Here is a 57671-nt window from a genome sequence, read left to right on the forward strand (position 1 = left end):
ACTGATCCAGATCCACCAGCGGGTATTTGACATTCATATCGATACCGTAAGGTGACACTTCGGACCCGGCTTCACCGATGATGCCCGGCATCTGCAGGGCAAAACTCTGATTCAGGTAGCTTTTGAACGCCGCTTCACCGTCAGCATTGGCGGTTTCGCCATAGACACGCGGGCTAGGATTTTCCGGATAAGGGGTCCAGTAGTCACGGGGTTTAATCGCAGCCAGGGCCGCGTCCAGGGTGTTCTGATGTTTTTCAAGCAAGGGTTCAAGCTGGGGTGTCATCGCATGGCTCATGAGAGTTCTCTGTCCTTGTTATATATAAGCGGTTCGGTATAGAGCCTCTTTTATAGGGCTCTGTATACAGATTGTTGTTTATTAAGTTAGAGAAACCATACACCAAAGTTTATGATACATAAAGAACGTCTTTAGTCATAAATACTGTATCCTTTTTGGTTTCCGCAATAATCTTTTGCTATTTTCCAGCCTGTTACCCAAAGCTGATATTCGTTAAAATGATGGGCTTAATTTTTTAAAGGAATATTAATGTTTTTACCTACCTCTCTGGCAACCATACTGGTACTCGCCGCCATTGTTGCCTTAGGTCCTTTGTCTACGGATATGTATCTGCCAGCTTTACCCAGGCTAACAACCGAACTCAATGCCAGCATTGATCAGGTACAGGTCACTTTATCGATTTTCTTTGGCGGCTTTGCTGTAGCTCAACTGTTATACGGACCACTTGCCGATCGTTTCGGACGTAAGTCGGTTCTGCTCGGTGGCTTAGTACTTTTCACAGCCGCCTCTTTTGGTTGTGCTACCGCCTCCACGATTGAAGAACTTATTATGTTTCGTTTCCTTCAGGCACTTGGCGCCTGCGGTGGGCCGGTACTCGGACGCACCATGATTCGGGATATTTACGGTCCCACTCAATCAGCCCGCGTGCTTTCTATGATGGCTACCATTATGGCTCTGGCGCCGGCCGTGGCTCCTATCATTGGCGGCTACATGCTATTGGCCTTTGACTGGAGTGCCATTTTTATCTTTCTAGGTGTATACGGCGTTATTGTTACCCTGATTATCCTGTTTAAAGTTCAGGAATCACTACAGCCTGAAAATGTTAATAGTCTGCACCCATTAGTTATCATGAAAAACTATGGTCAACTCCTCCGCAGCCGGATCTTTCTTGGTTATACCCTTTGTTGCAGTTTTATTTTTGCCGGCTTATTCTCTTTTCTTTCCGGTTCGTCCTTTGTACTAATCGACTTCTTTGGTGTTTCAGAAACAAACTATGGATTTTATTTCACAGCCGTTGTGATGGGTTATATGGCAGGTTCTCAGCTGGGTCAAAGATTCGGACCACGGCTGGGTATCAATAAAATGTTGATTATGGGCACCTCAGTAGGTGCTGTCGCCGGTACATTAATGCTGACCGCATCATTACTGGAAATGCATAATCTGTATTGGGTCATTGGATGCCAGGTTTTCTTTATGATGGCGGTAGGGATTGTAATGCCACAGGCGATGGCGGGTGCGATGGGCCCCTTTTCAAAAATGGCGGGAACAGCATCAGCGCTCTTAGGTTTTACCCAATCCGCGATCGCCGCCGTTGTTGGACTTATCGTCGGCCACAGCCACACAGGTTCACCCACGGTCATGGCTGCCAGTATCTCTTTAATGGGTATTTTAGCGGTAGTCAGTTATCTGTTAATTATTAAGCCAATAACAACTGAAATAAAAACACACTAGATAACACGCCAAGCAATACAATGGATAAACAACTACCCTGACATTACAGAACCAATAATAAGGAAATATTTGTGCTAATTCATCCCGATAAGTCTTGTCTGCTAGTCGTCGATATTCAGGAAAAACTGGCTCCAGCCATCTATGAAAAAGAACGACTGATAAAAAACAGTAAATGGCTGATTGAGATTGCTACTATTCTTAATGTCCCGATTTTGACATCCGAACAATACCCACAAGGCATTGGTCATACCATTGCAGAGCTAAAAGCCATTCTGCCCGAAGATCAGTACATGGAAAAAACACACTTTTCATGTATGTCAGAGCCTTCTTGCCAGCAAATAATCAAGGATCGCAAACTGGATCAGATGGTTATCATTGGCATGGAGTCTCATGTTTGCGTGATGCAAACAGCCATACAATTAAAACAACAGGACTATGATGTTTATGTAGTAGCCGACTGCGTCTCTTCACGTAATCCAGAAGATAAAGCCTGTGCTCTGGAACGTATGCGCGGCTGCGGTATTCATATAGTCACACGTGAAATGGTAGCTTTTGAGTGGATGCAGAAGTCCGGCACTGATACCTTTAAACGTATCAGTAAAGAGTACTTGCGCTAGCTAACTCTCAGTAAACTCTTGCCAACTATAGAGTAAACATAGGGGCACGCTACGGCAGCCCCTGTCCTCTTTCGAAAAACCATAGTATTTAATGAATTTTTATCTTTATAAATACTTTCGTCTAATAAAACTAACAAAACAAAAAAAACACCTGCCTGCTTCTCTATACAATTCCTGCCGACAATTCTAATAACGTAAAAACGAACCCTTCCATAGAGACCAGTGCATATGCAGTCAATTATCGATTCTATAAATGGAATCATCTGGAGCCCCGCTCTTATCTACCTTTGCCTCGGCGCAGGCTTGTTTTACTCAATACTTACCCGCTTTGTGCAGGTACGTATGTTTGGCGAAATGTGGCGTCTACTTTTTTCAGGTAGTAGTTCAGACAAAGGGATCTCCTCTTTTCAAGCGCTAGCCGTGTCACTGTCAGGCCGCGTTGGTACCGGCAACATTGCAGGCGTAGCCGCTGCTATCGGTTTTGGTGGCCCGGGTGCCGTTTTCTGGATGTGGGTTGTCGCCTTTCTGGGCGCAGCAACAGCCTATACAGAATCTGCTTTAGGTCAGATCTATAAAGAAGAACACGAAGGCCAGTACCGTGGTGGCCCGGCTTTCTACTTTGAAAAGGCGATGGGACAAAAGTGGTTTGCGTGGATCTTTGCTATTGCTACGATTATCGCCTGTGGCGTTATGTTGCCGGGCGTACAGTCCAACGGTATCGGTAATGCTGCAGAGCTGGCTTTTGGTACGGGTGAGATCATCAACACCACTATGGGTGACCTGAGCCTGACTAAAATACTCACAGCTATCAGTATTGTTTTGGCTCTCAGCTTCATAATTTTTGGAGGCGTCAAGCGTATTGCCAGTTTCACTCAGATCGTTGTACCGTTTATGGCACTGGCTTATATTGTTATTGCCTGCTCTGTAATTGCACTCAATCTTGAAGCTTTGCCGGGCGTTATCAGCGCAATTTTCACGGATGCATTTACGCCGATGGCCGGTATGGGCGCAGCCATCGGCTGGGGCGTAAAACGTGGTGTTTATTCAAACGAAGCGGGACAAGGTACCGGCCCTCACGCCGCTGCTGCTGCTGAGGTTGACCACCCTGCACAACAGGGACTGGTTCAGGCTTTTTCAGTCTATATTGATACCTTGTTTGTCTGCTCAGCTACCGCGTTCATGATCCTGATCACTGGAGCTTACAACGTTCATGGTGTTGGCGAAGGGGTATTCCTGGTTCAGAACTTAGCCGCCGAAATTGCAGCTAACAGCCCTGCTTATACACAGACAGCCGTTGAGCAAGTATTGCCCGGTGTCGGTAAACCCTTCATCGTCCTGGCGCTATTTTTCTTCTCGTTCACGACGATTCTGGCGTACTACTATATTGCAGAAACGAATCTTGCTTACCTTAAGCGTACGCTGAAATTGCCGGGCTTAGACTTCGTACTGAAATTTGTTTTGCTGGCAGCAACGTTCTACGGCACCGTCAAAACAGCTAACCTTGCATGGGGTCTGGGTGACATAGGCGTAGGGCTAATGGCATGGTTGAACATTGTCGGAATAATGATCATCTTCTTCATCTCTAAACCGGCAATTAAAGCGCTGAAAGATTATGAAGCGCAGCGTAAAGCCGGCGTAAAAGAATATACCTTCAACCCTGAGAAACTAGGCATCCAAGGTGCTGACTTCTGGGTTAAACGCCATGCTGATGCACAGCGTTTAGAAAAAACCAAAGATAAAAAACGCGAAACAGAGACTGTTTAACGCCTACTATCTCTTTTAATACGTTTTCTAAAAGCCGCTGATTTTCAGCGGCTTTTTTATTATAAAGTCCTTTTAAAAATACATTCCGCTGCAACATAACTGTCTTTTTCTCTTCATATTTCTGACATGTCTAGATAACTGATTTGTAATATTTCACCGCTACCATGCCTCTAACAAAACAGAGGAATACTCAATGTCAGTGATTAACATATCAGGCGTAAAGAAATCATTTTCCAAAAATAAATACGCGCTTAAAGGTATTGATCTCGCGATTGAGCAAGGAGACATGGTCGCGTTAATTGGCCCATCAGGATCGGGTAAATCAACACTGATGCGTCACATTTCAGGCCTGACACTGGCCGACAAAAAAACTCCTTCTGAAATCTCTGTATTTGGCATACCGATTCAACAAAACGGCAAACTACATAAAGATATACGCAGTTCACGGGCACGCATCGGTAATGTTTTTCAGCAATTTAACCTGATCAGTCGTCTGTCCGTATTAACCAATGTATTGATCGGTGGTTTAAGCCGTGTGCCCACTTACCGCAGTTTACTGGGCTGGTTTACTGACGAAGAAAAGCAAGAAGCATTAGATGCACTAGAACGCGTGGGTTTACGCGACTTTGCTCTACAGCGAGCGTCTCAGCTTTCTGGTGGACAGCAACAGCGTGTTGCTATCGCCAGAGCGCTGATGCAAAAGGCCGAGATTATTCTGGCCGACGAACCTATCGCTTCATTAGACCCGGAATCTTCTCGTCAAGTGATGGAGATTCTCCAGGGCATCAATGAGAAAGACGGCATTACCGTCGTTGTGACGCTACATCAGGTTGATTACGCAAAAAAATATTGCCGGCGCGCCGTGGCGCTTCGCCAAGGGGAAATATTCTTCGACGGCCGAATCAACCAGCTAAGCAGCGACCAGCTCACCCAGTTATATGGAATTCAACAACTTGATCAGCAGCAGGATGCTGTGTGTAAAGATTCGCTACTACCTAACTATCAATTAAACCCGGCGTAACGATCAATTAAACCCAGCCTAACTGAAATCCATCTATGAGAACCCAACGAATGAAACTGAAAAAACTGTTTTCTAAACTGGCGACTGGCCTGGCAATAACGACCGCCCTGTCAGGCGTGACACTGGCACAGGCAGAAGAGATGAAAACTCTCAACTTCGGCATTATCTCGACTGAATCTTCACAGAACCTGAAAACCGTCTGGGTTCCTTTCCTTAACGATATGTCCGATAAAATGGGGGTGGAGATCAAACCCTTCTTTGCTTCTGACTATGCAGGGATTATTCAGGCGATGCGCTTTGATAAAGTCGATGTTGCATGGCTGGGTAATAAATCAGCATTGGAAGCCGTTGATCGCGCCGGTGGACAGATTTTTGCTCAAACCGTCGATGTATCGGGTAATCCTGGCTACTGGAGTTTGTTACTCGCCAATAAGAATAACACCAAGATCAACAATGTTGATGACATGCTGAAATACAGCAGTGAACTGGCCTTTGGTAATGGTGATCCTAACTCAACGTCTGGCTTCTTAGTGCCTGGCTATTATGTGTTTGCCAAGAACGGTGTCGATCCAAAGAAAGCATTCAAACACATGACCAACGCCAGCCACGAATCTAACTTCCTGGCAGTCGCCAATGGTCAGGTGGATGTCGCGACTAACAACACTGAAAGTTTTGCCCGTTTCGAGATAACTAACCCCGAGAAACTGGCTAACGTCAAAATCATCTGGAAATCTCCACTGATCCCTGCTGACCCCATCGTGTGGCGTAAAAATCTGTCAGAAGAAACAAAAAGCAAGATCTATAGCTTCTTCATGACCTATGGCACGACTAACGACACCGCAGAACTGGACACACTGAATGCTCTGCAGTGGGCACCGTTCAAAGCATCCAGCGATGATCAACTGCTGCCTATCCGCCAGTTAGTCCTGTTTAAAAACCGTATCAAACTGGTTAACGATTCAGATATGAGCAAAGAAGATAAAGCACAAAAAGTACAGGAAATCGACAATCAGCTAGCTGAACTGAACCGTCGCATGGACGCTCTGACCGCTGCTTCTACTAACTAAGCATCATAACTTCAGGCTGCACACGCAGCCTGAAGCCATTTTTACGTTCGGATTAATTCATGACAACATCAACGATCAGCACACTGCCAAAACCACCCTACAACTGGATGGCCCCCTTAAGCTGGGGAATTCTATTCCTGATGCTGGGCTGGGGTTGGGGCTCTGCAGAAATGAATCCCATGCTCCTGATCAATGACGCGAGCAACATGCGTGAATTTGCCAGTGATTTTTTCCCACCTGACTTTAAAGACTTCAGTTACTACGTCGATGAGATGATTATTACGATTCATATTGCACTCTGGGGTACCGTGCTATCGATCATCTGCGCTATTCCTCTTGGCCTTATGAGCGCTGAAAACCTTGCACCTATGTGGATGTATCAGCCTACCCGCCGCCTGATGGATGCGACACGCGCAATCAACGAAATGGTGTTTGCCATGCTCTTCGTGGTGGCTGTCGGTCTTGGCCCTTTTGCCGGTGTAATGGCGTTATTTATCCATACCACAGGTGTGCTCGCCAAGCTGTTTTCAGAAGCCGTTGAAGCCATAGACCCACGTCCTGCTGAAGGCGTTAGAGCCACGGGTGCCAACAAGCTGGAAGAAATTCTCTATGGCGTAATCCCTCAGGTTCTCCCCCTATGGATCTCTTATTCTCTGTATCGGTTTGAGTCCAATGTCCGTTCAGCCACCGTGGTTGGTATGGTCGGCGCGGGTGGTATTGGTGTGATTCTCTGGGAAAGCCTGCGTGGATTTCAGTTTCAGCAAACCTGTGCCGTCATGATCATCATCATTGTCTGCGTGACGCTGATAGATTTGACATCACAGCAACTACGCAAAGCGTTTATTTGATTTTTTTTATCCCTGAAACTTGTATAGACAACATCACTATGGCCGTTTACTTAAAAATTGCGACACAGCTAAGAAACGAAATCCGTGATCAATACGAGTCCGGTGATCTCTTGCCTCCTGAAAAACAGCTGGCTGCACGTTTCAATGTGCACCGGCATACGCTACGCCGCGCTGTTGATGAATTAGTACAGGACGGCTTAATCAAACGCTTTCAGGGGTTAGGAAATCAGGTGGTACGGGCCCCTATTGATTACTCGTTACATAGTAATTCTTGCTTTACCTATAACTTATCCAAGATAGGTTTTTCACTTGAAACACAGGTGCTTGGCTGTTACGAGGAAACACTCAATCTGGAATTAGCGAATCGACTCAAGTGCTCAGCAAAAGCGCCTGTCGTTATTGTAAAAACCTGCCGTTACATCGACACACAACCCGCCACTCTGATTAAGCATCATCTTTTCAATGTGGATCTTGGCACGCTTGGACAATACACGTCCGGTTCATTACATCAGTTTTTACGTGATCATTATCAGTTCGATGCTGAACGCGGCAATACCAAACTGCGAGCCCGCATGCCTACCTTTGATGAGTGCCAACAACTCGGTATTGGCCGTGGTATTCCAGTCATGGAGATTCATTCGCAATACACACTTAAACGTACAGAACAACTGATGGAATACTCTATCAGTATCAGCCGCAGTGACATTTTCGAATACAGCGTGGAACCCTGAATCATGGAACATACTCCCCTTAAAGAGCGAAGCAACACAGTGAATTATCAGCTAAATGATCGACAACGCTGGATGTCAGTGATGGCTAAATCATCAGGCGAGCTATTACATAATCTATCCGATTCGCTCATCGATACCGCTCAGTTTGAAACGATCCGAGCGCCTGAAGTGGGTCTCACACAAGTCCGGGCGCGGATGGGTGGCACTGGTTCACAGTTTAATTTGGGTGACATGACCATCACCCGTTGCGTCGTACGATCTATAGCAGGCCATTACGGCTACAGCTATATCGCCGGACGTAACAAAGCCCATGCACTGCGAGCAGCCGAGCTCGATGCTTTACTCCAATCCAGCAATAACGGATCCACGATCCGCCAGCAGGTTATTGAGCTATTAGAAGAGCAGTTAATGCGAGAGCAGCAACAAAAAACAGCAGAAACCAGCACCACCAAAGTTAACTTTTTTACACTGGTACGAGGCGAAGATTAAGCATGAATGCGCCAAAGATTATTCGAGGTTTTGCTGAACCGGTAAGAGATAGCCAGCAGACGTTCCGACAATTATTAAAAGCCATGAGCGAACCGGGTAGTGTTGTTAACCTCACATCACCCGACGCGCTGACACATCTGTATAGCAGTACATTTGCCGTCTGCCAGGCACTGTTGGATCAGCAAACCCCGCTGTGGTTATCCCCGGAATTCAATACGGCTGATATAAGACACAATTTACACTTTCATAGCGGCATGCCCATCACGGATGAGCCAGCCAAGGCATTATTTGCTATCGCTTATCCCGGCGAAATCACAGCAATGTCTGAGTTTTCTATCGGTTCATGTGAGTATCCGGAAACCGGTTGCACACTGATTTTACAGGTCAACAGCGTGTCGTCAGAGCTTACTGTAAGCGGGCTATCCGCAAAAGAGCCATCTAGCGGACTCTCTCCACTAATGTCTAAACAGGCGCTAACAAGCCTCAAGCTATCAGGCCCTGGTATCGCTACAGAAAAATTGATTCATATCTCTGACCTTAACGATGTCCTGATCAACTATCTGGTGGAGCGCCCTGACTCCTTCCCATTAGGTATTGATCTTGTTTTTGTGGCTGAGCAATCACTCGTATGTATCCCACGAACTACCACGGTCGAGGTGCTTTAAGATGTATGTAGCTGTTAAATATCGCGAACAATCCATCACGCGCATGTATCACAAGAACCACACAGGTGGAGGTCTTTTAAGATGTATGTAGCTGTTAAAGGTGGCGAACAAGCCATCACCAATGCGCACCAGCTTTTAGCCAAACGCCGCCGTGGAGACACCTCTGTTGCTGCTCTGTCGGTAAAGCAAATTAGCGAACAGTTATCGCTGGCTGTCGACCGCGTGATGACCGAAGGCTCTATTTATGACCGTGAATTAGCCGCCTTAGCGATCAAGCAGTCTGCAGGCGATTTGGTTGAAGCGATCTTTCTGTTAAGAGCGTACCGAACCACGTTAAGTCGCTTTTATACCAGCGAACCGATTAACACCACGCAGATGCAGGTCGAACGCCGCATCTCCGCCACCTTTAAAGATCTGCCCGGTGGGCAGGTTCTGGGATCTACGTTTGATTACACCCATCGCCTGTTGGATTTTAAACTGCTGGCGGAGGATGGAATAGCGACGCCATCTGCTTCAGTGGCTGCAACAACAGAACAGACGTCAGCATCGGAGCAAGCATCAGAACCAGAACCAGAAAAAATGACCCGTGTGTTGAAAATGTTGGAGCGGGAAGGCTTGTTAGTCGAAGAAACAGACGACGACTCCACACCAGCCGATGTGACACAGGATCCGCCCACTTACCCCTGTGATCGCAGTGCACGTTTACAGTCACTGGTACGTGGCGATGAAGGCTTTCTGCTGGCATTAGGCTATTCCACACAACGCGGTTATGGTCGCAACCATCCGTTTGCCGGAGAGATCAGAACCGGTGAAGTCGACGTCGCCATTACACCGGACGAGCTGGGATTCAGCATTGATATCGGCACTATTCAGGTGACCGAATGCGAAATGATTAATGGTTTTAGCAAACTCGAAGACAACGACGTTAAATTCACGCGGGGCTATGGTCTGGCCTTTGGCCAAAGCGAGCGTAAAACACTGTCGATGGGGCTGGTTGATCGCGCCTTGCAGGCAGAACGCTACGATGAAGAAAGAATATCCCCTGCTCAGCAGGAAGAGTTTGTGCTGTCGCATTGCGATAACGTAGAAGCATCGGGCTTTGTATCACACCTTAAGCTTCCCCACTACGTTGACTTCCAGGCCGAACTCGAACTACTGAGACGTCTGCGTAAGGAAAACCCCACATCCGCTAAACCAGTCACACCCGTTCAGGAGAAAGGCGAATGAGCGCTGCAACCATACGCGATGGCTATAATTTCGCTTATCTCGACGAGCAAACCAAACGCATGATCCGCCGCGCCTTACTGAAAGCCGTCGCTATTCCCGGCTATCAGGTGCCTTTCGGAGGCCGCGAGATGCCAATGCCCTATGGCTGGGGAACCGGCGGCATGCAGGTAACCGCTGCCGTAATTGGTGCAGACGATGTGCTCAAAGTAATAGATCAGGGGGCCGACGACACCACCAATGCGGTGAGTATCCGCGCCTTTTTTAAAGATCTGACGGGCGTAGAAACAACGGAGAAAACCCGTGAGGCTTCTTTAATACAAACACGCCACCGGATTCCTGAAGCTGCACTGCAAGAAGATCAGATTCTGGTGTATCAGGTGCCAATTCCTGAGCCATTACGTTTTATTGAGCCCAGTGAAGTCGAAACCCGAAAAATGCATGCCCTGGAAGATTACGGTGTGATGCACGTGAAGCTGTATGAGGATATTGCTCACTTTGGCCATATCGCGACTACCTATGCGTACCCGGTCATGGTTAACGGGCGCTACATTATGGATCCGTCACCTATTCCTAAATTCGACAATCCAAAAATGCATCAGATGCCAGCCCTGCAACTGTTTGGTGCAGGTCGTGAAAAACGTATCTATGCGATTCCGCCTTACACCGATGTTAAAAGCCTCGACTTTGAAGATCATCCCTTCGAAATACAGCAGTGGGATGAGTCATGTGCGATCTGTGGATCACACGAAAGTTTTCTGGATGAGGTCATCATGGATGACCTGGGCACCCGTAGTTTTATCTGTTCCGACACTGATTTCTGTCGTGAACGCGGGCCTATTGAGGAATCTATTAACATGCCCGTTGATACGCCTATTGATACGCCCATCGATATTTTACGAGAGACTCTCTAATGCAATCCGAACCACTATTACGCGTCAACAATCTATCCAAACTCTACGCGCCGGGTAAAGGCTGCGAAGAGATCAGCCTGGACTTATACCCCGGTGAAGTACTCGGCATTGTCGGCGAATCCGGCTCGGGTAAATCCACACTGCTGACGAGTTTATCCGCAAGACTGGAACCCAACGCAGGCGAAGTACTCTACCGGAACGCCAAAAATGAATGGCTCAATTTATACGAACTGCCGGAATCCGAGCGCCGCCGCCTGTTGCGCACCGAATGGGGTGTCGTCCACCAACATGCCCGCGATGGTTTACGGATGGGCGTATCGGCCGGCGCTAATATCGGCGAACGCCTGATGGCGGTTGGTCAGCGTCACTACGGCAATATCCGCAAGGAAGGTTTGCGCTGGATGGAAGATGTTGAGCTGGATGTGAGCCGGATTGATGATAAACCCAACACCTACTCAGGCGGTATGCAGCAGCGCTTACAGATAGCACGCAACCTGGTTACGCATCCACGGCTGGTCTTTATGGATGAGCCGACGGGCGGTTTAGATGTTTCCGTACAGGCGCGTATTCTGGATCTGCTGCGCACCCTGGTTAGAGATCTGAATCTGGCGGTGGTGATTGTCACCCACGATTTAGCCGTCGCCCGCCTGCTGGCTCAGCGTTTAGTGGTTATGCGTCATGGAAAAATTGTCGAAACCGGTCTCACTGATCAGGTACTAGACGACCCGCAACACCCCTACACACAACTGTTGGTCTCATCAGTTTTGACACCTTAACCTGACAGGAGAGATGAGATGACCCTTCAAATGACAACTCAGTTAAAAACGCAGGCGACGACTCAGTTAACGGCTCAATTAAAAGTAATGATTGACGTTCAGGGACTATCGAAAACCTTCACGCTGCACAACCAGGGCGGCATTCAGCTTAAGGTACTGAATAATGTAAACCTGCAGGTGAATGCAGGCGAGTGTACTGTCCTGCACGGAGAAAGTGGCGCCGGTAAAAGTACGCTGCTGCGTACGTTATACGCTAATTACCTCCCCAGTCAGGGAGCGATAAACATTTGGCATCGTCATGAGATGATCAATCTGGCAACCGCTCATAGCCGCCTGTTAATGGAAATCCGCAAAGAGACACTCGGCTATGTCAGCCAGTTTTTACGGGTTATTCCCCGCGTTTCAACACTGGATGTTGTGATGCAACCTTTACGTGAGCGCGGTGTTTGTGAAGCAGAGTCTCGCGCTAAAGCCGCCGACCTGCTGACCCAGCTGAACATTCCTGAACGCTTATGGGCACTGGCACCCAGTACCTTTTCGGGTGGCGAGCAGCAGCGGGTCAATATCGCCCGTGGTTTCATTGTCGACTACCCGATTCTATTGCTGGATGAGCCGACCGCGTCATTAGACCAGCGTAACTCTGAGGTAGTGATCAAACTGATTCAACAAGCATTATCACGCGGGACAGCCGTCGTCGGCATCTTCCATGATGCCGTAGTAAGAGAAAGCGTAGCCGATCATTTTTTTGATGTTAACCGGGAAGCCGAGCCAGCGGCCGTTGATTTTTAACAGGGGAGTAATCACGTGATTTTAACCAATGCACAGATAGTTTTATCCAACGAGGTTATTAACGGCACGCTCACGGTTGAAAATGGCATTATCAGCAGTATTGACCACGGAAGTGTCACGCTTCCCGGTGCGCTCGATTGTCAGGGTGGGTTCCTCACACCCGGCATGATTGAACTGCACACCGACAACATGGAAAAGCACTTCACGCCTCGTCCCGGTGTTGTCTGGCCAGCAATTCAGGCATTTAAAGTCCATGACGCCCAGATGATTAGCGCGGGCATCACCACTGTTTTTGATGCCATCTCTATCGGTGATGTTATTCAGGGTAGTGAACGCCTGAATAACCTGACGCGTATGGTCGATGCACTCAGTGAATCTCGCGAGCGAAAACTCAGCCGCGCAGATCACTTGCTACATCTTCGCTGCGAAGTCAGTCACAAAGACACATTAGCTATGTTTAATGCGTTACTCGAAAGAACACCGGCGCAGTTGGTATCCGTTATGGATCACTCACCCGGTCAGCGTCAATTTGCCAGCTTAGAAAAATACCGTGAATATTATCAGGGTAAATACAAACTGTCGGATGTAGAGATGGACGTGTTCGTAGAACGCCAAACTCAGTCCAGCCGTTTATATAGTGATACCTTTCGCGAACAGATCTGCGACACCTGTAACCGTTTAGGTATACCACTGGCCAGCCACGACGATGCGACTCAGGCGCATGTTGACGAATCCCACCACTACAACATGGTGATTGCTGAGTTTCCGACCACAGCGGAGGCGGCAAAAGCAGCGCATCAAAAAGGTATGGGCGTCATGATGGGCGCACCGAATGTTGTTCGTGGTGGTTCTCATTCTGGTAACATTGCAGCCCATACATTAGCGTCAGAAGGCGTGCTGGACATTCTCTCCAGCGACTATTACCCAGCCAGCTTATTGGATGCCGCTTTTAAAATCGCCGCACTTGAATCGAATCAATATGATCTGCCTCAAGCGGTCGCGCTGGTAAGCCATAAACCCGCGGATGCCGTCGGCTTACATGATCGCGGCCGCATTCAGCCCGGTTGTAAGGCTGATCTGGTATGGAGCACCCTGACCAATGACCATATCCATATTGAACAGGTATGGAAGAATGGAAATCGAGCATTCTAAATGGCAAAAATAATCTACCTGATGGGGCCTTCCGGTAGTGGTAAGGACTCCATCATTTCAGCACTGAGAAAACACTTGCACCCAGGTGCAGGGTTAATGATTGCTCATCGCTATATCACACGTCATTGGCAATCGGGTGGTGAAAACCATATCGAATTAACGGACACTGAATTCGCACTGAGAAAAAACCTGGGGTTGTTCTCGCTAAGCTGGGAAGCTAACGGGCATCAATACGGTATTGGCAGTGAAGTCGATACCTGGTTGAAGGCAAATCACTCGGTTATTGTTAACGGTTCACGCGAACATTTACCAGAAGCGATCGAACACTACGCCGAACAACTCATTCCGGTATTGATAGATGTCGAAGAAACGAGCCTGCGTGAGCGTTTAACGCAACGCAGCAGAGAATCCGGGGAAGAGATAGAAGCGCGGATATTACGCTCTAGAGGCTATGCAGAAAGCCTTAACAGACGATGCTATGTCATCAGTAATAACGGCGACCTGGATCAAGCCGTGACTGCATTAGCGCGCTTAATTGATCAACTCACCACGGCAACTATTAATGTTTAAATCTTATGTTTTAAATCTTATGTTTGAAAGCTTATGTTTGATATAGAATTCACAGGAACCGGTAACGCCGGACAAGTCCCGGTGTGGGGCTGCCAGTGCAAAGCTTGCCTACGCGCCATCGCAATTCCAGCCCAGCGACGTGCTCCTTGTAGCCTCGCTATACGTACGTCCCTTGGAATTACTTTGCTGGACGCTGGCAGAACTGATTTAGCAGAACGTTATGCCTTTGATGATATTCATCGAATTGTTCTGACACATTTTCATATGGATCATGTGCAGGGGTTATTTCACTTACGCTGGTCAGAGAGAGAAGAAAAAATTCCGGTATTTCGTCCCGATGACCCCGCAGGTGCTGATGATCTTTATAAACATCCGGGTGTGCTTACTTTCCAACCCCCTTTTACCCCCTTCCAACCGGTTATGTGGGAAGACTTCACGCTGACACCGCTACCTTTACAGCACTCAAAAGTTACGCTGGGGTACCTGCTCGAAAAAGATGATTTCAGGATCGCTTATTTAACCGACACTGTGGGTTTGCCCGCGAAAACGGAAGTATTTCTCAGCAACCTGTCTCCTGGCACTCTGGATTATCTGATTATCGACTGCTCCGAACCCCCTCGCGACATACCGCCTAAAAACCATAATGACGTCAATATGGTGCTTAGAATTCATCAGCAGCTTCGACCCAAAAAAATGATCCTTACACATATCAGCCATCGCCTGGACTGTTGGCTAATAGATAACCCACATGCCATCCCTGACAACTTTATTATTGCTTATGACGGTATGATTATTTCAGCACCATCAATGACTGCTAATAAGCAGCTGATTAGCCACGAGTGTAAGCTATGATTAAGTGCTTGAAGGCATACCATGCCGTATCGCTTGTTAACACTGCCTGAGTCTTATGGATAATCAGGTTAATGAATAGGACACCGCTTTTTTGGCATGTATTTCAGTCGTATCAAACAACAGCATATCAGTATCTGATTGCTGAATCAGAAGACCTATTTCCGTACAGCCCAGAATAACAGCTTCCACTCCCTGATCAGCCATCTGGTTAATGATTCGTAAATATTCCTGTTTGGAATGCTCTGAAATCTGTCCTAAACACAACTCTTTATAGATGACATCATGAACAATAAGACAGTCACCTTCATTAGGTATCAGAACATCTAAGCCATACTGACGAATTAAGCGACCTTTATAAAAATCCTGTTCCATTGTAAATTGTGTACCTAACAAGCCAACGCGCTTAATCCCCAGAGCAACTAACGCCTCTGCAGTCGCATCTGCAATGTGTAATAAAGGTATATTTATTGTCGCTTCAATTTCATCTGCGACTTTATGCATGGTATTAGTACAAATAACCAAACAATCCGCACCGCCAGCCTGTACGCTGAGTGCGGCATGCTTAAGTATATCAGCCGTTGTCGCCCAGTCACCTTGATGCTGACACGTTTCTATGGGCTGAAAATCGACACTGTGTAAGATAATCTTTGCAGAGTGAAGTCCGCCTAATTGCTGCTTTATGCCTTCATTAATCAGACGGTAATAACTCGCGGTACTTTCCCAGCTCATACCCCCTAGTAAACCAATCGTGCGCATAAAACTCCTTATAAAACGCCTTACGTCATCGATGTATGTTATTTAACATTTATATCTTGTACCTCAAACACAACTCTTGTGCATCTCATCAATAACCCAATCCTTAAACGCTTGCATACCGTATGTTAAGAGCCTGTTTTTCTGATGCACAAGGTAAAAAGATTTGTGTGTATCGAGCATAAGATTAAACGGCATTACTAGCTTACCTTCATTTATCTCTCTCGATGTCAGTGTACTGTCAGCTAACGCCACGCCTAATCCTTCTTGTGCTGCCGCCGTCGCCAATTGACTACTTGATAGTTGCAAGCCTCGCCCGAAACCTGATTTTTCAACGCCCGCCAATTGTAACCATTCCGGCCACTCATAAAGACGTGTACTCACTTGAATCAACGTATGTTTACGTAAATCTTCTGGCGTATTCAAAGGCCTGGAGCCTAACAATGACGGACTACACACAGGTACTAACAACACATTTCTTAGAAAATGCACGTCTATGTCGTGCCAATCTCCACTGCCAAAATAGATTGCCATATCCGTATTGGATTTATTGAAATCAATTAATCCTGTAGACGCCGTTATCTGCAATTCTACATCGGGATACTTTTCCTGAAAGCGCTGCATCCTGGGCATTAACCAACGGGTTAAAAAATTCGGGGCTACACTAATCGTTATTATGTCTGATTCCGGATTTGCTGTGAGACGCTTAGTAGCAATTTCAATCTCATCCAATGCATATTTAATCGACACTAAATATTGCTCACCCAAAGGGGTCAGTTCAACTTTCCTTTTATTTCTTCGAAAAAGCACCAGACCCAAGTATTCCTCAAGGGTTTTAATTTGATGACTGACGGCTGATGCCGTAACAGAAAGCTCTTCTGCAGCGGCAGCGAAGCTCTGATTACGAGCAGCGGCTTCAAATATCCGAATTGAATTAAGTGGAGGTAAGCGTCTGATGATGAAACCCCTATTGATTAGTTTTATTCATTATTTTGATGAAAATTGGTCGTTTGTGCAATCTTTATTAAGACTTTAGTATGAATATTAATTAACCAATACACATAAGCGAGAAAGAGCATGGACACTGAATTGAAATTGGATATCAACGGTAACGTAGATACAGATTATTATATCAAGCAAGCTTATCAACTACGCCACGAATATAACGCTGCACTTATCCTAAAGCTTACTACTAAAATCAAAGCACTTTTTAGCTTTGAATTACCTAAAATTTTCACAGGCCGGCCTACACATCACTAATGCTAGAATGATAAGCAATCTCATTTTGGGGCTAACATGGCCCCGAGAATTTTTATCTTCCCTGATACCCCCTCTGAACTGATAACCCCTCTGAAAACCCCATTACAAATAAAGGGCTAGTGATAGCTTGCATGTGCGTAGGACGCTAATTCTAACGATAAGTATTCTGCATTATGACCTCTGATTACTACTAAATCCTTATCCAAAGCAGAATTCATCAAAAGCTTCAGACATCAAAAACACTACACTGCGCTAACAAAACGTCCTATCTGATTAATATCACGATTATTATTTCTTCCTACATGTAATTCACATATCTGCCATTCCGATAGAGGCTCACCATGAAGACCTGAAAATGGCGATTATGCCATTATCTGTCCTTTCGGCGAAGACCAGTTCTATTGGTAATTCTATTAGCGGCTTCCTGGCTAAGAAACGGTAAGATAGCGATTAATTCTAAGCAAAAAAAAACGCACCAAAAGGTGCGTTTTATATCTTGTAAAAAATTACTTTTTCTCAATCTCTGCTGCGTTTTTCAACTCAGCAACCAAAGACTGATATTCTTGCTGGCCAATGCGTGAGCCCAGAAAAGCACCCATCGATTGTGTCTCTTCATCCGTCAGCTGCACTTCTGTCATATTAACTTTTTTCAGAAGCACCACAGCCACGCTTCCATCCGGTAATTCTGCTGAAGAAACGACAGACTTCAGACTGTCTGGATTAGCCAAAGCAAACGCTACTGAACGTACCTCAATTGGAAGTTCACCTGATGCACGAGAAACCGCCTCAAGATTGACAACCAACTGGCCCTGAGCAACCTGGTCAACTGCTTCGCCTGCATTTATTTGATCAACCGCTTCCTGTGCTTTAAGAGCAAGGACTTCACTGGCTTGATCTTTAATAAGCTGCTGCTTCAGTTCATCAGCAACTTCTGCCAATGTTTGCTCACGCGGCTCAGAGTAAGCTTTAACACGCACCACAACCGTACGCTCTCTATCTAATTCAATTACTGAGCTGTTTAGCTTGTCTTGAATCAGATCACTGCTGAAAGCAGCCCCAATAACTTTAGCATTCTGGGTAATATCGAGATCACCACCTGATCGGCCAAAAGGTTTACTCGTCATCACTGGCAGATTCATTACTTCTGAGGGTTCGATAAGATCCCCTGATGAGAAAGTAATATCAGCCATCAACTCTAAACGCTCAACATAAATGTTTTCAACTTTTCGCGTTAGAATATCATCAGTTAAGTCTTGTTTTATTTCAGCAAAGCTTGGCGTTTCAGCCTTGGTAATACCCATCACCTTGATAAGATGATAGCCAAACTCTGTACGCACAGGCTCAGACACTTGATTAACGTCTAACGAGTACATAGCCTGTTCGAAAGCATCTGCAAACACTCCTTTGCCATTCGTACCCAGATCACCTCCGGCAGCAGACGAACCTATGTCATCTGAATCTGTACTGGCTACGATGGAAAACTCTTCACCGGCCTTAATACGGGCTTGTAGCGCTACAACCTTAGCTAATGCAGCAGCATCATCTTGGTCAGGCGTTATTTCAACCAGTATATGAGCAACATGACGCTGATCTTCCGCCTGGAACGACACCCGGAACTGATCATACTGTGCTTTCAGTTCTTCTTCTGATACTACAACGTTATCGCGAAGGTCATTCTTATTAAGCAGTATATATTCAATAGCAACCTGCTCTTCTGTCATCAGGGAGGTACGTTCAGCCTCGTATTTAGCATTAATCTCCTCATCAGATACCGTCAAATTCTTCTCGACATCATCTAAAGGAAAAATAAAGTAGCTAATATCACGTGTCTGCCTATCAAGAGTAATGATGCGTTTAAGCTCAGCGGGAATAACAAATGCTGACAATTGGTACGCATTACGTTCTTGCTCAATCAAACGCTCTTTTTTGAGTAAATTACGATACGACAGCGGTGTAAAACCAGCGTTACGTAATGTTGCTTCAAAACGGTCCCGGTTGAATTGACCTTCTACTTGAAAATCCGGTGTATTAATAATCATCTGATCGATCATACGTTCAGAGATCAGCATATTCTTATCTTCTGCAGCTAATAGCAGAGATTTTTGTTCAATCAAACTGTCCAGCACCATACTACTGACCAAACTATCATCCAGTAACGCAGGATCGGCGTTCTCACCCATCTGGGACAGAAGCTGACGGCGTTGCAATTCAGTAGCTTGATATAGTTCTTGCTGGGTTATCTCTTCACCATTTACCGTTGCAGGGGCATTTGATTCGGCGGTAAGGCTAACTAATGACTCCACCCCAAATAATGCAAAGGTAACAATAATTAAACCAACGATAACTTTGGCAACAATACTTTGCGAACTATCTCTGATGGACTGAAGCATGATTCACCTAAAACAAATCCTTAGATTAAAAAAAAAGCGCATTCGCCTGAATGCGCTTTTTTTATAGTGGCGGAACGGACGGGACTCGAACCCGCGACCCCCTGCGTGACAGGCAGGTATTCTAACCAACTGAACTACCGCTCCGTATTCGGAATTATGATCGAAATCCGATCAAATCCTTATTTATTAACAGCGTCTTTTAATGCTTTACCAGGTTTGAAATTTGGCAGTGTTGCTGCAGCAATTTCAATTGGATTACCTGTCTGTGGATTACGACCTGTACGTGCAGCGCGCGCTTTTACAGAAAAAGTACCAAAACCTACCAGTGCAACAGATTCACCTTTCTGCAGTGCAGAAGTCACAGCTTCCAACGCACCGTCTAATGCACGACCTGCAGCCGCTTTTGGTATATCAGCAGAAGCTGCAATAGCGTCGATCAATTCAGACTTGTTCACGATGTTCCCCTTTATCGAGTCGATTATTTTTTATGTTCTGTAGTCCATGCTCAGCACAAATATCCCGCACTTTATACCAACTGGCAGAAATAGGTGTCAAGTACTCAACACCTGATTCTGCCTGTGTTTGGCATTAATGTGTATTTATTTGTTCTGTCGAGGATTTAGTCGATTTTTTTTCAGTTGATATAGGCTCAACAGGCTCATCTTCCAACGGTTTAGGTTGGAATTTTAAGGCAATGTCAAGCACTTCATCAATCCACTTAACCGGTCTAATATCAAGATCGGCCTTTATATTATCAGGTATTTCTTTAAGGTCACGTTGATTTTCATCAGGAATGATAACTGTTTTTATTCCACCACGATGTGCAGCCAGTAATTTTTCCTTTAAACCACCTATTGGCATCACCTGACCACGAAGATTAATCTCCCCGGTCATTGCCACATCTGCTTTAACAGGAATGCCTGTTAGAGCAGATACCAGTGCCGTACACATACCAATCCCTGCGCTTGGTCCATCTTTTGGCGTTGCTCCTTCAGGCACGTGGATATGCACATCCTGCTTCTCATGAAATGTAGAAGAAATCCCTAACGCTTTGGCGCGACTACGCACCACAGTCAACGCCGCCTGAATGGATTCTTTCATCACATCACCCAGACAACCCGTGGTAATTTGACGACCCTTGCCAGGCATAACCGTTGCTTCAATACTCAGCATCTCACCCCCGACCTGAGTCCACGCCAGACCCGTAACGTGACCGATCAAATCTTCCTCTTCTGCGAGACCAAAGCTATATTTTTTCACGCCACTGTATTTTTCAATATTATCGTCGGCAATGACAAGTGAGTCAGCGACATCTCCCAACGCCACCGCTTTAATCACCTTGCGACAAATCTTGGCGATTTCCCGCTCCAGACCACGCACGCCTGCCTCACGCGTATAATAGCGAATCAAGCTAATAATCGCAGAATCATCTATCCGCGCTTCTTTTTCTTTGAGACCATTCTGCTTTATTTGCTTAGGTACCAAATACTTACGAGCGATATTTAATTTTTCATCTTCAGTGTAACCCGGGATACGAATGAGCTCCATACGATCCAGTAACGGACCAGGAATATTCATTGAATTCGAGGTACAGACGAACATCACATCGGAAAGATCGTAATCCACTTCAAGATAATGATCGTTAAATGTTGAGTTCTGCTCGGGATCAAGTACTTCTAATAACGCAGAGGCCGGATCGCCGCGCTGATCCATACCCATTTTATCAATCTCATCGAGAAGAAAAAGTGGATTTTTAACCCCAATTTTAGCCATTTTCTGAATCAGCTTACCGGGCATAGATCCTATATAGGTACGACGATGTCCGCGTATCTCTGCTTCATCACGCACGCCGCCTAACGCCATACGCACATATTTACGATTGGTAGCACGTGCAATAGACTTACCTAATGACGTTTTACCGACACCCGGAGGCCCTACGAGACAAAGGATAGGTCCTTTAAGCTTTTTAACCCGCTGTTGCACAGCAAGGTACTCAAGAATGCGGTCTTTCACTTCCTCTAAACCAAAATGGTCTTCATCAAGAATTATCTCAGCGCGCTTCATATCGTGACGAACTTTAGAGCGCTTAGCCCAGGGTATTTGTAGCATCCAGTCGATATATCCACGCACCACCGTGGCTTCGGCAGACATCGAGGACATCATTTTCAGCTTATTAAACTCGGCTAAGGTTTTATCATATGCCTCTTTTGGCATGCCTGCCGCATCAATACGGTTTTTCAGCTCATCGATATCACTGATGCCGTTTTCATCCAGATCACCCAACTCTTTCTGAATCGCCTTCATTTGCTCATTCAGATAGTATTCGCGCTGGCTTTTTTCCATCTGTTTTTTGACGCGGCCACGGATACGCTTTTCAACTTCAACGAGATCAATCTCGGCTTCCATCAAAGACATCAAGTGTTCAAGACGCAGACGACTATCCAGCATTTCAAGAATACTTTGTTTTTCATCTAACTTTAGCGACATATGTGCCGCGATAGTATCTGATAAACGGCCAATGTCGTCGATATTTTGCAATGACGCTAACACTTCAGCCGGAATTTTTTTATTAATCTGAATGAAACGATCAAACTGTTCCAAAGCAGTGCGCTTATAAACTTCACTTTCAGCAGTGGTCAGTATTTCTACCGGTAAACTGCTGACTTTAGCCGTAAAATACGCATTAGAATCATCCAGTTCAATAATTCTGGCACGATAGTCACCTTCAACCAGAACCTTGACCGTTCCATCCGGTAGTTTCAACATCTGTAAGACACTGGCAACGGTACCTATATCATGCAGGTCACCGGCAACAGGTTCATCATCAGACGCATTTTTTTGCGCAATCAGTAAAATTTCTTTATTGCCATCCATCGCGGCTTCAAGCGCCTCAATGGATTTCTCACGGCCGACAAACAGTGGGATGACCATGTGTGGATACACAACCACATCACGTAACGGCAGTACGGGAAGCTCTACATTAATAATATCGGTAGCTTCAAACTGATCCATAATGGATATTGCCTCTCTGCAAGGCACCTCAACGATAGGGGTGCGATATAAAAAACTGACATTTCTGCCATATTTTGATGATTTACATGCCTGAATTAGACTATGGGGGCTACAAACAAGAAAACAACCTTAAGTGATTTCAACTTGTTATGTATGTGGTAAGGATGGCGGCACGTGTACTATTTATAGCACACAATGCCGATCTAGCAATGTAGCAGGCGCATTTAACACACTTAAAACGCCAGTTAGTAATATTTATTTATAATAAGAGTTATCTGTCACAGTATGGTCCGTAACATCACGTACCGCTAACAGCCCAGGAAGACGTTCCATCAGGCTTTTTTCAACACCGTCTTTCAAAGTCAGATCGACCGCACTGCACCCCTGACAACCACCACCAAATTTAAGCACGGCGATATATCCGTCCGTCTCTTCGATGAGCTCTACTAACTTAACTTCACCACCGTGTGATGCAAGTCCCGGGTTAATATCACTATAAAGAATATAGTTAATTTGTTCGTTCATCGGGCTGTCTGAAGAGACTTTCGGCACCTTGGCATTAGGGGCTTTTATGGTTAGCTGGCCACCCATACGATCCTGCGAATAATCAACAAGCGCTTCTTCAAGGTAAGGCAAACTATTACGTTCGAAATAGAAACGAATTTTACTTAATTCCATTACTTCGTCATCTTCGACCAGTTCTTCCGGACGACAATAGGCTAAGCATGTTTCTGCATAAGGCGTACCTGGCTGAGTAACAAACATTCTCACAGACATGCCTTCAACATTTTGCTTGGATAGTAGTTCGGCCAGATAAACTTCTGCGCCTTCGGTAACTGTCATGTTCATTTTTAACACCTGAATATAACCATAAGTACAAATAATGCTGTCAGGATACACCGATTCTAATTCCGAGTAAATTGCTCAGCTATTACTCAGTATGTATCTAAATAAAATTTATCTCTAATCAGCCTATCGAACAGGCCCCACATCAAACCTATTCCCCTTTAGCCCACAAAAGCAACAGAGCCTCTAAACAGAACACATCAGCTTCTGTTACACTTTAAAAGCGTTCACAAGGAGCAGCTAAATGACTGAACACTCAATAGTTTTTTCTTTTTTCCTGATTTTTACCGGTGCGGCTATATTGGCGTCAGTAGCACTTTATACACGTCAACCACTCTTGGTTGCTTATATCGTCTTAGGGGCTATCTTAGGTCCTTACGGATACCAATTCATCTCTGATACGGCTCTGCTCTCTGATATTTCCCATGTTGGCATTATTTTCTTGTTATTTCTACTCGGGTTAGATATGCAACCCTCGCATTTAATACAGATGATAAAAAAGGCGACCTGGGTGGCTCTTGGCAGCTCCTTAATTTTTCTGGCAGCCGGTTACTTTGCGACTCAGCTATTTGGTTACACGCAAACAGAATCCCTAATCATTGGTGCTGCATTGATGTTCTCCAGCACCATTATCGGTATAAAACTATTGCCGACCACAGTCTTGCATCATCGGCATACGGGAGAACTGGTCGTGGGATTACTGCTGCTGCAGGACGTTATTGCCATCTTGGTTTTACTTTTTTTATACAGCAGCCAGAACGAAGAAAGCAGTGCAATAAACCTGATTAAACCATTAATCGCCCTACCATTGCTGGTTGGTGGAGGTTTTTTACTCGTTAAATACATTATTCTTAAATTAATACAACGCTTTGACCGTTTTCATGAGTACATTTTTCTATTAGCTATCGGCTGGTGTCTGGGGATGGCAGAAGGTGCGCAGTATATCGGCTTATCGGCTGAAATGGGCGCGTTTGTAGCAGGTGTCGCTTTAGCCACGAGTCCAATTTCACAATACATAGCGACCAACCTCAAGCCGTTGAGAGACTTCTTCCTGATTCTATTTTTCTTTTCAGTCGGGGCAAGTTTCAACTTAGGGTTAGTTGGACAAATTCTGATACCTTCGGTTCTACTGGCCATTATTGTCGTCGCTCTTAAACCCGTGGTTTTCCGCCTGCTGCTGAAGACAATAAAAGAAGATAATTCTATGTCTTGGGAGGTTGGGTTCAGACTGGGACAAATAAGTGAGTTTTCGCTGTTAATTGCGTATATCGCAGCCAGTTCTGCAATGATTGGTCAGGAAGCTTCACATGTTATTCAGGCAACCGCCATTCTTACCTTCATACTATCAACCTATATAGTCATCTTTAACTTTCCATCACCGATTGCGGTATCAGACAAGTTAAGACGCGATTGAAATAATCTGTCTTAACTTGTTTCTAATCAGGAATTTTTTTTGATCATTAACAGACCAACTCGTCTACGAATCGATTCCCGCAACTGAAATCAGGGTTAATCCTCGGCCTTACGTTCGGCCTCGGCATGTTCAGCAGCCCAGACGCCTGCCGCCTCTACTGCCACGGGCGAGGCTGTAGGCAGCACACCTAAGTAACTTTCCGTCTCGTCTACCGGGACAGACGAGCCCTGCGTCATATGGTAGAGAGCATAGAGCGCGATGGCGCCGAAGGTCGCTCCAATTACCAGCCAGAACGCGAACGGACCAAACCCCTGCATCGCCCAACCGGTAACCAGTGGGCCCGCGATTGCACCTAACCCGAAGGTGAATACCAGCCCCCCGGATGCGGCCGGCATATCCTCGGCCGACAGAGAATCATTGGTGTAGGCCAGAAACAGAGCATAAAGCGGAGTGGTAAACCCGCCGGAGAAGAAGGCGGCCGCCATCAAGGGCCACAGGCCGCCACCGGTGATCCATCCCAACGCGCAGGCTACCGCGCCAAGAAAAGCGGCCCAGAAGATCAGCTTGCGCCGGTCCACCCGGTCAGAAAGCCAGCCGATAGGGTATTGCAGCACCAGCGCACCGGCGAACAACATCGCGATGAACAGCGCGATCTGCGTCGCCGTCAACCCGATTTTGGTGCCGAATACCGCGCCCATACCCGATTGCGTCGCGTAGACGCTGCCCAGTAGAAAGATCCCCACGGCGCCGAGCGGCGAGCTCAAGAAGAGTTCACGCAAGGGCATAGGACGCGCAATTCTGATCGCCGGTACAGTGGTGGTGGCGGACAGAAGGATGGGGGCAAAGGAGATCGACACAAGAATCGAGGCACCGATGAAAAGCACCGAAGTCCCTGCATCGCCCAGCGTAAGCAGCCCCTGCGCCCCAATGATGCCCAGTGTCTGCGCGATCATATAGGCCGACAGCACCTTACCACGCGTCTCATTGGTGGCGGCGGCATTCAGCCAACTCTCAGCCGTGACGTAGATGCCCGACATGCAAAAGCCCACAAGCACCCGCAGCAGCGTCCAGGCCCAAGGGTCAGTCAACAGCGGAAAGGAGATCAGCGCGGCCGACATGAAGCTGCCCAGTGCCGCAAAGACGCGCACATGCCCTACTCGCTGGATCAGTAACGGGGTAAAACGAGCCCCCGACAGGAAACCCATAAAATAGCCTGAGGTGACGATAGCCAGCTCCGCAGCCGAAAACCCCTCGATCCCGCCGCGCAGGCCAATAAGGGTGAAATGCATTCCGTTGCCCAACATGATGAGCACGATACCGAGCAGAAGGGCCCAGACCCCCGACAACATTTTAATCATGAAATATCCTTTAGTCCCCTACGAGAGTAGGAAATAGTCGTCAACGATCACCTCATATTTGCAAGCCTATATTTACTCAAACCGCCATCGACTGACTGCCTTCAACCGACATTTAATAGTCTGTTTATTAGGAATACTGATTTCAGCCGCCAGTGTGACAACCCGTATTTATGTGGCCCTTTCGCTATGGCATGTTGGGGTTGCTTACCGTTTTCGAGAATCTGTTTTTTTAAAATACAGAATAGAACCAGCAGGGATGTCTATGACATTGCGTTAGGACTGATGGCTTCGAGCCTTGATTCTGTTCCGATGTTCGCGGGTTATCACTTCACGTATGGATGCAAGACGAGCCACTGACTCTATCTTGATCCAATGTTCCCGCTAAGGCACACTTCATTATCTGCATTTATTAAATACAAGGAAGGTCAAAGTGGATTTCAGTATACGTGAAGCGAGTATTTCGGACGCTCAACTTATTGCAACACTCATCAGTGAATCCAACAAAGACGTTGCTCGGAAGTTTAGTATAACTCACCAAAATAACCCTAAGCATCCTTCATTCTATACTCCAGAGTGGGTTACATCTGACTTTGAACGAGGAGAAATCTACTTCATTCTAGAGCTGGATAACACCCCAGCTGGCTGTGTCGCACTTGAAATACCACGACCAGAAACGGCCTATCTTAATCGTCTTTCAACAATACCTGCTGTACGATGCTGCGGTGTTGGCGAAGCGTTAGTCAAGCATCACTTTCAGCAGTCAAAAGACAAGGGAGTCAACGAAGTGAGTATCGGCATTATTGCCGCATTTGAAGAATTAAAGCAGTGGTACTTTAAATTAGGATTTGCTGAAATATCTACACGAGAATTCGAGCATCTTCCTTTTGATGTTTGCTATATGTCCGCAAAAATTTAGGCTTTTCCTGAATGGTTAAACCTTAGTGGGGCTCATCTTATTAAAGCTAAAACCATAAAAATGCCGTATTTCACTGCATTGAAACAGAAAAGGCCAAAATATCGGCAATTTCACAGCATGCAGGAACTGAAAAAAATAGTCAAAACCCCATATAATATCAAATATATAGACTGAAATAACCTCGAAGAACAGCTACCCACCCTAAGAAGACAATCAGATAACTTAACCTCAGAAATAACGTATTACAGCTTATTCAGGCCTGCCAACTAATATCAGCCTCCCAGCCATTAAGCCACGCTGGAACGTCACTCGCTGGCATCGGCTTGGCAATACCATAACCTTGTGCTAATTCACAGCCAAGTTCCAATAATGCAGCGCCATGCTCAATAGTTTCTACACCTTCAGCAATAACGTTACGCTTGAATGATTTAGTCAAGGCTATGACACCTTCAATAATCGCTAAATCGTCAGGGTCAGTGAGCATGTCTCGCACAAAGCTCTGGTCTATCTTAATCAGATTGGCTGGTAAACGTCTAAGATATGTAAGTGACGAATAACCTGTGCCAAAGTCATCTAAGGCAAAGCTTACGCCCAGGTCCATACAGGCACTCATAATTGTTGATATATGTTGCACGTCATCTAAGGCGCTTGTTTCGAGTATCTCTAGCTCTAAAAAGCGTGGTTCAACATCAGGGTGGGCAACCAACAATTCTGCCAGACGAGCTGAAAAGTTATCTTGTTGTAATTGATAGGCACTAATGTTGACACTGACAGGGAGATCTATACCCATGTTTCGCCATTGGCTTATTTGAGTCAATGCCGTATCTACAACCCACTCACCAATCTCCAGACTAATGGCATGTCCTTCTATGGCAGGCAAGAACTCTAAAGGCGGGACTAAACCACGCACAGGATGTTGCCAGCGTATCAAGGCTTCTACACCTATCACTTCACCAGCGTTCATATTCACCTTGGGCTGATAGTACAGTACGAACTCTCGTCGCTCCAAAGCAGAACGAATATTGTCCAGACTTTCGCGTTGAATGCTGACGGCTTCATCTTGCTCCGTATCAAAAAAGTGGTAACGGTTCTTACCTACTTGCTTAGCCACATACATCGCCTGGTCTGCGTGACGCATGAGTTGGTCTGCATCTACACTATCTTGAGGATAAATAGTAACGCCTATACTTGCAGAGACTTGTACCGTATTACCATCGAAAATCATCGGCTCGGATGCTGCTTCCAGCATACGATTTAGCAAGGGCTCACAATCAACTGGCTGCGCCAAGTCTGTTAGCACTACAACAAATTCATCCCCACCGATACGTGCTAAGCTATCCTCTTCGCGCAGTCGCTTTTTCATTTTTGAAGCAATATGGATTAATAAATTATCGCCCACTGTGTGACCATAATTATCATTAATTTCTTTAAAGCCATCCAAATCCAGAAAAGCAACTGCCATTGCCATTCCATTCCTTTTGCTATGCTTCATAGCTTGCTGCATACGGTCGGCAAGCAAACTACGGTTAGGTAAATGCGTCAGAGAATCATAGTGGGCAATATGTTTTAATGCAGAGTTAGTTTGCTGCAATTCATGGTTTGTATGTTCCAGTTCACGTTGAATGTTTTTCTGGTCTGTAATATCTTGAAAAATACCCGTTAGCCTTATTGCTTTACCACCTTCTTGAGTCACGGTGCAGGTAGTACGAATATCAATTTTACGACCTTGTGTGGTGAAGGTTTCGAGCTCCAGATCGTAGTTTTTACATTCATTTATTGCTGAGTCAAGAGCTTGAGAAATTAACTCACGTGACTCCGGCAAGAAATAGCTTACCCCAGCCTCCACCGAGGGATTAAACTTCTCAGGAGATGTATCATGCAAGCGATAGGTCTCATCGGTCCAGAACAAATCCCCTGTAACGACATTGAGCTCCCAGCCACCTACCTTCGCAATCTGTTGTGATTGATCCAATAATTGACTAATGGTTAGTGATGCCTGCTCGATCTCCTTCCGGTCAGTGATGTCAGTATTACTACCAAACCATTCGGTAACTTCGCCATTGCCGTCAAATTCCGCAAGGGCTTGTCCAATATGCCAGCGATAAACACCATCCGCGCCCTTGAGCCGAAAATCAAGCTTATAAGGTTCGCCTGTTTGTATGGAATGGGTCCATCTTTGCAACACGACCTGAAGGTCATCGGGGTGAATAAGCTTCTGCCAGCCAGTATCCAGAGCTTCTTCTGATGATATAGCAAAATAATCAGTAACACGCTTATTGACATAGGTTAGCGCACCGTCAGGATCAGCTGTCCATAACTGTTGAGGGGTCACATCACAGAGTTTTCTGAAATGATTTTCGCTATTTTTCAAGATACTTTCCACGCGATTTTGATCCAATATTCTCATTATCCTGCTCAAAACCTGTTAATACAAGCACGACCCTTGGGAGTGGAATTCGCGGTGCAATGCTGCAGGGTAACAGTCAGGACGCCCCTTCTGCTTAGACGGCATCCGATAAAAACCCAATGAATCAAAATTGATTTTATTAAAAAACATCAACGACTCGAAAGCGATAATCTTCTGTTAAAAAACATCTGGCGCTTTGCTAATAGCATGGATTGAGATCTTGACTGGACTTAAGTATGACGAGACATTGCAGATTCTCCCTGGCTGGGCTGAGCATTTTATTATGCTAAAAACGAATTGTGTTCACAAGATCTGGCACAAAGCCGACCTACTATCGAACAACTCCATATTCATTCGTCCTATCACGAGGTAAGCGGGCAGCCTGACCTCGCGTTTGTAATCCGGCTCTTAAACATTAATCGAGCTTCATCTTTTCATGGAGACACAGATCAGAAGCGCGAACGATCACGCTTTTGCCAAAGCTCTCGCGCTAAAATCAGCGCTGAAGCTTGATGATCCGCTTTATCGAGAAGTACCAACAACGCCGCCAACGTGCTGATGATTGCTGCTTCGCCATACTCGTGCGCAACATCGCCACGCCAGCAAGCAATTAACATCGACGGATCCAGCACCTCTTCTTTTACTAATCGCTTAGGTAGAATCCGCATCCACTGCTCATCAGATAATTCCCCCTGACGTATCCAGCGTACTTCACAATCTGAATCCGGTTTGAGTTCAGCTTCGCCACCGTCGCCGCGAATCGTGAGCCCTTGCTGCACGCCTAATAACAGGCTGGTTTTCTGATGCATAGGCGCATAAGCCGGATGAAAAACCCCATCCACGGTGCAAGGAGCACCTAATGGGTTGATAAGCCTGCAGAGCGTATGTACCGGTGACCGCAGGCCTAAAATCGGCCGTAACTGAATAATGTCACCTAAGCGCGGCACCATATCATCGATCGATATATAAGCAAAACCATGACTATCCAAATTCGCTGCCACCTGCTGCCAATCGAGAGCGGGCCCAAAACCAAATAGAGAAAGCATATCTTCAATATATAACCGTCCTTCGGTATGCCCTTTTGAACCATGCATCAAGACACGTATATTGTTTTCAGATAACACTAATGCCGCCAGCAAGAACCAGGGTAATTGGCGCTTTTTACCCGCATAGGTTGACCAGTCAAGATCCACTTTCAATTGTTCAGGGGCATGCGCATGTAAACGTGCAGCTTGCACGAAGCCGGCCAGCTCTTCCGGAGATTCTTCCTTCACTCGAAGCAACATAAGAAAAGCACCCAGCTGCTCGGCTCTTACGGAACCTGACAAGATCATACTCATTGCATCGAAAGATTCCTGCTGCGTTAACGAACGCGACCCTTTTTTTCCTTTGCCCAAAATACGCACATAAGGCGCGAATGCATGCTCAGCCACAACGACAACTCCAATATTTGATCCGGTGCTCACTATACAATAGAAACAGAGGCGATTGATCCTGATGACTTGATACGCACTGTGATAAAATGCCGGCAGCTTATTTTGGAAATTATAATGAAAAGACAATCTATCCGTTTTGGTCGCCCTCTCACCAAAAAAAAACCATTATCCACTGAAGCACTACTGCTTCATATTGAATCCATCAGCCAGGAAGGCAGGGGAATTGCCCGCCATCTGGGCAAAACCATTTTTGTTGACGATGCGTTAAGCCAAGAGGATGTTGAAGCGCTTATTACCACTCAACACAAGCGCTATGATGAAGCCCAACTGGTGGAAGTGATCAAGGCATCACCTGATCGCACCACACCTCTATGCAAGCATTACGAGGAATGCGGTGGCTGCCAGTTACAACATTTAGAACACAGCGCACAGATTCTTGTTAAACAAGCCAATGCTCTGAACCAACTACAACGCTTTGGCGAGCAAGTCCCACTATTGGTTGAGGGCCCCCTTCAATCAGCGCCATGGCACTACCGTCGCTCGGCACGGCTGGGACTCAACGTGTTACAAAAAAGCGATGAATCAATTGTCGGTTTTCGTCGCCGAAAAAGTAATAAATTACTGCAAATCATATCCTGCCCGGTTATAGATCAACGAGGTGAATCGATTTTCACCGATCTGAAAAGCGTGCTTGATCAATTATCCAACAGCAAATCATATACCCATGCTGAGCTGCTGTTTGGTGACGAATCTCAGTCCTTGCTGCTGCGCTGCAAAGGAAATCCGAAGCAAGACGATAAAGACAAACTGACCGAATTCGCTCGCAGCAAAGCGTTTAATCTCTATATTAAAACCGATTCAGAACAACTCACCCTGCTTGAATTGAAACCAAACAGCTACACACTGCCAGATGAGAATATCACGCTTAATTTTCAGCCGGGTGACTTCTTACAAGTCAATGCTGATGTTAATAAGCAGATGATCCGTCAAGCCGTTGAATGGCTGGAGCTCAGCGAAAACGATACTGTTCTGGATCTGTTCTGCGGTCTTGGTAATTTTACACTGCCTATTGCAAGGCACGTTAAATCAGTCATCGGCGTCGAAGGCTCTTACGATATGGTAAAGCGAGCAGAACAAAACGCGACGCTGAATACTATTGATAATGCCTCGTTCTTCCGCACCGATTTATCCAAAGATATTCAGCCACAACCCTGGTTTAGCATTGCGCATGACAAGATAATTCTTGACCCGCCACGCACCGGGGCTTATGAGTTACTAAAGCAGCTATCCTCACACGCGTCACATATTCTTTACATCTCTTGCGACCCCTCTGCGCTTGCACGAGACAGTAAACTCTTATTAGAAAAAGGCTACCAGCTCGTCCGTTTTAATGTGATGGATATGTTTCCACATACCAACCATGTTGAATCGATGGCGCTCTTTAAAAAAGTCAAAAATAACGCATCCGAAAAAGCAGACGTCAAAAAAACCGAGGGCAAAAAAACCGCGGCCAAAACACTAGCGTTCAAAACAAAAAGGGCCAAAAAATGATTCCTGTCCTTTTTGCGGATGACTACCTGGTCATTGTTAATAAACCATACGATGTTCTATCGGTCCCGGGCAAAGGCCCCGAAAAGCAGGATTGCCTCTGGCATCGGGTACAGGCGGAAGGCCATCCAACTGCCCGCATTGTACATCGACTGGATTATGCCACTTCCGGGTTGATGGTACTGGCACTCACGGCTGAGTCTCATGTTCAACTAAGCCGCTTATTTGAAACGCGTAAAGTGTACAAACGTTACCACGCGATTATCAGCGGAGCGCCTTCAGAAGATAACGGTATAATAGAACAACCTTTGCGCTGCGACTGGGAGCGACGCCCATTGCAGATAGTTGATCATGAAAAAGGTAAAAGCGCTCTGACACGCTGGGAAATAAAAGAAAAACTCACCGACGTTAGCCGCGTCTTCCTTTATCCGGAAACAGGACGTTCGCATCAGCTACGCGTCCATATGCAGTGGATGGGCCACCCTATCGCTGGAGACCGTTTTTATGCTGATGAAAAAGCTCTTAGTCTTTCTGACAGGCTCCTGTTGCATGCTGAAGAACTCGCGTTCACTCATCCATACACACAAGAGCCCTTATCCTTTATTGATAAGGCAGCTTTTTAAACTAGCGTTTAAAAGTCTTGAACTACACCTGTAAACATGGCCTGTCTTACCAGGGCTTATACTGATAAGGCGCTAACTATTGCAGAGCGCCTTAACTCTTAATTTCATCAGTATTGCTAATCGTCCTGGTGATTATAAGCACTAAGCCGAGCCAGGTACTTTACACAACTCGACGTAAATCCTTGCTCGAGCTAAAACTGATAATATTCTCCACCGTCTGGTTAATAATGCGCTGACGTGCTTCTTTACTACCCCATGCGCTATGCGGCGTCACAATCAGATTAGGAATATCGGGCAACAATAATGGATTACCGTGGCGCGGAGGCTCCTCTGTTAGAACATCCGTTGCAGCACCCGCCAGCGCCCCGCTTCGCAAAGCATCGGCAAGCGCGGTTTCATCAACGACACCGCCACGAGCAACATTCACGAGCACGGCCTGTTTTTTCATCAATGCCAACTTGCTGGCATCAATCAGATTATGTGTTTCTTCGGTTAGCGGGCAATGAATAGATAGAACATCTATCTGTGGGAGCAGTTCATCCAACGGCAAACGCCCGTCGCGCTGATCGGTATCAGAGCGGCTCGCAATAAGCACTTCCATACCAAATGCCTCTGCTATTTTGGCAACACCTTGCCCGAGATTTCCGTAACCGATAATACCTATTTTACGTCCACTTAGTTCGCGAATTGGGTAATCCAAAAGACAAAACTGCGACGCTTTTTGCCAACTACCGGCACGCACAGCCCGATCATAATTTAGTAAGTTAGTATGTAACGCCAGTATCAACGAGAAGGTATGCTGAACGACAGAAGGAATACCATAAGCCTGACAATTATAAACCATGATGCCTTTAGCACGCGCGGCGTCAAGATCCACATTATTAGTGCCTGTCGCAATGACACAAATTAGCTTCAACTGCGGCGAATTGTTTATCACCTCTTGCGTTAGCTGAACTTTGTTGACGATAACGACATCTGCCGTCTGAATTCTCTCTGCTACCTGCTCCGACGCTGTCTCCTTAAACGTAGTGAATTGCCGGAACAGCTGTTCAAGAGTGGTGAGATCAAGGTCATCCAGACTTTCAGTATCAAGAAAAACAGCTTTCATTAAATTCTCCAGATTGATCAATATCAACGATAGAAACACATATGAAAAATAGCACTTAAAAACAGCACATTAAAAAATTCAACACGAGAAAATTATATTCTGGTCAACAAAAAGGGGCCTAGGCCCCTTATATGAATCAACTGATAATGAAGATCAAACTTTTACAGCATTAATCACGCTGCTGGCATGCTATCTTTAATTATCCAAAGAATCTCTTCGGCAACAATGGACGGTGCAGCAAGACCTTCTTCATTTAGCACGGTAATAAATACGCCAGAACGAGTACGATTCATTTTTAGCTGGTACTTGCCGACATGCTCATAAGCATCGGTATCTGCATTGAAACTGCCCTTAGACTTTTCACCACCAAAGACATAGATAACTCGCCCTGCCAGCCAGATTTTATAGCCTTTCTGATTAGCCGGATTGTTAGGATCAGCCAACGCCTGCGCTTCGCCTTCTGCCAACACCGGTTGCTCTTCAACATTTTTGTCGCTGTAGCTTATGGCATCATCAGCGCTTTCTACACCGAGCGCTGAAGAGATCGCACTGGTGCTTAGTTTGATTTCCCCACGATCCGAAGCAAGCCACTCAAAGAAACCCATCTTCTTCTGGCTATCGACAGGCGTAGACGTAGTATAGGTCAGATAGAGCATACCAATACTCTGATTACGCGTACCCACATCAATACCGGCTTTCGCAACCGCTTTATTCAGCATAGCCCACGACTGATCTATGGGAGCTTCAATTTTCAACACCGGATTGCCACGCGAATCACGACCTAATAAAGGACGGACTGTCTGTTGCTGTTGTAATGCAAGTAATGAGCGCTCTGAAGGCTTAGCGGTTGCTTTACTCATGTAACGCAACATTTCAAACATCATATCTGACTTATAGCCAACATCCTGAGATTCAGTATCCCATTTTATATCGGTGACTTGCTGTTTTTCAGGATACTGAACGTGCTTCATCGCAATCGATGTACGCTGGTAGTTTTCCGGATCCGGGCGCAAGCGCACCTGCAATTTATTCCGTGAACCACCAGGTATATCCTGTAAAGTCAGATGTTTAACCCAACGGTCAATAAAGCTGTACTCTGGACCTGAGGTCATAAGCCAGTCAGTTTCTATTAGTCCTTCGCGGGCATCAGTACTGGCCAACGCAACACCATTAAACTTCATGAAGTCCAATGTTTTTTCCCAAACGGCCGCAATGGGCTCGTCGACCACTATGATTTTCTGATCTCCGAGCTTCGTCAGATTAACTGACTCGCTGCCGGTATCCGCATAGAAGAATTCAGGGCGCGGCACTTCAAAACCGGTGGTTCTGACAGTCGCGGTCTGACCTACTCTGGGAATAACAAATTGGTCTTGAGTCGACTTAGCCTGAATATTAGCCGGAATCTCTAATGGTTTTGCTACGGCCGCCTTTTCATATTCCTGGTTCCGGTCTTTAAAAACACCATTTTCGCCATAGATAGGATTTTTCCCGATAATACTGCAACCACTGGTTGTTACCAGCCCAACCAATACTACAGACGGAAGTAACCGTAAGTTCATCAGATATTCCTTACTTTAATACGTTGCTATCAATCAGTGCCTGGCGAACAACAGGCTGATATTGTGCGGAAAGCACAGTAAGCGGCAGACGGATACCCAGATCCATCAAGCCCATCTCATGCATAGCCCATTTCACAGGAATAGGGTTCGCTTCAACAAATAATTTAGTATGCAGAGGCATCATTTTTTGTTGAATTGCACGTGCTTCTTCTGCCTTACCTTCAAGACCTAAACGACACATTTCAGCCATTTCAGCCGGCGCAACGTTAGCCGTTACTGAAATATTACCCTGACCGCCTGCAATGATTAACTCAATAGCGGTGGCATCATCACCCGAGTAGATAGCAAAGCCCTCAGGAACATTTTCTATCAGTGCGCGAGCCCGCTCAATATCACCGGTGGCTTCTTTAATACCCACAATGTTAGAAATCTCAGCAAGGCGATAAACCGTTTCAGGCAACAAATCACAGGCAGTACGGCCCGGTACATTATACAGAATTTGTGGAATATCGACCGCTTCGGCAATCGCTTTATAATGTAAATATAAACCTTCCTGAGTCGGTTTATTATAATAAGGTGTCACCAGTAAGCAGGCATCAACACCTGCGCCTTTCGCTTCGCGAGTCAACTGTATAGCCTCAGTGGTTGAATTTGCGCCAGTTCCTGCAATAACAGGGATGCGACCATTCACTCGCTGAACGACACGTTTGATTACCGCACAATGCTCATCACAATTAAGCGTTGAAGACTCACCTGTCGTGCCTACGGCAACGATAGAGTGTGTGCCCTTTTCCAGATGGAAGTCTACAACCTTATCAAGACCGACCCAGTCGATCTCTCCGTTGTCTTTCATTGGCGTCACAAGCGCAACAATGCTGCCGGTAATCATTTTATTCTCCATTAACATAGGTTCTGCAACATAAGGTTCGGCGCTTCGCATTTATCTGCACACATCCAAAACCTGATCTGATATCGTATAAGGCTCGATATTCTATACGAAATAAAGCCAATAAGCGTAGTAGCGACATCGCTTTTTTGTAAATAGAGGAAAAAGAACAATGACAACCATAGTTGTAGGCCAAGCCGTACCGAATTTCACAGCAACGGCCACCAGCGAAACCACACTTTCTCTGGTAGATTTCAAAGGGAAAAATCTGGTTATTTATTTTTATCCAAAAGATAACACACCAGGCTGTACCACAGAAGGTCAGAACTTCAGAGATCTGTATAGTCAATTTGAAAAAGCAAACACAGTCATTGTAGGTGTTAGTAGGGACAGTTTACGTACGCACGAAAACTACAAGGCCAAGCACAGCTTCCCTTTTGAACTCATCAGCGACCCTGATGAAACTTTATGCCAGCATTTTGATGTCATTAAGTTAAAAAAACTGTATGGCAAAGAGTATATGGGGATTGAACGCAGTACTTTTCTGATCGATGCGGAAGGCGTATTACGCAACGAATGGCGTAAAGTAAAAGTAAAAGGACACGCAGATGAAGTACTTACAGTAGTAGAAACACTTTAAATATTGTTACCACATCTCATAGAAGTGCTATAGAAGTAATGCTCCGTGTAGACGAGCATTACTTCCTGTATGGAAAATTCAGATAACTGTCTCTTTCTGAGGATCCGGACTCTCTTGCAGCCCGGGCCATGCATTCAAGATGGCTTTGACCAATGTTGCCAGCGGAATGGCAAAGAAGACACCCCAAACACCCCATAAGGTTCCAAAAATCAGTACCGCCACAATAATAGAAACAGGATGTAGGTTTACCGCTTCCGAAAACAGCAACGGGACAAGTACGTTGCCATCCAGCGCCTGAATAATGCCGTAAGCAATCATCAGATACATAAACTCATTGCCCCAGCCCCATTGGAAAAATCCAATTAAGGCGACTGGCAAAGTAACTAATGCAGCGCCGATATAGGGCACTAATACAGACAACCCCACAATAATCCCTAATAACGCCGCATAGTTAATACCCAGCATCATGAAGGTTATATAGGTAACGCTGCCCACAATCAGGATTTCTATGACTTTGCCGCGGATGTAGTTGGCTATCTGATCATCCATTTCTCGCCATACTTTAGTCATCATCTGGCGCTTATTCGGCAAAAAAGTAACCCACCAACGAATCAGGGACCGTCCGTCCTTGAGGAAGAAAAATACTAAAATGGGTACTAATACTAAATAAACCAAGAGCGTCATCACGCTTGTCAAAGAGTTTAATGAAAAAGCAAGAACCATCTGCCCGGCATTCGACAATTCACTGGACGCCAGATTCATAATGTCACGAATTTGAGACTCCGAAATCCATAGCGGATACTGCTCCGGTAACACCAGCAATAATGCCTGCACTTGCTGCACCATACGCGGGAGTTCCAAAAACAAACTCGACAACTGCCTCCACGCTAATGGAAATACAATAAGCGAAAAAGCCAGCAGGAAACTCATAAAAGCAACAAATATTATGAATACAGAAACCAGATGCGGTACTTTATTTTTAACCAGCTTATCCACCCCGCCCTGCATCAGAAAAGCTATAATCAGTCCTGAAAAAACGGGAGCCAAAGGTTTACCCAAGGTTAAAATAATGAGTAAAAATGCACCGAGTAACAAAAACAGAAACAGTGCTTCTTCATCAGAAAAGTACCGCTCTATCCATTTTGTGAAAATGGCTCTCATGGTTGATCTATCCAGTAAATGTTGAGTTAACCGCGTCGAATCAGATAAATATATTCGGATTCACCGATGAACGAATTGAGTAATTCATGGTCACTTTGATCAGTGAAGGCTTTAAAATCCCTGACGGATCCTGCATCAGTAGCAATCACTTTAAGCACGTGTCCAGGAGCGAGTTTATTGAGTGCCTGTTTTGCTTTTAACAACGGTAAAGGGCAATTCAATCCCGTAGTATCTAACAATTGGTCAATTTTAGTGTTTTGCATATAAGCCCCTTATTTCAATACTTTGCAAATCTTTACCGCCTCTCACAGGCATCCTTTATTGCAACAGAGTAGAATAATGACATGCCTCACACGACCATGAAAGAAAACAGGAACGACTGCATGCGCTTTCTTAACATTTTTTTATGTGCCGCGATCATCTCTGTATCATCAATGTCCTCAGCTGCGACACTGATATCTACAGACAATAGTTTACCTATGATTGGCGATTCCACATCCGGCATCATCTCACTCGACAAAGAACATAGAGTGGGCCAGGCCTGGGCGCGTACTCTGCGCGGCAGTGTACCACTATTAAATGATCCGATAGCGTATTCTTATCTTTACGATCTTCTTTGGCAGCTAACGGCACATAGTCAGCTGCAGGATAAGCGACTGGAGCTTATCGTGCTGGATAACCCAACACTGAATGCTTTCGCGGTTCCTGGCGGTATTGTAGGCATACACGGAGGACTTTTACTCTCCGCTGAGAATGAAGATGAGCTTGCTTCCGTTATTGCACATGAACTGGCCCACTTGAGCCAGCGTCATTTTGCGGCACAATTGGAAGAATCCAGAAGAAACCGCCCTTTCACACTGGCTACCATGCTGGCGAGCATCCTGATTGCCTCTGCCGACACACAGGCCGGCGTAGCGGCGATTACCAGTTCAATAGCGGCACAACAATCTTCACGTTTAGCGTTTAGTCGCCAGAATGAACAAGAAGCTGATCGCATTGGTATGCAGAACCTGGTCGCTGCCGGAGTCGATCCTAATGCCATGCCGCGCATGTTCTCCAGAATGCAACGCGCTCAGCGCTTTCAAGGTGCCCGTCCTCCGGAGTTCCTGCTGACACATCCCGTGACCGAATCACGTATTGCCGACTCATTGAATCGCGCGGCTCAATTACCCATCCCCTCAGATGTAAAGCCCTCGTTATATTTCGACCTGACCAGAACCCGTTTAAGTGTGCACTTTGCCAACAATCCCCAAAAAGTACTCAACTACTACCAAACGGAAGCGGAAGCGTCACAAACTCCGTTGGATTATTATGGTTTAGCCGTCGCCAGCATCCGACTTAATCAATTTAAGCAAGCTCAGAGCGCCTTAAGCAAACTCCCGGCTTCCTGGAAACAGCATCTATTTGTAAAGCTTACAGAAGCCGAACTACAGATCGCGGCAGAAGCCTGGTTAACCGCGACAAAACAACTCGAGCAGCTTGCCAATATTTACCCGGGCCACTATGCCGTTGAATTGCTGCTGGCCAAAGCTTATATGGGCGCAGAGCAACCGAATAAAGCTATTCAGGTACTGAACAAGCTGAAACTGGATTACCCCACAGATATCAATATTTGGTACTTACTCTCAGAAGCATTAGGCCAGGCAGGCAAGACAAACGCGGTACATCAGGCACGTGTCGAATATTTTTTACTCACAGGACAGATAGACAAAGCGTTACAACAAATAACCTTCGCAACAAGAGAGCCTGACCTTTCATCCTCGGATATCGCGCGCTTAAAACAACTGGAAATAGATACCAAAAGAGTACGTGAAGAGATGAAGATGGATCTTTAACCTTTGCTTATACGAGAATTTCCATAAAAGACCCTCTTCATAAAAAAGTCAAAGGCCATAGCCAATCAGAATCACAGAAAACGCCCTAACCCCGCTTCTATTACAGCGCGAGGCACGCGCTCATCACCCGATAAAGCGGGAATCAGTATACCCTCCCGGCAAATGGCGATAATCGCCAGCATCGCACCCTCTTGCAGTTCAAACGTATGCGTCTCAAGCCAGCAACGGCAGTCAAGTTGTAGCGATTGATCAAAGCGCTTAAAAAGCAGATACGTCTGCTCATCCAACTTATGCCGCTCTCCATAACTAATACGGTAAACGGCTAAGTATTCCGGCACACTGGCAATATCCTCAAATGCCTTTATAAGTCCATCCGCAACAGAAATATGCTTATCCTTCCATAGCCTCTGCCTAAATGCTTGCGACTCCACCAGCAATTGCTCCATCAATGCGGATAACAGCGCCTGCTTGGTAGGAAAATTATTGTAAACCGTTGGTTTGGAGACACCAGCAGTCTGCACCACCAGGCCAATTGACGTTCCCTGATAACCTGATGCCGCAAACAACTGCCGTGCAGCATCCAGAATTTCCTGTTTTTTTGATGGACGTCCGCGTGCCATAAAGATTCCCATTGACGTCAGTAAGAATATTCATTATCTTTACCGAACCGTTTAGTTAATAAATTAGTACATAGGGGCGAGATCATGAATGATGAAGGACGTTTTGGTCAATACGGCGGGAGCTATATCCCCGAAATACTCTATAGCAGCCAACAACAACTGCTAAAAGCTTATCGTGATGCGATGAACGATGCGGCCTTTATCCAGCTCGTGAAATCTGAGATGCAAACCTTCTCAGGACGCCCGACCCCACTGACCTACTGCGCCAATTTAACTAAGATGCTGGGTGGTGCACAAATATACCTAAAACGGGAAGACCTGAACCACAGCGGCGCGCATAAGATGAACAACGTGATTGGCCAGGGATTACTGGCTAAACGCATGGGCAAAACCCGTATCATCGCCGAAACAGGCGCAGGCCAACACGGTGTCGCCAGCGCAATCGTTGCTGCACGATTAGGCTTGGAATGCACCGTTTATATGGGCGCACATGATATTGAACGCCAGTACCCGAACGTGTTCTGGATGAAGCAACTAGGCGCAACCGTTGTACCCGTCACCACCGGTGCAGCTACCCTTAAAGATGCACTCGACGAAGCCTTACGTGACTGGTCTTCCAGCTATGAAGATACCTATTACCTGATCGGCACGAGCTGTGGTTGTGCGCCCTATCCTGAAATGGTGGCCGGTTTCCAATCCGTTATCGGAGAAGAGGTTAAAGAACAATCGACCCAACAGTTCGGCAAATATCCTGATCGCATCTATGCCTGTGTGGGTGGCGGCAGTAATGCCTGTGGCATATTCCTGCCCTTCGTGGGAAGTGACGCTGAACTCATCGGTGTAGAAGCCGGTGGTCGCAGTGATGCACCCGGCGATCATGCCATGCGTTTTCATACCGATCAGGCACGCTTCGGCATCGCTCAAGGCTTCGCCACTAAATTCCTCCAGGATGAAGAAGGCCAGCTACAACCCACGCACTCAATCTCAGCAGGGCTCGACTACGTGGGCGTTTCTCCGATATTGGCCGACCTTGAAGAGCAAGGCAAAGTACGTATGACCAGCGCCAGTGATATCGAAGTAATGGAAGCCTTTAAGCTACTTACCCGTCACGAAGGAGTCATCCCTGCATTGGAATCTGCGCATGCGGTCGCAGGCGGATTAAGAGAAGCAGCCGGAATGTCCCCCGATCAACATATCGTCATCAGTATTTCAGGGCGTGGCGACAAAGACATCTTCAATATTGCAAAAGCGTTGGATGACGAACCTTTCACCGAATTTTTGCAGACATACCTGAAAGAGGAGTCCGTATAATGAATAAGCTAACCTCATTCATACAGAACCAACGCCAGAACAAACCGCTATTGTTAATGACTCATGTCGTCTATGGCTACCCGACCATCGAAAAAAGCCTTGAGATTATGCAGCTGATGCTGGATAACGGCGTCGAAATACTCGAAGTGCAGTTCCCATTCTCTGATCCTGTAGCTGACGGCCCGACTATCACGAACGCATGCCATCATGCACTAGAGCAGAACCCTAAGCTCACGCAATGCCTGCAAGATATAAAAAAATTAGCCAGGCAATACCCACAAAGCCGTGTGCTTTTAATGAGCTACCTTAATCCATTATTACAACCGGGATTTACGTCGCTTGCACAACAAATGGGTGAAGACATCAGCGGCATTATCATTCCTGATCTGTCCATAGACCACCACGCAATGCTTGATCCATTAAGCAACAGCGGTATCGCCCCTATCTGGCTAATCACCCCCGATATGAAAGCAGACCGCATACGTAAGGTGACCGAACAAGCCCAAGGTATGCTCTACTGCGTAAGCCGTTCAGGCGTGACCGGGCAAAAATCAACCGACCAGCTCTCGACAAATCAGCTATCTACAGCCCCGAAAGCCTCAGCATTAGAGAACATGCAAGGTTATCTAAATAACGTCAGGCAGTTCACCTCGCTCCCGTTAGCAGTAGGGTTTGGTATCAATACCGCCGAAGACATCAGCGCCCTCAAAGGCCATGCTGACGTCGCTATTGTGGGATCAGCATTTTTAAATGCGTTCAACAAGGGAGGCTTAGAAGCCGTAGCGAGAAAATTGAGCGAGCTACAAGCTTAATCAATCACAATCGCGCGTGAGACGTGCATATAAAAAGATGACCGCATTACACGGCCATCTTTTTATGCTCTATTTAAAGTCATGAGTAAAACGCTAGTTGCTCTTAACCCTAACCAACGACGAAAGCGTTCTCATATGGTTTGTGAATACAGAGCTATCCTCAGGATAGCTCTGTATTCAGCTGAGTCAGACCGCCAAATTTCGGACTTCATCTGCAACAACAGCAAAACCTCTTCCTGCTTCGCCAGCGCGGGCAGCTTCTATCGGGACATTGAGCGTGAGTAAATGATGAGCCACCTGCGCACGTAAAAAAGCAGGCGCGCCATCGTCTACTGACGTGGCTTTAGACAGTTCGCTTATCGCTTGCTGATCCAGCAAGTCTTGCCATTGTTGTTTATTACGTGTCGGTGTCATGGGCTACTCCTGATATAAAAAGAGCAGTTATTTTACGGGGTGGTGACTTCGCGGGTTAGGCCTGGCTAGTAAGGCGCTTACGAAACATTAACGCCACGCGACACCCCCCATTTTTATCATAACGCCCGGTGAGCCGCTTTATCGTACTGTTACCAAGCAGGTATACTGTCTCTGAAATTTACTTCAGAATCGAATAGCTGCTGCCTTTAAATCATCAGGTGATAGACGATATATACGCATTGTATCGACACAGTAAGCCCCTATCTGCTGGTAAAACTCTATGGCAGAAGTGTTCCAGTCCAGGCATCCCCACTCAAGCATTTCACATCCACGTTCGAGCGCGGTTTTTGACAAGAACTGCATCATGATATTACCCAAGCCTTTACCACGCATAGAATCATCAATAAGAAAACCATCGATAAACAGTCCTGATCGTCCCGTAAAAGCGGAACTTTTTTCATGAAAATACGCGAAACCTACGACCTCTCCATCATAAAGCCCGAATACGACTTCACCCTGCTTCGATGTGAGCAAACGCTCTATCCGCTCCGGAGTGGCTGTAATTTTATCTTCCATTTTTTGAAAAGCACCGAGTTTCTGCATAAATTGGACTACCAACGCTGCATCCGAAGGCGTACCAAAACGCAGGCCGAACAGTGGTACTTGTGTATGAATTAAAGCCATCGTTAAACCTATTGCTAACGAAGCTGTCAGATTAGGCCATTCTGCATAAAAACACCCATCCTCACAGTCCTTCCTTGTTTATTATTAATGTCTGTTCGATTTACTATTACTCAGATTTTATCGATTCAAACACGTGTATATTTATTATCAGAAAATGATATTGATAGAGCAAAAATTTGCACAAAAGTCTGGTTCTGAATTATTCTACGAATGCCATAAATCACCTGCTCTGCAAGCGCAGGTGATTTATATTGTTAAGCATAATGTACAAACATAATTTTATTGAGCGGTATAACCTCCATCTATAACCAGCTCACTGCCAGTAACAAATTTAGATTCGTCAGATGCAAGATATAAAACACCATAGGCAATGTCATCTGGTGCTCCGACATGGCCAATAGGATGGCGACTATCAAGTTGCTTCCTAAATGCTTTAACGCCCTCAGGTGATCCTTTTGCTAACTCTTCTACGAGAGGCGTCCAGATAAAGCCGGGATGTATTGAATTGATTCTGATTTTGTCTTTTGCATAAAACAGTGCATCATTTTTAGTCATCAGCCGAACAGCACCTTTAGACGCATGATACGGTGGAAGATCTCCAGCACCAATGATGCCATAAATAGAAGACATGTTAATAATGCTTCCACCACCAGCCTTCTGCATATGAGGAATCAAATGTTTAGCGCATAAGAAAACACCTTTAACGTTAACATTGATAACGTTGTCCCATTCCTCTTCGGTTATCTCATGTGTAGGCTTATTCACCCCAGCGATACCTGCATTGTTAACCAGTATATCAACCTTACCAAATTCACGAATAATATCAGCAAACACGCTTATAACCTGGCTTTCCTTTGTGGTATCAAGTTGCCAGAATTTTGCGGTTCCACCGAAATCTTCAATCTCGTTTATGAGGCTTTGAGCTTCTTCACCCTTAATGTCGACTACAGCAACCGCTGCTCCTTCTTTTGCTAATAACAGAGCAGTTGCCCGGCCTATTCCCAGTACGCCGCCTGTTACGACAGCTACTTTATGCTCTACTCTTTTCATGGAATACTCCTTGATTAGATATTTGATACTGCTAACGTCTACTTAATCAGAGAAAGCGGGAGCAGATGTAACTTACTTATCTTCTAAATTAAACCTGAATCTATCCATCTTCTCAGGTTTAATCCAGCAGCTACACATCTGTTCAATCTCATCCTTAATTCGTCCACTTCCGAGCGCCATGCCTTTGTTTACCGCCAATCGGATATTCTTGATTAGCTTTTCATCCACTTGTGCATTAAACATTGCCTATGCGCCCTGCCTGATATAAAACCATACCAGCCCAGACTGGATTCAGCCCTATATACTTTTGACACTTAAGTAGATTATTAATATATAAGCGAGGGCAGCAGCCTGTTAAATGCGTAATCACGTTCACCCTTTGAATGTTGGATTCGCGGAATACCATGTGTTATGACCTGTTCGCTGTGCTTCTTTATGCTCTGCGTTTGCTTTCCAGTTTATTATTGATTCGACATCTGACCAATAGAAAACTGTAATGCCTACGCATTCTCTGTATTAATCCACACTCAGAAACCAGGGTTGTTGTTTTGCTCCTGGTAATTTAACAGCTAATTATAAAGCCTGGGGCCTTACAACACTTCGGCTACCCTAGAACATTCATTACCAAATGAAGCAACGATAGTTTTTGCACTGACCCAAAATAGCCTGCACAAAGGTGACGATTACCGCTGCGCCGCCTGATTGCTGATTTATGTTCGTCTTAAGACTCAGCCAAAGCAAGTAACTCAGTGCCAGTTAACTGGTAGCCAATCCATTCATCTTTTGGTTTAGCACCAAGGGATTTATAAAATTCAATAGCTGGTTCGTTCCAATCAAGTACACTCCATTCAAACCTGCCGCACCCTTTATCCACTGCAACCTTAGCCAAATACTTCAGCAGAGCCTTTCCTGCACCACTGCCTCGTTCCGTATGGCTTACATACAAATCTTCAAGATAAAGGCCATGTTTTCCTAACCAAGTTGAATAATTGAAAAAGTAAACAGCAAAACCAATAGGTTCACCTTCTTTTTCGCAAATAACAGCTTTAGTAGACGAACCATTGCCGAAGATCGAATTTTCAATTGAGGATTCAGTAGCAAAGACTTCATGCTCAGCTCTCTCATATATTGCTAATTCTTTAACGAATTTAAGAATCAGACCTGAGTCTCTTCTATTTGCTTCTCGTACTACAATTGACATAGATACTCCATTTAGAAACTAACGCTGCAAAGACTGAAGCGTAGGTTGGCGCTGTAATATATGGACCCGTTGATAAAGATAGCGAATATACACCTACCCTCGCTTGCCCTCCCTCGTCTTCCACATGGCCATGAGTCCTGCCAGCGTAATAAGCACCATGCCAATCCAGGTATTCCAGCCGAGGCTTTCTGCCCAGATCCACCAACCAAAGAGCGCGGCAAACACGACGGAGCCGTAGGTAAATGGCCCTAACTGCCCTGCGGGAGCGTAGCTGTAGCCTTTACTAAGCAGTAGTTGGGCTATGGTAGAGGTGACTGCTAATAAGAGTAGCCAGCCAAACTGTGGTGTTGTCGGGGTTTGCCATACCAGTAATGCGGGTATGGCGGATAGCAACGCGCTGAAAAAGGCGAAGTAAAATACGATGCGTTGCGGGCTTTCTGTACCGACCATGCGGCGGATAGTTACTTTGGCTAATGCGCCTAGCATGGCACCTGCTACCGCGATGATGACGGCTAAATTCAAACTGCCCTGATGGGGATTAAGGACGACATAAACGCCAACAAAGCCCACAATGATGGATAATTTGGACAGCCAACTAATCCTTTCACCCAGCCAATATAAGGCTATTAACGGCATGAAAAACGGTGCTGTTTGTTTCAAGAGTGCGGCTTGCGCTAAGGGCAGATGCCCCCACGAGTAATACAGGCAACCCATGGCGGTTACACCGACGGCGGCCCGCATAAAGTGAAAGCGTAACAGGCTGGTGCGGATGGCTTTTCGGCCATTTCTAAGCAGCCAGGGCATGAGCAGCATTAAGCCAAACAGGTTGCGCATAAATACGATGAGCTCTGTTGGCAGCTCGCCGGTTATTTGTTTGATAACCATACCGGAGAAAACCAGAAACAGTTCAGCCAGCAGGATCAGTAACGCGCCTTTGTAGAGGGAATTGTCAATCATAAGGAGCTTCAGTCATAACGAGAAGAGCACCCCTGAGGGTGCTCTGTATAGCCTTATTTAATAGGTGCTAGTTATAGGGCAATCACTTCAAACTGATCAGCCAGTGCTTTTGCTTTTTCAACGCTGGTCACGGCAGCAATACTCGCCATTTCCGGTTTGAGATAACAGCTGGCTACGCGTTTCAGATCATCAATGCTGACGCTCAGAATCCGCTGACGAAAGGCACGACGCTGTTCTGCCGTACGGCCAAACAGTGCACTGTGGTAAGCGCCTTTGGCTTCACCTGCCGGCGAACTAGGTTTATCGATTGAGCTGACTACCCCTAAAATGGCTTCTTCCAGCTTGCTGGCTTCGTGTTCATTTTCAAGCAGCCATGCAATCGATTTATCAAAATCGTCCAGCGTTTCTGTGAGGCGTGGGTCACGGTACGAGAAGAAGCGGAATACTGCGTCGCCACTGTCTTGTCCTGCACCTGAACCATAAGCACCGCCTTTTTCACGGATGGCGCGATGTAAGTAACCATTACGCAGGAAGTCACCCAGAATAGTCAGTGGTGCCGCATCTGCATGATCAACCGGTACGGTAGGGTAAGCTTTAGCGCAGAAGCTAACCTGTGTACTCGTTGTCCAAAGCTGTTTAACGGTCTCGCGGGTCGGTAGAAGTTTCAGGGAAGAAACCGCTGCCTGCTGTGAGGGCGCATGCCAATGAGCAGCCATAGAAGCCACCAACGCGTCTCGCTGCTCAGGCTCTGCGACTAGCAGGAATTTTCGTGGTGCATTTTTAAGCTTCTGATGAATCGCCGAAAGCTTATCTGAAAGCGCTTGTAATGCAGCTGGATCATCCAACTGCTTGTCCAGCTGCTTCACAAAGCGGATGCTTTCTAATCCACGCGACTGCTGGTCAACCCTGGCTGAAGGGCTTAAACGCGCTGCAGCAGCCATAATCGCCAGGCTGTGACCTTGCCCTGTAATGCTTTGTTCTTTGCGGCTACGCTGCTGCGAAACGATCTCACGCAGGCGCTTGGTTTCATCAAAGCGCGCTTCATGCAGGGTTTCATTCAACAGTTCGCTGAGTACATCCTGATTACGCAGTAATGCTTTACCCGAAATAACAAAATAACCGCTGACGTTCTGCTCATCATCTATCGCACCACGCATGGTGGTAAATGCGTTAACACCACCAGATACCTGAACATGATACTGCTGGTTTTCCTGATAAGAACGTTCGCCACAGCCAAGTTCTGTCATACAGTAACTGAATAACGGCATTATCTGCAGCTCTTCCTCGGTCAGCTCAGGCATATCAATCACAACTTCCTGATACACCAGCCCATTCGTTCCCTGGCCATACCAGTCAAGAGGTTGCCCGTCCAGCATTTGCTTTTCGCTGCTCGGCACGTGCATGTCGACAGGCACATCATCCAATGTGACTTTCGGCAGAATGGATTCATCATCTTCCTGCATTTGACGTGCTTCTAACGCTGCTGCCTGATCGATAATAAATTGCGTTTGTTCTTCAGACAAACCTGCTTTACGTGCGGCCAGCTTGTCTTTTTCGTCCTGCTCTTTGCGTTCTGTCATTTTGTTATCAGGGCGCAATGACAAGCGTACCAAGTGATCATTGTTGATCAACAACTCACGTACCATCGACGGAATAAAATCCGGATCTTTAATCAATTCACGCAGCTCATCTAAAACCGGATCAAGATTCAGAAGCGCAATGGGATCGCCACGATGAATGGCGCTTGATATGGATGACATAATCAAGCTCAGCCCATACGGATAGCTACCACCACTGATCTCGCGCTGGCCCAGCTCTAACTGATGCAGTTGTGCTTCGATCATGGATTGTGGGACACCCTCTTCTGCAACACGCTGCAGGGTTTCCATCACCAGTTTTTCAAAAGCAGCTGCTTTGTCAGGCTCGCTGCCTTCCAGACCACACATAAATGACATCTGACGATTAGAGTCTTCCAGACCACATAAAGGAGAAGGGGCACTCCCCAAATCGCAAGATTCAAGGGCATAACGCAGCGGTGAAGCACTGTTATCTAATAAGACAAGTGACAACAGATGTGCCTTTAACTGCGCCATTAAGTCAATTGAGTGCCCTAGCAGCCACGCCATCACATGGTGAGTTTTACCTGAGACATCTTCTTCATCCAGGGCATAGGCTTCTTCTACTCTTACAGGAGCGAAGATACGTTTTTCATCGGTTACCGTAATATTGATATCCAGATGCTCGAAGCTGCTGAGCGCTTGCTCTTCAATACGGCTTTGTAATTCTGCTGCCGGAATATTACCGAACGTCATGAAAACGGCATTACTCGGGTGATAGTGCGAGCGGTAAAACGCTAACAACTCATCATAGGTTAAATCGGTAATGCTCTCAGGATCACCACCACTGTTGTAATGGTAAGTTACTGACGGAAACAGATACTTAGTCGTTGTTTGCCACAGCGTTGAGATCGGCGAACTCATCGCCCCTTTCATCTCGTTTAACACCACACCTTTATAAACTAAGTCAGACTGCGCATTGTCGGCTTCTTCAAACTCGACACGATGCCCTTCCTGAGCGAAGTCGAGAGGATCAAGACGTGAGAAGAAAGTCGCATCCAGATAGATATCCAGCAGGTTGAAATAATCCTTTCTGTTCTGGCTGGCAAACGGATACGCCGTCCAGTCGGAGCTGGTGAGGGCATTCATAAAAGTGTTCAGAGAGCGCCGCGTCATCATGAAAAAGGGATCACGGACAGGGTAATGTTCGCTGCCACATAGCGCTGTATGCTCTAGTATGTGTGCGACCCCTTTAGAATCCATCGGCACTGTTCGAAAAGCGACCAGAAATACGTTCTCATCTTGATCTGCAGCGATGTGGTAGTGCATCGCGCCCGTCACTTTGTGTTTATATTCTTCTACATTCACATTCAGTGATTCGATATTTTCCGAACGTATAAATTCAAAGCTGGGATGGCTATTTTCTACAGGCATAAAAGTTCATTTTCCTTATTTAATCTATCTGTCACAGTCACTCGACACACTATTGTGCCATGCATAAATGAATTGTAACGGCAAAAATGTGTTTTGCGTATCAGATTTAATTACAACGCAGTTGCGATACGTTCATTTTTTAACTAATCACGAAAATTTCAGGCGCTCAATTTAGACTCATTTTTAATTAATGGTTACTCAATCTAATTGATTAACCTGTGTAAATACAAATAATTGACGGCATTCAACAAGGCATAATAACTTTATACCGCACTGCACAATAATGATTGACAGATCAAAACTTAACCACTATATTAAACCCATATGTTGCATCGCAACAAAAAGACTCAATGCTGCTTACCGAGGATTTAAAAATGTACGAAGATATGATGAAAGATATGCAGAACAAAATGAAGCCTGTTACTGACATGGCTGAGATCAACAAATCAACTGCTGAAAAATTGATTTCTCTGCACACTGAATATATGACTGACCTGTTCAACTCTGGTCTGGCTCAGATGAAAGCATTAAGCGCAGTTAAAGAGCCTAAACTGGCTATGGAACTTCAGATTAAATACTTTAAAGATCTTGAAGCTAAGCTGACCAACGTTGCTGAACAAGAAATTTCTACACTGACATCAGCTAAAGAACAGTTGACAGATCTTGTAGAACAAGGCGTTTCTGAAATGTCTGACGCCCCTGCAATGGCTGAAATCACTAAATTCATGAAAGAAGCTCAGGAAAAAATGACTGAAGTTCCTGCCATGGCTGACATGACTAAATTCATGCAAACAGCTCAGGAAAAAATGTCTGAAGTTCCTGCCTTAGCTGAAATGACTAAATTCATGCAGTCTGCTCAGGAAAAAATGACTGAAGTTCCTGCCATGGCAGAAATCACTAAATTCATGCAGACCGCTCAGGAAAAAATGACAGAAGCGACTAAAGCTTTCACTCCAGAAGCTGTTAAGCCTGTTGCTGCTAAAACTGAAGCTGCCGCTAAGCCTGAAGCTGCTGTTAAAACTGAAGTTGCTGCTAAACCAGCTGCTGCTAAGCCTGAAGTTGCTGTTAAAGCAGAAGTTGCTGCTAAGCCAGCTGCTGCAGCTGCAAAAACTACTCCAGCACGTAAAGTTTCTTAATTGACGCTTTGATTAAGGGGGCGCATAACCTCCTTAATACTGAAAATCGTGTTTCAAAAGCCGCCATTGAGCGGCTTTTTTGTGTCTGACTTACTGACAACTGACTATATAGACCCGCTTCTACTTGGCAAGACATCTACCCGGCAATATTTTACTTAGCGATGGTAGGCAGATCACCTTCCAACCCCATAGCAAATGCCATCACCTTACGTTTCAACGGAAACGCTTTACCCGCCACGCCTAAACCGACATTTCTCAATATTTTTAACGGCAATATATCGTTGCTGAATACCCGATAAAACAGATCCATTGCCTGCATCATAACCAAGTTGTGGCGGCGCCTGTGTTTTTCATATCCGCTTAATACAGCAAGCGATGATATATCGGCACCTTCTACCAGCGCTTCAAGTAACTCTTGTGCTAATGCGGCGGCATCCAGCAACCCAATATTTACACCCTGTCCCGCTAATGGGTGAATCATATGTGCTGCATCGCCCACTAATACCACGCCTTCTTTAATGTACTGTTGCGCATGTTGACGGCATAAAGGAAAACTACCTCGCCCTAACAGGGTTTTTATCGAGCCCAACGCATCTGGAAACCGAGCCGTTAATTCTGACAAGAACTGCTCATCAGTGCAGGCCATTAAACGTTTTACTTCATGCGGCGTGTTGTACCAGACTAACGAGGCATGCTGACCACTCAGTGGCAAAAATGCCAGAGGGCCGGTAGGCGTAAATTGCTGCCAGGTGATATCTTGTTGCGGGAAGTTTGTTTCAACAGAAACTACTAACGCCTGCTGCTCATAATCCCACTTTTGAACACCGATACCTGCGGCCTGACGAACACGTGAGCCCCCCCCATCTGCGGCTACCAGAAGCTTGGCGACTAATTGGCGTCCATCTTCTAATTCAACGATACTTGAGCCTGGGGAGTAATCAATTTTATGTGTTTGGGCGGGTGTAATAAGCTCGATATTATCCAGCGTTTTCATCTGTTCAATAAGCGCCAACTGAATGATGCGGTTTTCAACGATATAACCCAGGTGGTCATATTGCAGGTCAACTGAATCAAACAATGTCGCTGCTTGCTCTTGACTTACCTCCCAGACTTTCATGCGCTGATACGGACAAGCGCGTCTTTGCATAATACCTTGCCAGCCACCAATCGATTTTAAGATGTTTTCAGAGGCGATGCTCAATGCAGATACGCGCAGGTCGTGCGGTTGCCCAGATTCGAACTCGACGGGAAGCTGTGTTTCAATAACGGCGACTTTTAATGGTGTGTTCCCTAAAGCACAGGCTAACGCGCTCCCCACCATACCACCGCCAACAATGACAACATCGTAACAAGTTTGCATCTTGACTCTCATCTCAGAATTTTGTGTCATTGTAACTGATAATGGCCCGTAATATATTAGTGACAGCAAAGCAGCTCGCCCTGCTCGCTTCGGATGTTTTTCTGGCTAAATCTATCGAAAATATAAAATTATTTTGTTAAGTGAATATCCCAAAACTAGCGATATAATAACTCTGCTATTTTGCTTATAGCATATTTTTCTTGAGCGCTTTATGTAGTCGTTTTTATATAGCTGCTTCTATCTCAATGCTTATATCTAAAAAGCCAAACCCTATTCCCTTTACTGGAGAGTACCTATGCGACCCCTTAATTCTGCCTTTTTTATAACGCTATTAATGCTACTGCTTCAGGGATGCGCATCACTTAAACCATCAGATTTTGAAGACCCTACGGTCACAGTGAATTCAGTAAAAATTGTACCGAGCGATGGCATAGCCCCTGCTTTTGAAATCAGTCTTCATATTATTAACCCCAACAGCATCCCCCTTCCACTGCGGGGTGTTTCCTATACGGTCACTATTGAAGGGCATAAAATTCTGGCGGGGGTTTCCAACAAGATGCCGACAATTGCGGCCTACGGTGACGGAGATATTACGCTGAGCGCAACGGCAAACATACTTAATAGTGTTCGCCTTCTTACCTCGGTGATGCAACAAAATAGAAATACTGTTGCGTATCAGATGGATGCCAAACTCGACCTTAGCGGACTCGCGCCCAACATCCACATTAAAGATGTAGGTGAAATTTCTCTGATGTCGAAAAACTAATGACTCTCGGATAGGCGGGATTGAAAGCACTTCACAGGCTTAGCACCAAGCCAGCTTGACTGTATATTTTTTCTGTCAGTTTGAAATAATTCTGACCACTACTCATCATCACACAATTTACCTGATGATATCGATGTGCATGATTTACTGCTTAAGGAGGGCCGGTTGGTTCAGGCTCCTGGGGAAATATGAGCCTGAATCAACCGGTGTTTGCGCTTTTCACCCACGCCGCAGATTTTTCCCTGCGAAGGTGAGGTTATTATTTATCGACACACTGCTTACTGCGTTTACAACGTTACATCTGGCCTTTCTTAACACTCTTCTGTTGCGATTTTTTCGCCGGTTTTCCTGCCGCTTTTCCTGCCGCTTTTTTACGTGCAGCAGCAGTCGGACGGTTAGCCAGTGCCAGCTTAGTCTGCGCTGCACTTTTCTTAGCCTGGGGACTATTTTTGATAGCGGCGGCCTGACGCAGGTTTCGCACCTTCTCTTCCGCCGGTACCAACTGCCAGTCAGCGCTTCCGATCAAATCACCGCGCCCCATTTTTTCCAGAACATCACGCAGGCGTGGCCAATTTTCGGTATCGTGAAAACGCAGTAAAGACTTTTGCGCACGACGCTCTTCCAGCTCACGGGGAACAAAAAGCTTTTCGCTTTTGTAACTTACTTTTTTCAGTGGATTTTTACCCGAATGGTACATCGCCGTGGCAAGCGACATGGGTGATGGGTAAAAGGTTTGCACCTGATCCACACGAAACTTATGCTCTTTCAGCCATAAAGCCAGGTTTAACATATCTTTATCTTCACTGCCTGGATGGGCCGCGATGAAATAGGGAATCAGGTATTGTTTTTTACCGGCTTCTTTTGAGTACTTCTCAAACATCTGTTTAAACCGGTCATAGGTACCCATACCCGGCTTCATCATTTTAGATAACGTGCCTTCTTCACTATGCTCCGGGGCTATTTTCAAATACCCGCCAACATGGTGCGTTACCAGTTCTTTTACATATTCAGGATCTTCAACCGCAATGTCGTAGCGTAAACCCGATGCGATCGCGACAGTATGCACACCTTTAATATTGCGGGCCTTACGATAGAGCTGAGTTGTTTCACTGTGGTCGGTTTTCAGGTTTTTACAGATAACCGGATACACGCAAGAGAGCTTACGGCAAGAAGACTGTATCTCTGGATCAATACAGTTCAGATGGTACATATTTGACGTAGGGCCGCCTAAGTCTGAGATCATACCGGTAAACCCAGGAACTTTATCGCGGATATCTTCAATCTCTTTAATTACCGATTCCTGAGAACGGCTCTGTATTACTCGTCCTTCATGTTCGGTAATCGAACAAAAAGTACAACCACCAAAACAACCACGCATGATATTGACCGAAAAACGAATCATGTCATAAGCAGGAATTTTATGATCACCGTATTTAGGATGTGGAATACGCTGATATGGCAAGCCAAATACCGCATCCATTTCGGATGTTTCCAGCGGGATAGGTGGCGGATTTGCCCAGATTTCCCGATTGCCATCTCGCTGCACTAATGTTTTAGCATTATGCGGGTTGGATTCAAGATGAACGATCCTTGAGGCATGCGCGTACAGCACCGGATCTTTGCTGACTTTATCTAATGACGGCAAACGAATATACGTCTTGTTGCCATCCAGCTTCTGCTTCCCTTTTAATGGCTCAGGAATAATCCGCAGCGGCATAACCTCTTGCGGGTCACTTTTTTCCTTATCGGATGCACACTTGGACGGTTCTGGAATATATTCATAAGGGTTAATGACTTTTTCAATATGCCCCGGCCAATCAACACGGGTTGAATCAATCTCGGTATAACCTGCCGGGATAAATTCACGTACCACCACCGTGCCACGCAGGTCATTAATATCATGAATAGCTTCGCCATTAGCCAAGCGATGAGTCAGATCAACAATCGCACGCTCTGCATTACCATAGAGCAAAATATCAGCGCCTGAATCAATCAATACAGAACGGCGTACTTTATTACTCCAGTAATCATACTGAGCTATGCGGCGTAAACTCGCTTCAATACCACCAATAACCACCGGCACATCTTTATACAGCTCACGGCATCTTTGAGCGTAGACAATGACCGCACGGTCCGGACGCTTGCCTTCAGCACCATCAGGCGTATAGGCATCATCATGGCGTACCCGCAGATCAGCCGTGTAACGATTGATCATCGAGTCCATGTTACCGGCAGTAATACCAAAATAGAGATTCGGCTTGCCTAATTCTGCAAACGCTTCGGTTGAGCGCCAATCCGGTTGGGCAATAATCCCCACGCGGAAGCCTTGCGCTTCAAGTACACGTCCCATAACGGCCATGCCAAAACTAGGATGGTCGACATAAGCGTCCCCCGTTACCAGAATGACATCACAACTATCCCACCCGAGATGTTCCATCTCTTTACGGGTTGTAGGAAAAAAGGTGACGGATCCGAAGCATTCGGCCCAATAAGGAGTATATGAGAAAAGGTCTGGCGCTGTTCTTATCATGGAATAATAGCAATCTTGTTGGGTAAACCCGCTATTCTCCCAGAAACAACCTTAGCATCCTAGTAATAAAAAGGAATACAGTATGAAATTATTGCATCATCAATATTGTTACTTCACTTTCATTATTAATCAACTTAATAACCCTATTATCCGTCTGTGATAATAATAGTGGCTTACGCAGTTCATTTAACAATAAAAACTCCTGATTCATAATAACTTTTGAACAAAGTTTACGGCTGGATGCGAGCGATTCAATATGAAGATAAGAATCTACAATTTCATAACGCCCCATAAATCGATTACAGCCAGAAAACCCGACTACTTCGCCGTTTATTTTAAAATCAATGTTTAATGACAAGTGATCCATCAACCCTCTCCCAGCAACTAATTTAACGCGCCAAGAGGTAGCATCCAAAGAGCTAACTGGATTAACAGGTAACGCTAACCGGGGAGCGGGAGCTGATGATATCGTTTGACAACCCACTACAATCAAGGAGATTGATAACACCCCCAACAATACTGTTGCTTTCCTTAGCATTTAACATACTCCATTAAAAGACTACTTTTAAGCGGCGATGCTTAATATAAAACATCATCCAGAACCGCAACAATAACCCTGTATTTCTCAGGGTTATGTTTCATCGCAATGAATAATAAGTATTTAATTATTAGCCTCTGATAATCAAACACTTATATCTTAGATTTATAAACAAGACCAATAAACCATTTTATATTAATAGTTCAGTAATTAAAGATCAATCACATCAAAAGCAACAACCGGATCAACATCAGCCGCATAATCCACACCATCGACAGTAAAGCCGAAGAGTTTCAGAAACTCGATTTTATATGCCGCGTAATCGGTCAACTCAAACAGGTTTTCTGTTGTGATGGTTTTCCAGAGATCTTTACAGTGATCCTGAACATCATCACGCAGTTCCCAATCATCCATGCGAAAACGATTGGCTTCATCGATTATTCCACTATCGCCATACAAACCCGTACGGAACAAACGATCCACCTGATCCAGACACCCTTCATGAATACCCTTCTCTTTCATGATTTTGAAAACCATAGACAAGTACAAAGGCATCACAGGGATAGCAGAACTGGCTTGTGTAACAACTGACTTAAGTACGCCTACGTTCGCCTGTCCACCCGTAGCGCTTAACAGTGTATTTAACTCACCCGCTGCACGATCAAGGTCTTGTTTCGCTTTACCTAATGCACCATCCCAATAGATGGGCCAGGTAATTTCAGTACCGATGTAACTGTAAGCAACAGTCTTACATTCGTCAGCCAGGACACCCGCATCCTTCAACGCATGAATCCAAAGCTCCCAATCTTCGCCGCCCATGACCGTGACGGTGTTAGCAACTTCTTCTTCTGTTGCGGGCTCAATTTCGGCATTGATGATGACATCTTTATTGGTATCAATAGCAGTAGAACGGTATGGCTGGCC

General features: G+C 45.8%; 52 protein-coding genes, 1 tRNA gene and 2 pseudogenes (1 of these 55 running past the window's edge). 27 read left to right on the top strand and 28 right to left on the bottom strand.

Annotated elements, in window-relative coordinates; translation table 11 throughout:
- Positions 1-283: pseudogene (locus Nant_RS06620) on the bottom strand (phenylacetic acid degradation protein PaaN); the annotation flags it as partial.
- Positions 284-544: 261 nt separating this feature from the next.
- Here Nant_RS06620 and Nant_RS06625 point away from each other — a divergent pair.
- From Nant_RS06625 to phnP, 16 genes are all read left to right on the top strand, one after another.
- Positions 545-1747 (top strand): Bcr/CflA family multidrug efflux MFS transporter, encoded by a 1203-nt coding sequence (locus Nant_RS06625; RefSeq protein ID WP_054340861.1) that lies wholly within the window; start codon positions 545-547, stop codon positions 1745-1747.
- Between the two features lie 71 nt (positions 1748-1818).
- A complete protein-coding gene (locus tag Nant_RS06630; RefSeq protein WP_054340862.1) occupies positions 1819-2364 on the top strand; it encodes a hydrolase in 546 nt (181 codons plus the stop codon).
- 228 nt (positions 2365-2592) lie between these two features.
- Complete coding sequence (locus tag Nant_RS06635) at positions 2593-4128, top strand: alanine/glycine:cation symporter family protein (RefSeq protein WP_054340863.1); 1536 nt, start codon at positions 2593-2595, stop codon at positions 4126-4128.
- Between the two features lie 193 nt (positions 4129-4321).
- A complete protein-coding gene (gene phnC, locus Nant_RS06640; RefSeq protein ID WP_054340864.1) occupies positions 4322-5149 on the top strand; it encodes a phosphonate ABC transporter ATP-binding protein in 828 nt (275 codons plus the stop codon).
- A 50-nt stretch (positions 5150-5199) separates the two neighbouring features.
- A complete protein-coding gene (gene phnD, locus Nant_RS06645) occupies positions 5200-6216 on the top strand; it encodes a phosphonate ABC transporter substrate-binding protein (protein WP_082400123.1) in 1017 nt (338 codons plus the stop codon).
- A gap of 59 nt (positions 6217-6275) precedes the next feature.
- A complete protein-coding gene (gene phnE, locus Nant_RS06650; protein ID WP_054340865.1) occupies positions 6276-7064 on the top strand; it encodes a phosphonate ABC transporter, permease protein PhnE in 789 nt (262 codons plus the stop codon).
- Positions 7065-7102: 38 nt separating this feature from the next.
- Positions 7103-7795: a GntR family transcriptional regulator gene (locus Nant_RS06655; RefSeq protein ID WP_054340990.1), complete on the top strand. Its 693-nt coding sequence runs from the start codon at positions 7103-7105 to the stop codon at positions 7793-7795.
- 3 nt (positions 7796-7798) lie between these two features.
- Complete coding sequence (gene phnG / locus Nant_RS06660; protein ID WP_054340866.1) at positions 7799-8284, top strand: phosphonate C-P lyase system protein PhnG; 486 nt, start codon at positions 7799-7801, stop codon at positions 8282-8284.
- 2 nt (positions 8285-8286) lie between these two features.
- On the top strand, positions 8287-8949 hold the full coding sequence (gene phnH, locus Nant_RS06665; RefSeq protein ID WP_054340867.1) for a phosphonate C-P lyase system protein PhnH: 663 nt from the start codon (positions 8287-8289) through the stop codon (positions 8947-8949).
- 81 nt (positions 8950-9030) lie between these two features.
- Positions 9031-10176: a carbon-phosphorus lyase complex subunit gene (locus tag Nant_RS06670; RefSeq protein ID WP_054340868.1), complete on the top strand. Its 1146-nt coding sequence runs from the start codon at positions 9031-9033 to the stop codon at positions 10174-10176.
- The gene (locus Nant_RS06675) at positions 10173-11087 is read left to right on the top strand and encodes an alpha-D-ribose 1-methylphosphonate 5-phosphate C-P-lyase PhnJ (protein ID WP_082400125.1); all 915 of its coding nucleotides are present in this window, start codon (positions 10173-10175) and stop codon (positions 11085-11087) included. The genes Nant_RS06670 and Nant_RS06675 overlap by 4 nt, the downstream gene beginning before the upstream one ends.
- Positions 11087-11863, top strand: coding sequence for a phosphonate C-P lyase system protein PhnK (phnK, locus tag Nant_RS06680; protein ID WP_054340869.1), 777 nt, complete (start codon positions 11087-11089; stop codon positions 11861-11863). The genes Nant_RS06675 and phnK overlap by 1 nt, the downstream gene beginning before the upstream one ends.
- A gap of 18 nt (positions 11864-11881) precedes the next feature.
- The gene (gene phnL / locus Nant_RS06685; RefSeq protein ID WP_238377087.1) at positions 11882-12652 is read left to right on the top strand and encodes a phosphonate C-P lyase system protein PhnL; all 771 of its coding nucleotides are present in this window, start codon (positions 11882-11884) and stop codon (positions 12650-12652) included.
- Positions 12653-12667: 15 nt separating this feature from the next.
- Positions 12668-13804, top strand: coding sequence for an alpha-D-ribose 1-methylphosphonate 5-triphosphate diphosphatase (gene phnM, locus Nant_RS06690; protein WP_054340870.1), 1137 nt, complete (start codon positions 12668-12670; stop codon positions 13802-13804).
- Positions 13805-14374: a ribose 1,5-bisphosphokinase gene (gene phnN, locus Nant_RS06695; protein WP_054340871.1), complete on the top strand. Its 570-nt coding sequence runs from the start codon at positions 13805-13807 to the stop codon at positions 14372-14374.
- A gap of 33 nt (positions 14375-14407) precedes the next feature.
- Entirely contained in the window at positions 14408-15226 is an 819-nt protein-coding gene (phnP, locus tag Nant_RS06700) for a phosphonate metabolism protein PhnP (RefSeq protein ID WP_054340872.1), read from the top strand.
- A 63-nt stretch (positions 15227-15289) separates the two neighbouring features.
- Here phnP and Nant_RS06705 read toward each other — a convergent pair whose 3' ends face one another.
- The gene (locus Nant_RS06705; protein ID WP_054340873.1) at positions 15290-15982 is read right to left on the bottom strand and encodes an aspartate/glutamate racemase family protein; all 693 of its coding nucleotides are present in this window, start codon (positions 15980-15982) and stop codon (positions 15290-15292) included.
- A 63-nt stretch (positions 15983-16045) separates the two neighbouring features.
- Positions 16046-16963 (bottom strand): transcriptional regulator GcvA, encoded by a 918-nt coding sequence (gene gcvA, locus Nant_RS06710; protein WP_338011158.1) that lies wholly within the window; start codon positions 16961-16963, stop codon positions 16046-16048.
- Between the two features lie 93 nt (positions 16964-17056).
- On the opposite strand from gcvA, the gene Nant_RS21890 reads away from it, so the two are divergent.
- Positions 17057-17239 (top strand): RSP_7527 family protein, encoded by a 183-nt coding sequence (locus tag Nant_RS21890; RefSeq protein WP_054340875.1) that lies wholly within the window; start codon positions 17057-17059, stop codon positions 17237-17239.
- Positions 17240-17745: 506 nt separating this feature from the next.
- On the opposite strand, the gene Nant_RS06720 is transcribed toward Nant_RS21890, so the two are convergent.
- The 5 genes from Nant_RS06720 to nfuA form a co-directional block, all read right to left on the bottom strand.
- Entirely contained in the window at positions 17746-19629 is a 1884-nt protein-coding gene (locus Nant_RS06720; RefSeq protein ID WP_054340876.1) for a SurA N-terminal domain-containing protein, read from the bottom strand.
- A gap of 67 nt (positions 19630-19696) precedes the next feature.
- Positions 19697-19773: transfer RNA gene (locus Nant_RS06725), tRNA-Asp, on the bottom strand.
- A 35-nt stretch (positions 19774-19808) separates the two neighbouring features.
- Positions 19809-20084: an HU family DNA-binding protein gene (locus tag Nant_RS06730; protein WP_054340877.1), complete on the bottom strand. Its 276-nt coding sequence runs from the start codon at positions 20082-20084 to the stop codon at positions 19809-19811.
- A 133-nt stretch (positions 20085-20217) separates the two neighbouring features.
- The gene (lon, locus tag Nant_RS06735; RefSeq protein WP_054340878.1) at positions 20218-22641 is read right to left on the bottom strand and encodes an endopeptidase La; all 2424 of its coding nucleotides are present in this window, start codon (positions 22639-22641) and stop codon (positions 20218-20220) included.
- Between the two features lie 255 nt (positions 22642-22896).
- Complete coding sequence (gene nfuA / locus Nant_RS06740) at positions 22897-23490, bottom strand: Fe-S biogenesis protein NfuA (RefSeq protein ID WP_054340879.1); 594 nt, start codon at positions 23488-23490, stop codon at positions 22897-22899.
- A 241-nt stretch (positions 23491-23731) separates the two neighbouring features.
- Between nfuA and Nant_RS06745 the strand changes: the two genes are divergently transcribed.
- Positions 23732-24901 carry a cation:proton antiporter gene (locus tag Nant_RS06745; RefSeq protein ID WP_054340880.1) on the top strand — a complete coding sequence of 390 codons (1170 nt, stop codon included), beginning with the start codon at positions 23732-23734 and terminating at the stop codon, positions 24899-24901.
- A gap of 95 nt (positions 24902-24996) precedes the next feature.
- Here Nant_RS06745 and Nant_RS06750 read toward each other — a convergent pair whose 3' ends face one another.
- The gene (locus tag Nant_RS06750; protein ID WP_054340881.1) at positions 24997-26259 is read right to left on the bottom strand and encodes an MFS transporter; all 1263 of its coding nucleotides are present in this window, start codon (positions 26257-26259) and stop codon (positions 24997-24999) included.
- Positions 26260-26689: 430 nt separating this feature from the next.
- On the opposite strand from Nant_RS06750, the gene Nant_RS06755 reads away from it, so the two are divergent.
- Positions 26690-27175 carry a GNAT family N-acetyltransferase gene (locus Nant_RS06755; protein ID WP_054340882.1) on the top strand — a complete coding sequence of 162 codons (486 nt, stop codon included), beginning with the start codon at positions 26690-26692 and terminating at the stop codon, positions 27173-27175.
- 253 nt (positions 27176-27428) lie between these two features.
- Here the strand turns inward: Nant_RS06755 and Nant_RS06760 are convergent, their stop codons facing one another.
- Positions 27429-29546, bottom strand: coding sequence for a sensor domain-containing protein (locus Nant_RS06760; protein ID WP_054340992.1), 2118 nt, complete (start codon positions 29544-29546; stop codon positions 27429-27431).
- Positions 29547-30031: 485 nt separating this feature from the next.
- Positions 30032-31015 carry a glycosyl transferase family protein gene (locus tag Nant_RS06765; RefSeq protein ID WP_082400132.1) on the bottom strand — a complete coding sequence of 328 codons (984 nt, stop codon included), beginning with the start codon at positions 31013-31015 and terminating at the stop codon, positions 30032-30034.
- Positions 31016-31132: 117 nt separating this feature from the next.
- On the opposite strand from Nant_RS06765, the gene rlmD reads away from it, so the two are divergent.
- The gene (rlmD, locus tag Nant_RS06770) at positions 31133-32569 is read left to right on the top strand and encodes a 23S rRNA (uracil(1939)-C(5))-methyltransferase RlmD (protein WP_076495943.1); all 1437 of its coding nucleotides are present in this window, start codon (positions 31133-31135) and stop codon (positions 32567-32569) included.
- Positions 32566-33189, top strand: coding sequence for an RluA family pseudouridine synthase (locus tag Nant_RS06775; protein WP_054340883.1), 624 nt, complete (start codon positions 32566-32568; stop codon positions 33187-33189). The genes rlmD and Nant_RS06775 overlap by 4 nt, the downstream gene beginning before the upstream one ends.
- A 160-nt stretch (positions 33190-33349) precedes the next feature.
- Here Nant_RS06775 and Nant_RS06780 read toward each other — a convergent pair whose 3' ends face one another.
- From Nant_RS06780 to dapA, 3 genes are all read right to left on the bottom strand, one after another.
- A complete protein-coding gene (locus tag Nant_RS06780) occupies positions 33350-34297 on the bottom strand; it encodes a 2-hydroxyacid dehydrogenase (RefSeq protein WP_054340884.1) in 948 nt (315 codons plus the stop codon).
- A gap of 173 nt (positions 34298-34470) precedes the next feature.
- Entirely contained in the window at positions 34471-35856 is a 1386-nt protein-coding gene (bamC, locus tag Nant_RS06785) for an outer membrane protein assembly factor BamC (protein WP_076495944.1), read from the bottom strand.
- 10 nt (positions 35857-35866) lie between these two features.
- On the bottom strand, positions 35867-36745 hold the full coding sequence (dapA, locus tag Nant_RS06790; protein ID WP_054340994.1) for a 4-hydroxy-tetrahydrodipicolinate synthase: 879 nt from the start codon (positions 36743-36745) through the stop codon (positions 35867-35869).
- A gap of 169 nt (positions 36746-36914) precedes the next feature.
- Between dapA and Nant_RS06795 the strand changes: the two genes are divergently transcribed.
- Positions 36915-37382: a peroxiredoxin gene (locus Nant_RS06795; RefSeq protein ID WP_054340886.1), complete on the top strand. Its 468-nt coding sequence runs from the start codon at positions 36915-36917 to the stop codon at positions 37380-37382.
- Between the two features lie 78 nt (positions 37383-37460).
- On the opposite strand, the gene Nant_RS06800 is transcribed toward Nant_RS06795, so the two are convergent.
- Together Nant_RS06800 and Nant_RS06805 are read right to left on the bottom strand one after the other, a co-directional pair.
- Complete coding sequence (locus Nant_RS06800) at positions 37461-38543, bottom strand: AI-2E family transporter (protein WP_054340887.1); 1083 nt, start codon at positions 38541-38543, stop codon at positions 37461-37463.
- A gap of 26 nt (positions 38544-38569) precedes the next feature.
- Positions 38570-38806 carry a sulfurtransferase TusA family protein gene (locus Nant_RS06805; RefSeq protein ID WP_054340888.1) on the bottom strand — a complete coding sequence of 79 codons (237 nt, stop codon included), beginning with the start codon at positions 38804-38806 and terminating at the stop codon, positions 38570-38572.
- 120 nt (positions 38807-38926) lie between these two features.
- Here Nant_RS06805 and Nant_RS06810 point away from each other — a divergent pair, with 120 nt between their 5' ends.
- Positions 38927-40378, top strand: a complete 1452-nt coding sequence (locus tag Nant_RS06810; protein WP_054340889.1) for a M48 family metalloprotease — start codon at positions 38927-38929, stop codon at positions 40376-40378.
- Between the two features lie 71 nt (positions 40379-40449).
- Here the strand turns inward: Nant_RS06810 and Nant_RS06815 are convergent, their stop codons facing one another.
- Complete coding sequence (locus Nant_RS06815) at positions 40450-40998, bottom strand: TetR/AcrR family transcriptional regulator (RefSeq protein ID WP_054340890.1); 549 nt, start codon at positions 40996-40998, stop codon at positions 40450-40452.
- Between the two features lie 84 nt (positions 40999-41082).
- Here Nant_RS06815 and trpB point away from each other — a divergent pair, with 84 nt between their 5' ends.
- Together trpB and trpA are read left to right on the top strand one after the other, a co-directional pair.
- Positions 41083-42309, top strand: a complete 1227-nt coding sequence (gene trpB, locus Nant_RS06820; RefSeq protein ID WP_054340891.1) for a tryptophan synthase subunit beta — start codon at positions 41083-41085, stop codon at positions 42307-42309.
- Positions 42309-43121 carry a tryptophan synthase subunit alpha gene (trpA, locus tag Nant_RS06825; RefSeq protein WP_054340892.1) on the top strand — a complete coding sequence of 271 codons (813 nt, stop codon included), beginning with the start codon at positions 42309-42311 and terminating at the stop codon, positions 43119-43121. Before trpB ends, trpA begins: the two co-directional genes overlap by 1 nt.
- 192 nt (positions 43122-43313) lie before the next feature.
- Here the strand turns inward: trpA and Nant_RS21895 are convergent.
- The 7 genes and pseudogenes from Nant_RS21895 to Nant_RS06855 all read right to left on the bottom strand — a co-directional run.
- A pseudogene (locus tag Nant_RS21895) lies at positions 43314-43406 on the bottom strand (methyl-accepting chemotaxis protein); the annotation flags it as partial.
- 312 nt (positions 43407-43718) lie between these two features.
- Entirely contained in the window at positions 43719-44219 is a 501-nt protein-coding gene (locus Nant_RS06835; protein ID WP_054340894.1) for a GNAT family N-acetyltransferase, read from the bottom strand.
- Between the two features lie 279 nt (positions 44220-44498).
- Positions 44499-45269 (bottom strand): SDR family NAD(P)-dependent oxidoreductase, encoded by a 771-nt coding sequence (locus Nant_RS06840; protein WP_054340895.1) that lies wholly within the window; start codon positions 45267-45269, stop codon positions 44499-44501.
- 72 nt (positions 45270-45341) lie between these two features.
- Positions 45342-45512 (bottom strand): hypothetical protein, encoded by a 171-nt coding sequence (locus Nant_RS21265; RefSeq protein ID WP_156298820.1) that lies wholly within the window; start codon positions 45510-45512, stop codon positions 45342-45344.
- 478 nt (positions 45513-45990) lie between these two features.
- Positions 45991-46470: a GNAT family N-acetyltransferase gene (locus Nant_RS06845; protein ID WP_054340896.1), complete on the bottom strand. Its 480-nt coding sequence runs from the start codon at positions 46468-46470 to the stop codon at positions 45991-45993.
- 93 nt (positions 46471-46563) lie between these two features.
- Positions 46564-47427, bottom strand: a complete 864-nt coding sequence (locus Nant_RS06850) for a DMT family transporter (RefSeq protein WP_054340897.1) — start codon at positions 47425-47427, stop codon at positions 46564-46566.
- Between the two features lie 71 nt (positions 47428-47498).
- Positions 47499-50417, bottom strand: coding sequence for an insulinase family protein (locus tag Nant_RS06855; RefSeq protein WP_054340898.1), 2919 nt, complete (start codon positions 50415-50417; stop codon positions 47499-47501).
- 374 nt (positions 50418-50791) lie between these two features.
- Here Nant_RS06855 and Nant_RS06860 point away from each other — a divergent pair, with 374 nt between their 5' ends.
- Positions 50792-51553, top strand: a complete 762-nt coding sequence (locus tag Nant_RS06860) for a phasin family protein (protein WP_054340899.1) — start codon at positions 50792-50794, stop codon at positions 51551-51553.
- Positions 51554-51704: 151 nt separating this feature from the next.
- On the opposite strand, the gene Nant_RS06865 is transcribed toward Nant_RS06860, so the two are convergent.
- Positions 51705-52913: a UbiH/UbiF/VisC/COQ6 family ubiquinone biosynthesis hydroxylase gene (locus tag Nant_RS06865; protein WP_054340900.1), complete on the bottom strand. Its 1209-nt coding sequence runs from the start codon at positions 52911-52913 to the stop codon at positions 51705-51707.
- Between the two features lie 295 nt (positions 52914-53208).
- Here Nant_RS06865 and Nant_RS06870 point away from each other — a divergent pair, with 295 nt between their 5' ends.
- Complete coding sequence (locus tag Nant_RS06870; RefSeq protein WP_054340901.1) at positions 53209-53679, top strand: LEA/WHy family protein; 471 nt, start codon at positions 53209-53211, stop codon at positions 53677-53679.
- 295 nt (positions 53680-53974) lie between these two features.
- Here Nant_RS06870 and Nant_RS06875 read toward each other — a convergent pair whose 3' ends face one another.
- From Nant_RS06875 to fabV, 3 genes are all read right to left on the bottom strand, one after another.
- The gene (locus tag Nant_RS06875; RefSeq protein WP_054340902.1) at positions 53975-56209 is read right to left on the bottom strand and encodes a YgiQ family radical SAM protein; all 2235 of its coding nucleotides are present in this window, start codon (positions 56207-56209) and stop codon (positions 53975-53977) included.
- 88 nt (positions 56210-56297) lie between these two features.
- The gene (locus Nant_RS06880) at positions 56298-56747 is read right to left on the bottom strand and encodes an META domain-containing protein (RefSeq protein WP_054340903.1); all 450 of its coding nucleotides are present in this window, start codon (positions 56745-56747) and stop codon (positions 56298-56300) included.
- A 210-nt stretch (positions 56748-56957) separates the two neighbouring features.
- Positions 56958-57671: the 3' portion of an enoyl-ACP reductase FabV gene (gene fabV, locus Nant_RS06885; RefSeq protein WP_054340904.1), read on the bottom strand. It continues 480 nt past the right edge of the window; only the last 714 of its 1194 coding nucleotides appear in the window; the start codon falls outside the window, past its right edge; the stop codon is at positions 56958-56960.

The organism is Neptunomonas antarctica, assembly GCF_001305295.1.
GTDB classification, from domain to species: domain Bacteria; phylum Pseudomonadota; class Gammaproteobacteria; order Pseudomonadales; family Balneatricaceae; genus Neptunomonas; species Neptunomonas antarctica.

Bases quoted from the DNA above. Each gene is read 5' to 3' on its own strand.
- Nant_RS06815 (WP_054340890.1), bottom strand. From the start codon at position 40,998: ATGGCACGCGGACGTCCATCAAAAAAACAGGAAATTCTGGATGCTGCA.
- Nant_RS06880 (WP_054340903.1), bottom strand. From the start codon at position 56,747: ATGCTAAGGAAAGCAACAGTATTGTTGGGGGTGTTATCAATCTCCTTG.
- Nant_RS06835 (WP_054340894.1), bottom strand. From the start codon at position 44,219: ATGGCTTTAATTCATACACAAGTACCACTGTTCGGCCTGCGTTTTGGT.
- trpB (WP_054340891.1), top strand. From the start codon at position 41,083: ATGAATGATGAAGGACGTTTTGGTCAATACGGCGGGAGCTATATCCCC.
- Nant_RS06635 (WP_054340863.1), top strand. From the start codon at position 2,593: ATGCAGTCAATTATCGATTCTATAAATGGAATCATCTGGAGCCCCGCT.
- Nant_RS06795 (WP_054340886.1), top strand. From the start codon at position 36,915: ATGACAACCATAGTTGTAGGCCAAGCCGTACCGAATTTCACAGCAACG.
- phnH (WP_054340867.1), top strand. From the start codon at position 8,287: ATGAATGCGCCAAAGATTATTCGAGGTTTTGCTGAACCGGTAAGAGAT.
- Nant_RS06810 (WP_054340889.1), top strand. From the start codon at position 38,927: ATGCGCTTTCTTAACATTTTTTTATGTGCCGCGATCATCTCTGTATCA.
- Nant_RS06840 (WP_054340895.1), bottom strand. From the start codon at position 45,269: ATGAAAAGAGTAGAGCATAAAGTAGCTGTCGTAACAGGCGGCGTACTG.
- Nant_RS21265 (WP_156298820.1), bottom strand. From the start codon at position 45,512: ATGTTTAATGCACAAGTGGATGAAAAGCTAATCAAGAATATCCGATTG.
- Nant_RS06800 (WP_054340887.1), bottom strand. From the start codon at position 38,543: ATGAGAGCCATTTTCACAAAATGGATAGAGCGGTACTTTTCTGATGAA.
- bamC (WP_076495944.1), bottom strand. From the start codon at position 35,856: ATGAACTTACGGTTACTTCCGTCTGTAGTATTGGTTGGGCTGGTAACA.
- phnG (WP_054340866.1), top strand. From the start codon at position 7,799: ATGGAACATACTCCCCTTAAAGAGCGAAGCAACACAGTGAATTATCAG.
- Nant_RS06750 (WP_054340881.1), bottom strand. From the start codon at position 26,259: ATGATTAAAATGTTGTCGGGGGTCTGGGCCCTTCTGCTCGGTATCGTG.
- Nant_RS06875 (WP_054340902.1), bottom strand. From the start codon at position 56,209: ATGATAAGAACAGCGCCAGACCTTTTCTCATATACTCCTTATTGGGCC.
- phnD (WP_082400123.1), top strand. From the start codon at position 5,200: ATGAAACTGAAAAAACTGTTTTCTAAACTGGCGACTGGCCTGGCAATA.
- phnC (WP_054340864.1), top strand. From the start codon at position 4,322: ATGTCAGTGATTAACATATCAGGCGTAAAGAAATCATTTTCCAAAAAT.
- phnN (WP_054340871.1), top strand. From the start codon at position 13,805: ATGGCAAAAATAATCTACCTGATGGGGCCTTCCGGTAGTGGTAAGGAC.
- dapA (WP_054340994.1), bottom strand. From the start codon at position 36,745: ATGATTACCGGCAGCATTGTTGCGCTTGTGACGCCAATGAAAGACAAC.
- Nant_RS06850 (WP_054340897.1), bottom strand. From the start codon at position 47,427: ATGATTGACAATTCCCTCTACAAAGGCGCGTTACTGATCCTGCTGGCT.
- Nant_RS06870 (WP_054340901.1), top strand. From the start codon at position 53,209: ATGCGACCCCTTAATTCTGCCTTTTTTATAACGCTATTAATGCTACTG.
- rlmD (WP_076495943.1), top strand. From the start codon at position 31,133: ATGAAAAGACAATCTATCCGTTTTGGTCGCCCTCTCACCAAAAAAAAA.
- Nant_RS06705 (WP_054340873.1), bottom strand. From the start codon at position 15,982: ATGCGCACGATTGGTTTACTAGGGGGTATGAGCTGGGAAAGTACCGCG.
- Nant_RS06805 (WP_054340888.1), bottom strand. From the start codon at position 38,806: ATGCAAAACACTAAAATTGACCAATTGTTAGATACTACGGGATTGAAT.
- Nant_RS06675 (WP_082400125.1), top strand. From the start codon at position 10,173: ATGAGCGCTGCAACCATACGCGATGGCTATAATTTCGCTTATCTCGAC.
- phnL (WP_238377087.1), top strand. From the start codon at position 11,882: ATGACCCTTCAAATGACAACTCAGTTAAAAACGCAGGCGACGACTCAG.
- phnK (WP_054340869.1), top strand. From the start codon at position 11,087: ATGCAATCCGAACCACTATTACGCGTCAACAATCTATCCAAACTCTAC.
- phnE (WP_054340865.1), top strand. From the start codon at position 6,276: ATGACAACATCAACGATCAGCACACTGCCAAAACCACCCTACAACTGG.
- Nant_RS06670 (WP_054340868.1), top strand. From the start codon at position 9,031: ATGTATGTAGCTGTTAAAGGTGGCGAACAAGCCATCACCAATGCGCAC.
- Nant_RS06855 (WP_054340898.1), bottom strand. From the start codon at position 50,417: ATGCCTGTAGAAAATAGCCATCCCAGCTTTGAATTTATACGTTCGGAA.
- Nant_RS06625 (WP_054340861.1), top strand. From the start codon at position 545: ATGTTTTTACCTACCTCTCTGGCAACCATACTGGTACTCGCCGCCATT.
- lon (WP_054340878.1), bottom strand. From the start codon at position 22,641: ATGGATCAGTTTGAAGCTACCGATATTATTAATGTAGAGCTTCCCGTA.
- trpA (WP_054340892.1), top strand. From the start codon at position 42,309: ATGAATAAGCTAACCTCATTCATACAGAACCAACGCCAGAACAAACCG.
- Nant_RS06780 (WP_054340884.1), bottom strand. From the start codon at position 34,297: ATGAAAGCTGTTTTTCTTGATACTGAAAGTCTGGATGACCTTGATCTC.
- phnP (WP_054340872.1), top strand. From the start codon at position 14,408: ATGTTTGATATAGAATTCACAGGAACCGGTAACGCCGGACAAGTCCCG.
- Nant_RS06865 (WP_054340900.1), bottom strand. From the start codon at position 52,913: ATGCAAACTTGTTACGATGTTGTCATTGTTGGCGGTGGTATGGTGGGG.
- Nant_RS06745 (WP_054340880.1), top strand. From the start codon at position 23,732: ATGACTGAACACTCAATAGTTTTTTCTTTTTTCCTGATTTTTACCGGT.
- Nant_RS06720 (WP_054340876.1), bottom strand. From the start codon at position 19,629: ATGCTTCAGTCCATCAGAGATAGTTCGCAAAGTATTGTTGCCAAAGTT.
- Nant_RS06775 (WP_054340883.1), top strand. From the start codon at position 32,566: ATGATTCCTGTCCTTTTTGCGGATGACTACCTGGTCATTGTTAATAAA.
- Nant_RS21890 (WP_054340875.1), top strand. From the start codon at position 17,057: ATGGACACTGAATTGAAATTGGATATCAACGGTAACGTAGATACAGAT.
- nfuA (WP_054340879.1), bottom strand. From the start codon at position 23,490: ATGAACATGACAGTTACCGAAGGCGCAGAAGTTTATCTGGCCGAACTA.
- Nant_RS06845 (WP_054340896.1), bottom strand. From the start codon at position 46,470: ATGTCAATTGTAGTACGAGAAGCAAATAGAAGAGACTCAGGTCTGATT.
- Nant_RS06655 (WP_054340990.1), top strand. From the start codon at position 7,103: ATGGCCGTTTACTTAAAAATTGCGACACAGCTAAGAAACGAAATCCGT.
- Nant_RS06860 (WP_054340899.1), top strand. From the start codon at position 50,792: ATGTACGAAGATATGATGAAAGATATGCAGAACAAAATGAAGCCTGTT.